Raw genomic sequence first — 41,876 nt, forward strand, 5'->3', positions numbered from 1 at the left:
GTATTGTAGCTGCGCGGAATCGCCTGTGTCGGCACGAGGTTCCACAACCCTTCGTAGCCGAGCGCGGCGTAGTTGTCCGCCTTCGCTATCACGCCGTTTTTCAGCGCTGCGGCCCAATCGTACAGCTGCACGTTTTGCCGGGCGGCGGCCAGCTTCGCGTCGGTGAAATAAGTCCGGCGCGTCTTGCTGCTCGCGACAGCGCCCAGATCGGTAAGCACGAGCCGTGCCGGGTACATCGCCGTGCCCGTTCCGTTGCCGATGCCGTTCCCTTTGCCGGTCACGGTCAGCGTCAGCGTATGCTTGCCTGCGGCCAGCGGCAACTGGGCGACGTACAAATCCGGCCGCGGATATTGTCCGGTCACACTGTAAAAGCCGTAGCCGGCGTAACGGACACCGTCTATACTCACGTCGGCGATACCGCCGTCCGTAGCCGTCATGCCGCCCAGCTTGACCATGTACGTTCCAGCTTGTCCGACGTCGAATTCGAACGTTCTCGAAGCGGCTGCAAGCGTGGACGCCACCTTCACTCCGTACGTGGCAGTCGTCACCTTCGGCACCGCGTTCGGGTCGCCGACAAGCATAACGGCGGGCAAACCCGGGGAAGCGTTTCCAAATCGGTACACGGTCGTGCCCGGCATCACAAAAGGATCGGAAGGCTCGGCAGCCAAGGCGGGCTGCGGCGAAACAAGAGGCAGACAAGCAAGCAGCATGAGCAGGCAAAGCGCAAGGCTTAAGGGTCGAAAGCTCGATAAACTCATTACGGTCCCTCCCGATTTCACGATATTGAACGATCATGAGGCCGATTCTGAGGTGATTTGGTCCGGTTCACCCGCCTTCGTTTCGAATTTTTTATAAATACATGTATCATATCTGTATTTATACATGTCCATTATAGATTTGCAAGACCTAGTTTGAATAGGGAAAAAAGTCCTTTTTTGTATGTGCTTCGCGATCGCGGCAAAAAAGCGGACCCGATAGGCCCGCTTCCGCTTGTGCTTGTTTATGCCCACGCCGCTCCCTACTAGCGCGCGCTTGTTGCTCCCAGCTCCCGCATGTACCGGACAAACCGGGGGAACGCTTCCTCCGGCTCCTCGATGGCAGGGTGCCAATGTTTCTCCCACTCGAACGTATACCAGCCGTCGTAGCGGTTTGCCTGGAGCACCGCATACATGTCGCGAAGCGGCACGTCGCCTTCGCCCATAAAGCGGTAAGTGAACGTCCCTTGCGCGCCATCGTTCGGAAGCGAATCTTTCCAGTGCGTATACTCGATCCGCGGCCCCAGCACGTCCCACGTCCGTTCCGGCCGCTCGCCGAACATCCGGTACGGGTGATGCACGTCCCACAACACGCCCACCGTCTCCGGCGAAGTGCCTTCGAGCAGCAGCAGCGTGTCCTCGCATCGGGTCCAGTCGTCGTGCGTTTCGATAATCAGCTTCACGCCCGTTCCCCGCAGCACCGCGTCCGCGCGGGATAGCAGCGAGGCTGCGACAGCGATCCCCTCTGCCCGTTCCTTCCCGCCAAGCTTGCCTCCGAACGCGCGAATGTACCGTGTTCCGAACCGTTCGCACAACTCGGCGTACCGCTTCAGCTCCTCGAGATTTTGCTCCTCACGCTCTTTGGATACGAGCGTGATCGAGCTGGAGAAGCAGGTCACTTCAAGACCGGCGTCCGCGATCCGGTCGCGCGTCTGTGCGTAGCTGGTCGCGAATGGCTCCAGCTCGTACACATTCATATGACCGAGCAGTCCCCGGAAATCGATGCCGTCAAACCCATATTCGGCCGCTCTGGAGACGATCGTCTCCAGCTCCCACTTCGGACATCCCAGCGTCGTAAACGAAAGCTTCATCTGCTTCATCCTCTCGTTTGTATCTTGCTTGCTAAAAATAAGAGCCCCTGGAGCCCCTTAAACTCCTAACATTCGGCATCTCATACCGATAGCAGCCTTTTGCGGCTCTTGTTTCGAGCGTAAATGGTGTTAGGAGCCCACCACGCCAGGTATAAGAGCCTCGAAAGCCCTCTATTTTGTCCAAAAATACAATTTCCTTGAAAATAAGAGGTCCAAAGGACCGCTATCTCTTTAGCCATGGACTACATTGGGCCGTATACGCAGCCCTCTCCCTAAGCTAACGAAAAGCCTGCCCGAATCGATCGATCGGAGCAGGCGTGTCCAGCTTTAAGCGTTACCTTTGATCGGTTCCAGCGGCTTTGCATTGCCATACGTCTGACGAATGCCGTGTCTCGGCGCAGCCCAACGGACCGCGTTCCCGATAACGCGCAGCACGTTTTCGTTGTAATAAGTCGGGTACGTCTCGTGACCCGGGCGGAAATAGAACACTTTTCCGTTGCCGCGATGGTAGGTGCAGCCGCTGCGGAACACTTCTCCGCCTTCGAACCAGCTGATGAACACGAGTTCGTCCGGAGCCGGGATATCGAAATGTTCCCCGTACATTTCTTCATGCTCGATCTCAAAATATTGCCCGAGCCCTTCCGCGATCGGATGCGCCGGATCGACGACCCAGAGGCGCTCCTTGTCGCCTTGCTCGCGCCATTTCAGGTCGCAGGACGTGCCCATCAGCTTCTTGAAAATTTTCGAGAAATGGCCGGAGTGCAGGACGATCAGCCCCATTCCTTTCAGAACGCGGTCGTGCACGCGGTTTACGATTTCGTCGGATACGTCCTTATGGGCGCGGTGTCCCCACCACAGCAAGACGTCGGTATTGTTCAGCACTTCTTCGGTCAGCCCGTGCTCCGGCTCCTCCAGCGTTGCCGTGCGGATTTCAAAATCCTCCGCCGCGATGCCGTCGGCGATTGCGCCGTGAATGCCTTTCGGATAAATCCCGGCAATTTTCTCGTTCAGCTTCTCGTGTACGCCCTCGTTCCATACCGTTACTCGAATCACAGTATCTTCAGCTCCTAATCGATAAGGTGGCCTTCCCGTCGAGTCTGCTCCTGATGTCGGTTTATATGCTGAATCATTGCGGATTGGAGGCAATCTTCCTGCACGCAGGTCGATCGTCTCCGAATTTATGTACACCGCGTTAATTCGCGGCGATCCATACGATAAATAGCACAATCATGATCGTCTGCAGCAGCAGCTTGACTACAGTGCTGGACAAGAAGCCTACGAGCGCCCCGAGACCGGAGCGGGTCGCCTGACGCATATCCGCCCCAACGAGCAATTCGCCGATCCACGCTCCAAGGAACGGGCCGGCCAGCAGCCCGACGCCCGGAATGACGAACGGGCCGATCAGGATGCCGATCGTGCTACCGATAACCGAGGCGCGGGAGCCGCCGAACTTTTTGACGCCCCAGGCGTTCACGATATAGTCGGCGATCAGAATAGCGGCGACGATGGACGTTTGCAGCAGCCAAAACCAGACGCCGAATTCGCCGAAGCCGAAAAACAGCCCGTATACGAACAAAGCGCCGTATACCGCCAGAACGCCCGGCAATATAGGGAAAATAGCGCCTGCCATGCCTACCGCAAACAGCAGGACAATGAGCACCCATCCGAGGATTTCCACCCTATCTCCTCCTTAGGCCGGCCCCGTCAATCGACCAGCACATGTTCGCGGATAATGCGTGCGACGGCATGCTCGTTGTTCGTGACGGTGACCAGATTGGCGGCTTCTTTAAGCGCCTCCTGGGCGTTGCCCATCGCCACGCCGAGACCGGCCTCGCGAATCATCGACATGTCGTTCAGACTGTCGCCCATCGCCACCACTTCGTTCATCGTAATGCCAAGCCGCCGGCATACTTCGCCGATGCCGCTCGCCTTGCTGATCCCTTTCGGGTTAACTTCCAGATTGTGCGGGTGGGAGTTCGTAATCTCGTAGACGTCCTGCTCCCTGAGCCAGTCCGTAATGTGGGCGCGGCTAGCGTCGTTGTCGGTGAAAAAGCCGAATTTCAACCACTCCAAGCTGCCTAGATCGTCGGTCCACTGCTCCCGGTTGAACAACCCTTCGACGGCATACGCCCAAAACCAGGCATCGTGGCGAACCGCCATCTCGTGCATCGAACGGATCGCTTCGACATCCAGCGTATGACGCGAGATCAGCTCCCTTGGCGCCTTGTACACTTCCCCGCCGTTGACCGCTACGATCGGCGTCGTCAAATTCAGCTTGTCCGTATACGGATAAACGTTCTGAACTCCCCGTCCGGTCGACAGCATGACGGTAATGCCCGCGTCCAGCGCCTTGAACATCCAGGAGCGGTTCTCTTCCGAAACTTCATGCTCGCTGTTCAGCAGCGTCCCGTCCATATCGAGGGCTATTAGTTTGTAGCGTCCCATTCGTTCTCCCTCTCCTTGTTGTCTGTGTAGAAGATCCGAGCGCGGTGCATTAGCCGCCTACGGCACGGCTGTGACTCAAGCCCTTCTGCTCCCGCAAGTACGTATCGTGCCATAATGCGAAAATATATACCGCCCACAGAAGCCGCGAATAATCGCCTTGACCGCTGCGGTGCAGCTTCAGCATCCGTTCCACCTCGGAAATTTGCAGCACATGGTCGATACCGGAGCCGCGAATCTGCTCGAGCAGCTCAGCTCCGCGGGCTCCCTTCAGCCAATCGCGCAGCGGCACCGGGAAGCCGAGCTTCGGCCGGTTCAGAATAAAGTCCGGAATGATGCCCTCCATCGCCTTCCGGAATATATATTTCGTCGTCCCGCCGCCAAGCCGGTATTCCATCGGAACGGTGCGGGCGAATTCGAACAGCTCCTTGTCGAGAAACGGCACGCGCAGCTCGAGCGAATGCGCCATCGTCATTTTGTCCGCTTTCATCAAAATATCGCCCGGCATCCATAGGTTCATATCGATATACTGCATCCGCGACACCGGATCGAGATGCTTCGTCTTGTCGTAATATTGGCCGGCGACCTTCCACGGATTCGGATAAGCGCCGAGCAGCCCCGGATCGCAGCGGACAAGCGCCTTCTTGGCCGCCTCGTCGAACAGCTTGGCGTTGCCGAGAAACCGCTCTTCGAGCGGCGTCGTCGCACGCAGCAAATATCCCCGGCCGGTCATGCCCCCGGGCAGCAGACGAGCAACCTGATGCAGCAACCGCTTCAGCGGCAGCGGCAGCCAGGCCAGCGGCTTCAAAGCCAGAGGCTCTCGGTAAATGCGATAGCCGCCGAACAGCTCGTCTGCTCCTTCGCCGGACAACACGACCGTAACATGCTCGCGGGCAAGCTGCGCCACATGATACAAGGCGATGGCCGAAGGGTCGGCAACCGGCTCGTCCTGATGCCATACCGCCTTCGGCACGGAATCGAAATAGTCGCGCTCCCCGATTACCTTCGCGTGATGGCTCGTCCCGAGCGCGGCCGCCGTTTCTTTGGCGATAATCGTCTCGTTGTTCGCCCCTTCGAAGCCGACGGAGAACGTGCGGATCGGCTCGATAGCGCGCATATGGGCGGCGATCGCCGTCGAATCGATGCCGCTGGACAGGAAGCAGCCGCGCTCCACGTCGCTGTGCATATGGTGAATGACCGAATCCTTCAACCGCTCCCGCAGCTCCTCGACCATATCGCCGAACGGCCGCTGCACCGGTGCGAACATCGGGTCCCAGTACCGGCTAATCTTGATCTTCCCATCCATCGTAACCGTAATCGTATGGGCCGGAGGCAGCTTGCTGATGCCCTCGAACATCGTATTCGGCTCCGGCACGTACTGGAACGTCAAATATTGCAGCAGGCTTTCCTCGGCGAGACGGCGGTCCGCCCCGGCTTCCAGCAAGCTTTTGATTTCCGAGCCGAACAAAAACCGTTTGCCGTCACAGGCGTAGTAAAACGGCTTGATGCCGAAATGGTCGCGCGCCCCGAACAGCTTTCTGCGGCCGCGGTCAAAAATGACGAAGCCGAACATGCCGCGCAAATGCCGCACGCAATCTTCGCCATATTCCTCATACAGATGGACGATGACTTCGGTATCCGTCTGCGTCCGGAAAGTGTGCCCCTTCGCAAGCAACTGCTCGCGAAGCGACTGGTAATTGTATATTTCGCCGTTGAAAACGATCCAGACGGTATCGTCCTCGTTGCTGAGCGGCTGGTGTCCTTCCTTCAGGTCGATAATCGACAAGCGCCGGAATCCAAGCCCGATACCGGGATCCGTCCATACGCCCGCATCGTCCGGACCGCGGTGTCGGATTACGTCCATCATCGCGTACAGCGAAGCTTCGGGCACGTCGCGATTGTCGAAGTACATCATGCCGGTTATGCCGCACATAGGGATAGTCCTTTCTTTTCTAGCAATTGCCCGGTCGGCGCCAACGCTCGGTTCGCACCTTCCATAGCAGCCTTGTTTTTAAGAAAAACGTCTATCGACGTATTTCAGGGACGGGCGACCGCGACTGAACCCCACAAAGTGAAGAAAAGCTACGAAGCACATTCCGTTTACTTTGCGGGGACCCCAAATCCAGCGGTAGTTTTTCTTGTTTCAGAAAACGCCTCTAGTAACCCAGTATACCACACATTGCGGCCTGGATTAACATGAGGGTGGAAAAGAAACGCCCGCGCCTGTGGTTTTGTCGACCGCAGCGAATGACGGAGTCGGATGTCTACCAACTGCCGCTTCCCCTGCCCACCTGCGAGCAGCGCCCTCATTAACGGAACTTTCGCTTCCGCTTCCTCTATCACCCCGGACAACGGCACCCTGCCAGCTATAGCGGAACTTTCGCTTCCGCCCACCGCCGCCAAGCTGAGGCGTTAACAAAAAGCCGCCTGCCCTCCAGGGAGCAAGCGGCGTATCGCCAACGCAGCGCAGCTATTCGCTCTGCTGCCGTCAGTCCAGACGGACTTCCCGGCCGCTCACGGCAGATTCGTAAATTGCGCTCAAAATTTTGATCATATCGACGCCCTGCTCCGGTGTAAACGTAGGCTCCGTCCGGCCCTGCACAACGTCGACAAAGTGGTTGATGTTCACCTTGTGGCCGCCCGGATCTTTCGGCAGCTGCGGCGTAATGTTGCACAGCGTTCCTTCGATCTCGGTGAACAGCTTCAGATCGTCGTTGAACAGACTAAAGCCGGCTTTCGTGCCGCGCAGCTCGACGAACCGCCCTTCCGTCTCGACATTCGAAGCCCAGCTGAACTCAAGCTGCAGCGACGCCCCGTTTTCGAAGCGGATAAAACCCGTCGCCAAATCCTCGACGTCAAACGTCCCGTTCTCCTGCTTGCTGCCAAACGAGCTGTGAACCGAATCGGACAGCTCGGTGCCGGCGAACTTCGTATATACGGAGCCGCTTACGGCTACGGGCTTCGGATTGCCCATAATCCAGACGGCCAGATCGATCATATGCACGCCGAGGTCGATCAGCGGGCCGCCTCCAGACAGCTCCTTCGTCGTGAACCAGCCGCCCTTGCCAGGAATGCCGCGCCGGCGCAGCCAGCCGCAGCGGCCGGTGTACACTTCGCCCATGTGGCCCTTCTCGACGTAGGTGCGCAAAAATTGCGATACCGGACGGTACCGGTTGTTGCGCATGACCATAAGCACTTTGCCGGAGGCTTTGGCGGCTTCGGCCATTTTGACCGCTTCCGCAGGATTGATCGCATCCGGCTTTTCGCAAAAGACGTGCTTGCCGGCTTGCAGCGCGGCGATGGCAACCTCGGAATGGTACAGGTTCGGCGTACAAACGTTGATGATGTCGATATCGTCCCGGGCGATGACGTCCCGGTAATCCTCGTACACGTCCTTGATGCCGTGTTCATCGGCGATTTTTTGCGCTCCCGCTTTGTAAGCGTCGCACACCGCCACCAGTTCGGCTTCGGGATTGGCCAGCCATGCCGGCAAATGAATGCTTCGGAAAATGTTGCCCGTCCCTACGGCGGCTACTCTCAGCTTTGTCACTTGCGTGTCCCTCCTGCTCCTGAATGACAACCGTCTTCATTATGAGCGCAATAGCCACCGCTTACAAGCGGATCGCCGCAAGCTTCATCATACCTTCACACGGCAAGTTACCGGCAGGCGATAGCCGCGACTCGCCATAGTCAGCGGTCAGGATGGAGTGCCGGTATGCATGCGGCGGTACTGGTTCGGAGACAGATGAACCGTCTCCTTGAACACGCGGCCGAAATAAGCGATACTGTCGAAGCCGACCCGCTCGGCGATGCGCAGCACCTTCCAATCGGTTTCCCGAAGCAGCAGCTTCGCTTCCTTGATGCGCACATAATTGACGTAATCGACAAAGGAGAAGCCGGATATGTCTTTGAAAACGCGGCTCAAATAGTAGGGGCTGATATAAAACGTTTCCGAGAGGTGCGCCAGCGTCAACGGCTTGGCGTAATGGGATTCGATATAATGGGTGATTTCCGCCACCTTCAGGTGCAGCGGCGAATCGATGGGCTGCGCCTCCTGAGCGTATTTGCCAGTGCATCTCGCAATATGCACGAGCAGCTCGACGGCCAGCGCCTTCAGGCACATTTCGTACCCGTCCGAGCCCGCTCTCAGCTCCGAAATCGCGCGGAATAAAAGCGCTTCCGCATAGTCACGGTCCTCTCCCTTGAGGCGCAGCGTCGGATTGGCGCTGTGAAACGGCTTCAGCAGATCCAGCTTCGAATTGCCCGCCCTCGAGCGCTCCAGAAACGTGTCGGTAAAATTCATCACGATACGCTGATGCTGGAGTGCGCCGGCAAACTGCGTACGATGCAGCACAAATTTGGGGATAAACACAAAATCGCCCTGTTCAACCGGGTACACGCGGTCTTTAATAAAATATGAACGCTGCCCCCTTAACAAAAAGTACACCTCGTATTGATCGTGTACGTGGCCCCTTATGTTATAAGGGCCGTTCTTGTGCGAATAAGACCATACAAATTCATCGTCGCTGTACGTATAGTGGTCGACTATATTCGTGCTCGATAAAGACACCGCTTCCCACCTCGCTTGTGCCTGTTCCTAATCAAATTATAGCAAACGCGGCGGCCGAAAACTAAGCAAAATACGTTAAGAAAACATAAAGATTCGCAATATTTTGTACAGATTCACCCTTTTCAAATGCGCTACGATAGCAGCAATCAGGCGCTCCAAGGAGTGTGCACATTCAAGCGATAAAGGGGACGATAGCCTGTGATTCGTATGTATATCATTCGTCATGCCCAGCCTGCCAGCCAGGAGCCCGGCTACGACGGGGGCCCGAACCCTCCGCTCGGGCAGCGGGGACTCGTCCAGGCGGAGCGCGTCGGCGCCCAAATGAAGAAGTGGGGCGTCGACAGACTGTATTCGAGCTCGATGCAGCGGACGCTGGAAACGGCGCGGCCCATTTACGAGCAGACGGGCGTTCCGTGGCATGTATGGCCTGCCATAAGCGAAACCGACCGGCGCGGCTGGCCGCGTATCCGGGAACGCTTGGCCGCAGGCGAAACGATTGGGTGGTCCGCCGAGGACCGGCTCCGCCATGAGCACCCGAACCATGTCCCGCTCGGCGCTTTGCGCGAACGTTTCGGCGTTTTTACTGCCGATCAGCCTTTCGATTGGCCGGACCAGTGGTGGCAGCCGCTAACGAACGAAACCCGTGAGCAAGCATACCAGCGGGCTGAAGATTCCATTCGCCATCTGCTGCAGCGGCACGAGCATGAGGACGTCCGAATAGCGATTGTCTGCCACGGCGCGTTAGGCTCCATCCTGCTGACACTGCTCGCAGGCAGTCCGCCATGCGACCACAATCTGTTCAGCCAGGCCCATGCCGCGATATCCGCCGTAGACATCCGGGACGGCCATACGCAGATCAAGTTCGTCAATTATGTCGGCCATCTGCCGGAGGATGAAATAACCGAGGGCGTCGAATTCGGCCTTGGCGGCTTCTAGTCCGAACCATGACCAACAATCCGGGGGGACAATCGCTATGAATATGAAAAAAATGCGCTCCGCAGCAATCTGTATGCTCGCTCTCGCCGCCGCTCTGGCCGGCTGTCAGCAAGCCGAGCCAGCCGGGCAGGCCGTCAAGACGCCGGGTCCGGCGCCGAAGGAAGCCGAGCCGATCAGTACCGATCCGGTCAAGCTGACCGTATTCAAAGGCCAGGCGATCAGCGACGACGAATGGGACCAACTGCTGGTCCAGCCGCTCAAGAAAAAATATCCGTACATTACGCTGGAGCCGCTGAGCGGCAACTTGGCGGACATTATCGCCTCGGGCGTCGTGCCTGATCTGCTGACCCAATTTAACGGCTACGTGACCGACTTTATCCCGTTTAATCTGCTCATGGACTTAACCCCTCTCCTTACCAAGCATAAAATCGATCTGAAACAGTTCGATCCCGTTTATCTGGATGCGCTCCGCGTCATTTCGGATAAAGGCGAATTGTACGGCTTGCCGTATTCGACGCAGTTCAATGCGCTCTACTATAACAAAGATTTGTTCGACCGGTTCGGCGTCGGTTATCCGAAGGACGGCATGACCTGGGACGATGCGGCCCAGCTCGCCGAGAAGCTGACGCGCAAGGACGGGGCGGTGCAATATGTCGGACTCAGCTACGAGCACATTTCCCGCTTGTCATCCGCCCTGTCTCCGGATATTGTAGATATGAGGAAAGAAAAAGCTACCGTCAATAACGACTTGTGGAAAAAAGTGTTCGAGCTCGGCCACCGCATCAACTCCATTCCCGGCAACGTATCGACCGGCAACGACGAATTTATCAAAAACAAGCGGGTCGCCATGTACGGTACGGTCAATCTGCTGACCAAGCTGACCGATGCCGCCAAGAACGGTTTGAACGTCGGCGTCGCCCAATACCCGAGCTTCAAGGAACAGCCGAACGTGTACGGCTACGTGGACGCGCACTACATGCTCATTTCCCGGCAGAGCAAGTACAAGGATCAGGCGATGCAGGTTATCGAGGTGTTCACGTCCGAAGAGGTGCAGAAGCTGTCCGCGCGCAAATTCGCCCGGCTGTCGCCGCTGCAAAATCCGGAGCTGAAAAAGCAGCTCGCAGCCGACATCCCGATGCTCGGATCGCTTGACCTGAGCCCAATTTTCAAAAGCAAGCCGTCCCCGGCTCCGGCCTTCTCGAAATATTACCGGGACGCGCGCAAAATTTTAATGGCCCAATATGACTTGTACAACGAAGGACAAAAGGACGTCAATACGGCGCTGCGCGAGGCGGATGAGGAGATCAACAAGTTGATCCAAGGCTCGAAGTGACGGAAGCGGGAAAGCCCTTTCCCTTCGAACCGCCGCCGGGGCACCGCCGCCAACTTTGGAGGTAAGCCGCTTGAAAGCACTGATCATCTCCGATATTCACGCCAACATTTACGCGCTGGAAGCCATCTGGAAGGCGGAAAGCGACAGCGAGATCGTATACTGCGCAGGCGATCTCGTCGACTACGGCCCCTTTCCCCGGGAAGTTCTCGCCTGGGTTCGCGAGCGCCGCGTCGTAATCGTGCAGGGCAATCACGACAGGGCCGTCGCCAAAGCTTATCGCAGCGGCGAGGAACTGTGGAGCATCCCGAACGAGGAGCTAAAGTGGAGGCATCACAACGCCCGGTTGCTAAGCGAAGAGGACGCTTCCTTTCTGGAGTCGCTGCCTCTCTCCGTCTCCTTCATGATGGACGGCGCCGCTTACAGCATGCAGCATATGTACATCGATTACGATACGATCGTAAGTTTGCCTCAGTTCGAAACGTTCTGGGAGCAGCAAACGTCCGGCGACGTGCGGGATTCGGCGAACAGAAGGCTTATTTTCGGCCATACGCACCGCAGATGCATTCACTATCTCGGCGATCGCGACCTGTGGCTCAACCCGGGAAGCATCTCGTACCGCCGCAAGGATGATCCAACGAAGACGGCCCACTATATGACGATTACAGATGGGCGAATCGAAATGAAGAGCCTAAGCTACGACCGTTCGCCGCTATACAAGGCGGTTTTGGGCACTCGCCTTAGCGAGCCCGAGACGGAGACGGCCATCCGATTTTTCAGTTAAGACAGGCAGGCTGCCGGTTACCGGTAGCCTGCATTCTTTTTTGGGCGGCATCCCCGCGGCCCTTTTGTTCCCTGCGGCTTTTTTCCCCGTTCATAATCGTGAAAATGACTACTTGCAGGAAATATTTGGCCGACGCCGAGCAAAAAAGTATGCCAAAATAAGGTTGCTTTCGCTTCTGCTATAGAAGAAAGATGAAAACGCTGTCATTTTCTACAAATCGGGGGAGGGTTTTTATTGAAAAAGCCGCACATCGCAACATCGCTCGCGCTTGCCCTTGTTATGACGAGCATTCTTGCTGCTTGCAGCTCAGGGACGAAAAAGGATCAACCGGCGACGCCGGCGACAGCGAATCCGCCGTCCGCGAGCGAATACAAAGGGGGACCTGCCGAGCTGCTCGTGCTCGATGTAAACACAGGCACAACGGACGAGCAATTCAAATCGTTTTTTGTCGATCCGATCAAAGCGAAGTATCCCCAAATCAATCTCGTCAAATCGGCCGATACGCTGGACAAATTGCTCGCGGCTGGGACACCACCAGATCTCGTGCTCGTCAGCAACGCCTCCCTCGCCACCGTGCTCGAGGCAAACATTCCCGAAGATTTGACGCAGATGATCAAGACGTACGGCGTGAACCTCAGTCAGATGGAGCAGGCCGTCGTACAGCAAATGCAAAAGCTCGGCGATCAAAAAGCGTTTTACGGCCTGCCCTTCTATATGAACTACGGCGCAATGGTATACAACAAGGATATCTTCGATAAATTCGGCGTTCCTTATCCGAAGGAAACGCTCAATTACGACGAGCTGCTGGAGGTGGGCAAAAAACTGACCCGCACCGACGGCGGAACCGACTATATCGGCGTCATGCCTCCGGATCTCAGGCAAATGTACTGGCAATACGGCGTACCTATCGTCGATAAAGCTACCGGCAAAGCAAAGCTGACGACCGACAAACATGCGCAAGTCTTTTCACTGTTGAAGCAGTTTTACATGATTCCCGGTTATTTGCAGAACGGCAATCACAGCCACTCCGTCGATTTGTTTTTCAAAGAGCAGCGAATGGCGATGTATCCGAACTGGGTCGCCGCCATGATTACGTTTTTTACCCGGGCGGGAACCAAAGACTCGTTTAAATGGGACGTCATGGCGCATCCGAGCTACCCCGACCGTCCCGGACTCGGCAAAGAAGTCGACTTTGCCATTGCCGTCGTCAATAAATCCAGTAAATACAGAGAAGCCGCGTACCAGGTTCTGCTCAGTCTCTTGAGCGAGAATGTGCAGACGAAGCAGAGCAAGGCCGGACGCCTGTCGGTGCTCAAAAACGAAGACATTCGCGAAGTATACGGCTCGGACAGCGACATTTACAAAGGGAAAAACTTGCAATCCATCTTTAAAGTGACGCCGTCCCCACTGCCGGATGCGTCCAAATACGATCCGAAAATCAACGCCCTGCTCATCGGCGAGATCGTCAAAAGCGTGACGGTTGGCGGCACGGATATCAATACCGCTTTGCGGAATGCCGAAGATAAGGCGAACAAAGAAATCGTAATTCCTTAAAACGTTTCGACCCGCCCTCCCAGCGAGAGGCGGGTTTCGTTTTTTCCCGACAAAAAAGCTGAACCTGCGAGGGACGAATATAGGAAAAAATTCTCGTGTGGAGAGACCGAATTTATGCAATAATATTTCGTAAGCGTTTCCAATATAGTGCCATTATATGGACCTGGGAGGGGTTTCGTTGAACACGCTTCGCGCCGTTTCATCGCTAACGCTCGCATCCGTCATCATGGGCTCTTTACTCGCATGCAGCCAGAACCAGCAAAAACCGGCGGCAGAGCCGGCCGCTTCGCCCGAAGCCGCGAAAGCGGCAACCGAGTACAAGGGAGGCCCTGCCGAGTTGCTCGTACTCGACGTCAGCAGCGGCATGACGGACGATCAGTTTAAAGCGTTTTTCGTGGACCCGATGAAAGCCAAATACCCTCAGATCAACCTCGTCAAAGCAGTGGACGGACTCGACAAGCTGCTCGCCGCAGGAACCCCTCCCGATCTCGTGCTAGTTAGCAACCCCGGACTGGCTACCATTCTGGAAGCGAACATCCCCGAAGACTTGAACCCGATGATCAAAACGTACGGCATCAATATCGGCCAGATGGAGCAGTCCGTCGTCCAGCAGGTGCAGAAGCTTAGCGATCAAAAGGCGTTTTACGGCATGCCGTTTGCCATGAACTATGGCGCGATGGTGTACAACCAGGATATTTTCGATAAATTCGGCGTCGCTTATCCGAAGGAAGGCATTACGTACGATGAGCTGCTCGAGCTGGGCAAGAAGCTGACCCGTACCGACGCCGGAACGAATTACATCGGCGTCATGCCGCCGGATCTTAGGCAAATGTACTGGCAGTACGGCGTTCCCGTCTTCGATAAAGCTTCCGGCAAATCAAAATTGACGACTGACCAGCACGCCCAGGTGTTTGCGCTGCTGAAGCAGTTTTACGCGATTCCCGGCTATTTGCAGAACGGCAACCACAGCCTGTCCACCGATTTGTTCTTCAAGGAGCAGCGGATGGCCATCTACCCGAACTGGATTGCCGCCATCAATACGTATTTCACGAAAGCGGGCACGAAAGATGCGTTCAAGTGGGATTTGACCACCCATCCCCGGTACAGCGACAAACCCGGACTTGGTAAAGAGGTCGACTTCCATATGGTCGTCGTCAACAAGTCGAGCAAGTACAGGGAGGCCGCCTACCAGGTGCTGGTAAGCCTGCTCAGTGTCGACATGCAGACGAAGCTGAGCAAAGCCGGTCGCCTGTCCGTGCTCAAAAACGACGAAATCCGCAAAGTATACGGCTCCGATAACGACGTGTACAAAGGGAAAAACTTGCAGTCCATTTTCAAGGTGACGCCATCCCCCTTGCCGGAAGCTTCCAAGTACGATCCGAAAATTAACGCCCTGCTGACCGGCGAAGTGGTCAAAAACGTCATGGTGAACGGCACCGACATTAATACCGCGCTGCGGAACGCCGAGGATAAGGCGAATAAAGAAATTGTTATTCCGTAGATGTCAAAGGCCCCGCTCTAACGACTCGTTAAGGCGGGGTATTCATTTATAATCTTCGAATTTCGCCGAGCAGCACCTCGGACGTTAGCCACTTCCGGAACACGATCAGCAGGATTAGCGGTAACAACGCCACTATCGCCCCATATTGCAAAAGGAGCGGATCGCCAAGCGGTATGCGCTGTTTCGGATCAGCACTGGACAATAAAGACCAAATCTGCGTGATCGGCGAAAATCGATCTTTGTTCGCTATATACAAGAATGAACTGTAGTAGGAATTCCAGAGCGAGACGAACTGCAGCATGCCCAAGGTAAGCAGAGGCTTCCACACTTTAGATATAAACAGAGAGAAAAAGGTTCGCATCTCCCCTCTCTTTTCCGCAGAAGCTTGCTGCTTCAAATCGGCATATTTGCTGTTGAATATCGCACTAAGCACGAATGCATGAATAACGGTTAAGATGCCGAATAACATCGTCGGAAAAATCGTATTGAGCATACCCAAGCTGCCGGCAAGTAAATATTCGTGCATAGCAGTACCGGATCCCATCAGCATAACCGCGATAAGAAATCCTTTGTACAGCCCCCGTCCCGGCAAATCCGGAACGGTCATCGGGTAGGCCAAGGCCACCGTCATCAGGAGACCTGCAATTGCGGCCGCCATGCTGAACACGAGGTACAACGTAAAATTGCTTCTTTCCAACAATGCTGCCAAACTATATCCTGAATTGGACTGGACCGTGAATGGATGGATGAACAGGAAATACATCGGCACGAGCGCGATAAGCGCAAACAACACCGAAACTGCAATACCGACTATCCGTCCGCCTTTCTGCACATCTTGCAGCTCATTAGTGTCTGCATAACCGCTAAATAAGTCTTTCAAAAACGCGCCCCGGATCAAAAAGTAAGCCAATCCTGTCAACAACAGTTGAACGATGAATTGGATGAGCCATACTGTTCCCGCTCCGCTGACGTTTAAGCCCATCATTCCTTCCCGGAACATATAGATGTCCAGTGTGTCTCCAACACTCCTGACCAGGGGATTGTTAAGCAAGTGGATCAGCTCAAAATTCGTAGTCAACAGCGTAGAGAGTTGCAAAACCATAAAAGCCGTAATAGCCCGGGTAGCAGGAATGACGTTCATCCGGACGAAGCTTGGAATCGCCTCTCCCTCCCGCTGCCGTACTGCCGCATGTCTCGAGCCGATAGCCGCTAAAGCGATCACTACCGGAATTCCGCATGTTTTCAGCACTTCCAGCAAGATCAGCATCGGCTGGAATAAACGCACATCTCCCCACACAAGCCCTTGAATGGATAGCGGCGGGGACTGCGTAGAAGAGACCAACACCAGCGCCATATACGCAAAAATGATCGAAGGAATAAAATACGGGACGAGTAACAGCGTCGTCAAGGCGGTCCGCAGCTTTCTGGAACGAAGCGCGCTGACCGCAAGCGCCAAGACCAGAGCCGCGACAGCGCATATGAGAATATAGCCGCCTTTGATCAGAACTGTATTCATAAACGCGCTCCGAAAGGCCGGATTGGCGAACATCTTCGTCAAATTGCTCATTCCTGCCCATTCGCTGCCGATGATTCCCTTATGTAATTGAAAGTGGATAAAAGGCACTCTAGTGGCAAAAAGGAAAGGCAGGAGCTTGAACACGAGTATCCATATAAGAGCGGGTACTATCAACACATAATGAAATCTGTATGTCCAGACGCGGCGAAAAAAAGAATGCATACCAGTGCTCCCTTAACATGAATATATGATGAAAACGGGAGCTCTACGTGAAAATAGAGCCCCCGCAACGTTAATTCATAAATCCGGCGTACTGCAGCATCCGTTTCAGCAAAACCGCGACTTGCGCGCGTGACGCCTGCTCGGCCGGAGCGAACCGGTCGGCATCGACGCCATTCATGAGGCCCGCCTGCACCGCTTCGGCAACGGCAGCTTGCGCCCAGGCGGAGATCGTTCCGCGATCGGCGAAAACCATCAGCTTGTCGGAAGATGCCGACGCTTTCTTGCCGGTCATCGCAAGAGCGCGCGAGATCATCAGCGCCATCTGCTCGCGGGTGATCGACTCGTTCGGGCTGAAACGCTTCTCCTCGACGCCGGTGACCAGCCCTTTGCTGGCCGCAGCCGCTACGGAGCCCGCAAACCACGCGTCGTTCGGCACGTCCGTGAAGGCCGTACGGCCCGTTTTCTCTTCGGCGATCCCGAGTGCGCGCACGAGCAGCGAAGCGAACTCCGCCCGCGTGATCGACTGATCGGGCTTGAACGCGTCAGCCGAGGCCCCCTTAACGATCAGCTTCGACGCCAGCAGCTCAATATCTGCTTTCGCCCAGTGTCCCTGCAGGTCGGCGAACGTCTTCGGCTTCGTTTCCACTACAGCGTAAACGCTGTTGCCCTGACGCATCATCCGTACCTCCGTCTGACCGTTCGCCGTGGCGAACACGGCCGGGACGAAGTGCAGCTCGCCCGTGACCGGATCGATCCGTACAGCGGTTGCCCGCAATGCATCCACCGCTTGCGTCAGCGTAAACGTACGGGATACGAACGTATTCCCGAAGTCGTTCATGCTTTGCGACTTCTCGCCCGCGCCGACCGTAATCGTAAACTCCACGGGAGCGGCGAGCAGCGTCATCCCTTCTTTTTGCGCTTGAGCTGAAATTTGTTCAGCTGCGGCACCAGTCACTTGCTCCATTGTCACCGTAATTTGGACATCCTTCGCTTCAATCCCAAGCTGCTTGGCGATCGCCGCCGTATCGAACAGCCCGATCGGCAGCTCGTATGCGACGTTGTTGCTGCGAATGGACAGAACTACTCCCGACTCGGCGGAAGCTCCGGTGAACGCGTTTGCCGGGATAACGACTTTGGCGTTTTCCGCATCCTTCAGATCGATCACCGCTTTGCCGCCCTGCTGGCCGGCTTGCTTCATCGCTTCCGCCAGCTTGGCCGCATCAAGCTCGGCTACGGCATACGTTTTGCCGTTAGACGTTTCACTTTTGGTAACAGGCGTATACGTTCCCGGCTGCGGCGTTTCGTTAGTGGATGGGGATGGTGCTCCTCCTCCGCCAATCGGGCCTGGGGCGCTTGTTCCGGGATTGTTTGTTCCTGGGTTGCCCGCCCCCGGATTTTCCGTTCCCGGATTACCTGTCCCGGGGTTCTCTGTTCCTGGGGTCCCTGTTCCCGGGTTACCCGTTCCGGGGTTCTCTGTTCCCGGGTTCTCTGTTCCCGGGTTTTCCGTTCCCGGGTTTTCCGTTCCCGGGTTTTCCGTTCCCGGATTGCCGGTTCCAGGGTTCTCTGTTCCTGGATTCCCTGTTCCGGGGTCAATCGGCCCTCCGTCACCTCCGCCGCCTCCCACAGTTGCGTACGGCTTGGCGACTCGCGTGCTTTCCAGCATCATAACTTGCTCCCGTTTCACCGTCACATATACCGATCCTGCCGGCGCCTCGAACGAAGGGACCTGGATGACGACGGAATCTCCTTCGGAAATCTTGGATGCCATCGGATACGGTATCGTACTATTGCCATACACTTTTATTTCGTCGCCTTTTATCAAACCGTTCACGGTAATCGTCGCGCTCTTTTCAAGAAGCTTGTTAACTGCAACGATTTGCTCCGGTTTCAATGCCGGGCTATACGTTCTATCGAACAGCTTCGCTATGGTCGGGGTTGCACTTTCTTCTCTCCCGTTCCATGCGTAAACGCCTAGCTGCATGTCCGCGATCATCCGGGTATTCATCGGAATTTGCACAAAGATGTAGCCCGAACGACCCGTACGGGCCACATTGCTCAGTTTGTTCCCGTTTTTGTCCAGGAAGTAGATGTTGTAGCCTTTGATGTTCGTATCGCTATTATAATCATACCAGGACAGGACTCCACCGATCTCATCCACATCGCCGTCTTCGTCGTTAAAAGCTACAAACGACGGAGAGCGCAAGTTCATATTAACCGGCAACGTTTTGAGCGATTCTGACGCGGTATTGTCGTACACGGATGTCATAGAGTGAAAAAGATCAGTCGGCGGCCACTCACCGAATCGATTGACCGGCATCACGCTCAAATTTACAGCTCCGGCAGGGATATCCGCCACGTCGATTTTCAACTCATACGCATGTATATCGTTCCGGTCGACCTCATAAACTTTTGCTGATTCGATTACATTCATCGATTCTCCGATAAACAGAACCTGGTACTTCTCGATCCCCTTCTCATCGCCGCTCGGAACCCACGTCAACCTCGGCTCGGTCTTTCCTCGCAATGGATTATCGTCGACCAGCCGTACTTGGGCTGCTTGGGCAAACGGGGAGTCCCAGATCGAGCGAATCAGGCCCGTCTCGCTTTCGCCGTGCTCGTTTTTGGCAAACACCCCGATTTTCGCCGCTCCTTTGGGAATAGCCGTATGTGGATTCAGGAACGGAAGGAAATCGCCGAACATGGTGTTATCTTTAAAAGCAGACGTCGTCGTTTCCAAAATCGGCTGCATCCGCTCGTCGTTATCATTGAGAAAATAAGCGATGAACGACGTTATTCCATTGCTGGAACCGTAAGGGCTGAGCCATTGCAAGCGTCCTCCGAGATATCCCGCTTCTTTATCGGTATCCTGATGGAGCAGCCATCCCGGCCACAATAGATCCGCCGGTGCCCCGGACGCTCCGACGGCTGTCGAAACCGGTTCGTCCGCAACGTTATCGGCAATCGGCATATACGTGATTTTTTCGAAATACGTGCCGTCCTTCCGTTTAAATTTGACGGCAATATGTTTGGCCGTATTGTCCGCAACATGGCCGAGCGACAACGATTGCTTGTCCTGCGTTTTGTTCAAAGGCACAGTCGCTACCTTCTGGAGCAATTGACCGGACAAGTCAGCGTAGTACACTTCGAAGTTGGCATACTTCGGATTCGGCCTGTTCTCTCTCCAGCTAAGCTCGAGATCGATTGTACCTCTGGCCGCATTACTGTCGGCAATTTGCAAATTTTCAATTCCGATCGAGTAATCGTTCACATTATCCGTAATATAGGAAACTGCATATTGTTTGCTTTCTCCGATGTCGTTTTTGGAGAAAATACCGAATTGGACAGCTTTATCCGGTACTATGGTACCATTGGGAATCCAGTATCCGGGGATTTCCTTTTTAGGTATGGTCACCACGGGCTGTCCGATTTTATTTCCTTCGCTGTCCATAAAATAGATCACATAATGAGTAATGAACCTTTCATCAACTGCTGGGTTGAGTCCGAAATATCCCCCGATCGTTCCCCAGTACTGGTCCATATCGTAAAAGTAGGAACCTCTTGAAAGCGATATCGGGACTTGCCCCTGCGGGTCAGCGAGCTTCAGCGACTCTATGGAGTCGTACTTTTTCAACACATTCAAATCAAAGTAATATACATAAATATGGCCATTGCTATCTACAAACAAGTTGGTCGCCATATCGTAATCCGTTATTTTAATACCGGTAGCTCGGTTATATAGGGATTTCACGGTAAATTGGTAGTTCCCATCCGCATAAAGCGTCCAAAAATCTTCGGATTTCCCCTTCAATTGAAGGTCCGAAGCCGATAACGCATAAGGTCCCCAGTATATCGTATCGCCGGATCTCACCGGTCCGGGCGCTCCCGTATAGATCAGTTCGGCGTTTTGGGCCATAACCGTGCCTGTCGCTGCGTTTAGCTTGAGCAGTCCCAGATTCGTACTTACGAATAGCACGTTGTCAGTCTGGTCGTACCAGAAAGTAAACAATTGCGCTTGCTCGTAACCGGCGATCGTCACTTTCTCGTCAAAGCCTGTACGAATGTTGATTTTACGCAGCTCGGAGGTCGCTCCGCTAGTATAATAAATATGATCGGCGTCGGCATCGACGGCACTAGTGCCGCTGTTCAGTTTATAATCGTATACCGAACCTGTCACCGATGTACCGTAGGCCGTATCTACGACCGAAATTTTTTTATCGCCAGGAATCGCGATATAAAGGTTGCCGTTCGCATAGCGAATGTCCAACGGTTTGGATGATAATTGTACGTCTTTTTTGACCGAGAAATCGGCCGTATCTATGAACAGCAGCCTTGAGCCATCGTAGCTGATCGCATAAATGTAGCGGCCATCGGGGCTAGTTACCCATTTGCTAATACCTTGCGAAAATGTAATCGTTTCCCCCGAAACGTTATAAACAAACTGGGAAACAGACAAACTGGAAGTGAAACTGTTTTGGCTTCCTGCCGACTCGGCTCTACTAACGGCAGCAGGAAAACATAGTGAAACTAATAAACAAAGCATAATTGCGTAAAGTACCCATTTTCGGGCTACTGACGACTGCGACAACACAAATACCTCCCAACTAAGATGATTGCATGACTTCCCTACCTGTAATATCCAGATCTGCCCTCCCTAATAGAAAAACTAGAATATTATACCTATTCGCATAGTACCAAATACATTTACTCATGTTTGTAGAATCGTGTCGAAATAGTAAATATTTATAAGAAAATAGTCTAATCCAGGATTAATTGCGGTATTGAATCGTAATTTTACAACGCCAAAAAGCTGTCCCAATGGGTCCTTCCGGCCCATAAGACAGCTTTCGCTTCTATCTAGTACATTCCGATTCTAACCTTCTCTTCGACCTGCTTCCGCTCCTTCTCCTAATCCGTCGCCGATTTACTGCTGCGGTTCAGCCGTTTCCGCCGGAACCGTCTGAATATTATACAAAGCTAGCCCGCCGCTTGCTTGGCTTGGATCGGCCTTCAGCGATGCGATCTCCTGCTTGTACAGATCAAGCTGATGCGCCAGCGCTTGCTTGATCGCCGCGCCGTCCTCGGACCGTGCCGCTTCGTCAAGCGCCTTCCAGCCATCCAGGAAAGCATTCGTCAGCGGCTTCGCCTCGCCACTTATGGATACGGCAGTGGCGGTCGCAATGCCCGGTATGCTCATCACCGTTACCCCAGCGGTTACGCCGTCTTTGATTTCAAACGGCGTCAAGGAAACGGTCCCGATCGGGGCCTCAGCCGTGTCGAGCGTAATCGTTTGGGCTGGCGTTAAGGTTACCGCCTCCCCGGATACCGATTCCAGCTTGAACGATACCATCCCGGCTTCGTCCGCATCGGCGGCCTGTGCGGCTCTGCTCAGCGTCACCGATTTGATGGATGCCATGCCCTCGCCATCGGCAGGCAGCCCGAACTTGTCCGACATCGCTTCGCGGTACTGCTCGAGCGTTTGTTTCCAATCGCTCACGGTTTCCGGCGCATACTTCTCGGCCAGCTTCACCGGGTCAGTTATGGCAACGGAGGATACCGCTACGTGGAGAGCGGCCGGCGCCGTGCTGACGGAGGCTTGCGATCCGGCATTCTCCGCAAACACCGAAGGACTGGCGATTGCCGAAAGCAAAGCGGTAGAAAGTGCGATTTTGCTGAAAAGTTTGTTTTTCATCATGGATTAACACTCCTTTGGGTTGTTTGTCGCTTGCAGTTCCAAGTGTACAAACAAACTGTGGCAATCCATGTAATGGAATGTGGAAAAACGATGGCAGAACGCCCGTGCGCCGCTTGCTTTGGTACAATAAGTACGAACACGGAAATAACCTTGGAGGGTGACAAGGATGAACGAGTACTGCATAGCCGTCGTAGACGACGATCGACATATTCGCGAGCTGGTACAAGCTTATTTGCATAAGGAGCATTTCCGCACGGTTGGTCTATCCTGCGCCGAGGAAGCATGGGAGCTATGGAAAACGACGCCACCGGATATGTGGGTGCTCGATATTATGCTGCCCGGCATGGACGGGTACGAATTTTGCAGACGCATCCGCTACGAAGCGGAGGTGCCCATCATTATGATTTCGGCCAGAGACACCGAGGTCGATAAAATACTCGGACTTGAGCTCGGGAGCGACGATTATATGGTGAAGCCGTTCAGCCCGCGCGAGCTAGTCGCCCGGGTGAAGCGTCACATTCACCGGACGTACAAGCTGAAGGCGGCGGAAGGCGGTAAGCGCGAAGAATCCCCGACTGCGGCGGCGCTGACGATAACAAACGGGCAACTGCAAGTAATGCCTGAGGCAAGACGCGTATTCTGGTGCGGAGACGAGGTGGACTTGACCTCGAAGGAGTTCGCTCTGCTGAAGGCGTTCGCCGAACGGCCGAACCGGGCGTTTACGCGGGACGAGCTGCTGACGATCGTCTGGGGCGACGATTATTTCGGCAGCGACCGCGCCGTCGACCATCTGCTGAAGCGGCTGCGCAAAAAAATCGGGCAGCTGCCGATCGAAGCGGTATGGGGGCACGGCTACCGGCTGCGCACGGAGGAAGGAGGGGTGGCGGATGAAGCTGTTCGTGCAGATTAATGTGGCGTTCGGCGTTTTGCTCGTTTTTATTTTGTCGGCCATCGCCGTTTTGTTTCATTTTGTACTGCTGGATCACTTTATTACCGTCCAGAAAAACGATATGCAGCAGGCCAGCGCGACGATTTCCACGCATATGCAGGCCGACAGCGTGGCCATGTCCGGCGTAACCGGTGCAGCCAGCGTAGCCAACGTAACCAGCGTGACCACCCAGCCGAGTGCCGCCGCGGTCGCCATATCGCCGATCACGGCGACGCTTACTCCGGTGCTTGGCTTCGATGCGGTCATCACCGATAATGACTCCAACATCGTGTACAGTACGCTTCCCGCTTCTACCTTACACATAACCGCGCAAAAGCTGGACAACGTCTCCGGCGTGCAAATCGTACAGGAAGGCAAGGACGAACGATTTCTCGTCGCCTCGAAAACGATCGACGCCGGCATGCTGACGCTGTTTACGCCAATGAGCAAAATCCAGGCGATCGAGAAATCCCTGCTCGGACGGCTGCTCGTCGTTCTTTGTATCGGAGGCGCGCTCGTGTTCCTGCTCAGCCTCGTCATTACGAGAAAGCTGATCAAGCCGCTCATGCAGCTGCAAGGCGAGCTGCGCAAGGTGGAAAACCGCCGGTTTTCCGAAGTGAAGCGGATCCGGGCCGGCGGGGAAATCGGCGTCGTTGCGGAAACGGTGTACGACATGGCGGAGGAACTGGAGAAATATAACCGGATTCAGAAGCAGTTTATCCAAAATGCGTCGCACGAGCTGAAAACCCCGCTCATGTCGATAGCCGGGTACGCCGAAGGCATACGCGACGGCATCTTCGAAGGCGAAGACGTCCGCAAAGGGCTGGACGTTATTATTAGCGAAAGCGGCCGGCTGAAAAATATCGTTACCGAAATGACGCTGCTCGCCAAGCTGGACGGCGAGGAGCATATTTTCCGGATGGACGCGGTCCCGATAGCCGAGATGATTACGGAAACGATCGAACGGATTAATCCGCTGCTCGTCCGAAACGGGCTGGCGGTAGAGGTGGACTACAGCGACGAAGCGGCTCGCCGGACAGTAATCCGGGCCGACCGGGACAAGCTGCTTCAGGCGCTGCTGAATGTCGTATCGAATGCGACGCGTTATGCGCGCAAGGAGATTCGAATCCGGATCAGCCGCGGCAAAAAACAGATCGACATTTCCATTACGGACGACGGCGACGGCATCCCGAGCAGCCTGCTGCCGCATCTGTTCCACCGTTTCGTCAAAGGCAAGGACGGCGAAACCGGACTCGGACTCGCCATATCCCGTGCCATTGTAGAGCGGTGCGGCGGCTGTATCGCGGCACGCAATCACGAGACGGGCGGAGCCGACGTATCGATGCGTTTTCCGGCTGCATAGGTGAGTGGTTCACGCGATGCAAACAGCCGATTCAGCTTCAGCATTAGCCGCGATCCAGAAGCACTATTTAATAGCAATACTGGAAGTTTAGAAACACCAAGTACAGTTAAATCTTAGGGAGCATTAGCTGAACGAAGTAACTGCCTGCCCTCGGTCTGAATTTGCTCCAAAGCTTCATCGGGCAATAGCTTGCCTTTTAGAACCGCATCCGCCTTCAGATTAATCAGCTTACTTAGGTCGGCTGCATAATTCGCAGGGAGTTCATTTCTACGTATATTTTCATACGTTCCGAACGTATCCATGTTCAGCCTGTAGAACGGCTCCAGCGATACGCCGGACTTTTCCTTACTATATTTGGATACTCGCGAAGATAACGATTGAAATTGCAATTGGGCAACGGCGTCTCCATTCACAAATCTCAGGATTTGCCAGGCGAGATCCGGAGAGGGAGATTGGGCATAGATGGAATAAATATTATCCAATCTGATCGAATGGCTAATCCCGCGATCCTGAGAGAAAGAAGGCCTTGTAACGATGCTCCAATTGATGCCGCTCCCTTTCTCTTTTAGTGTAGTTATGTAATTGGTGTCCTCCAAAGTCATCGCCACGTTGCCTGTAAGAAATTGATCCGTGACGTTCGTATCGACAATTCCTTTCTTGTTCCAGTCCATGATGGATTGAAACAATCGCCGCATAGGCTCTGTATTCATTTGCAAGTTTTTCATCGACGTATCGTAGTAGCTGAGATGCTCAGCCTGGGCAAACAAAAATAGTTGGCCGGAGATCGTCCCATAATATCGAAAGCCGAAGATTTTCGTATCCCCTTCTCTGGTCGGAAATCGTGCGGCCAGCCGGTACAACTCCTCCCAGCTCATCTGATCGGTCGGATAAGGAATGCCGAATTTGTTAAACAAATCGATATTGTAATAAATAGCGGTGCTATTAAACACGGGAGCCAAACCGAATACGCCGCCACCGCTAATTTCCTTCAGGTAATGGACTATGGGAGTATGCATCTGCTCAAGCTCGAATGAATCCTGTTTGATTCGGGTGCTTAAGTCCAACAAGGAACCCTGTTCCAGCATCTTAACGTAGATCTCGGGCTTATCAAACATGACAATATCCGGTTTCGACCGGTCGATCTGTTCCATAACCTGATCTGGGGTGCCGGGCGCCACGTTAACAACATCGAAGATGACGTTTGGGAAATGGAGCGGCAATATCCTACCGGCTGTTCCATAGTAGCCAAACGAATTCATCATCGCAATTTTCAATACTCCAGAAAGTTTGTCTGGTTCCGGCTTGCTGCCAGAGCAAGAAGCGAGGAGAAGAGCCGTAAGGATTAACATACCGAACAGGCGGATGCGTTTTATTCTACTCATCTTTTGCCTCCCGATCTTGCAGCAACAGAGCGTTCCCCTGTTCCTGAATGATGCGCAAAGCGTCTGAAACCGACAATTTGTTGTCCAGCAGGTCGGGAAACAGTTGTTCGACAAGCTTGTTAACCCCGGCAGGCGTTTGCGCTTCTGCCACGCCCTTCTCCTCTGTCTCCAATGTGTAAAAGGCCTCGAAATTTTTGGACTGCGGGTATACGATATTTTTCATTCTGACAGGCAGCCTATTGAATAATAGGCCGTATATGCTCGCATTCGTTTTCTCCACCTGATCGCTGTGTAGTAGTTCGATTGCGTTCCAGCTTTCTTCGGCGAGAGAAGTTCCTGAAGATATGGCATGAATGGTTTGAAAGTTTACATATTCGGAAGGTATCGGACCACCATGGCTTGGCAAGGAAACGAGATCCCAGTTCATATCGGGTTGAAGCCGCTTAATATCATTAATAAGCAACGGCGAATCGATGGTCATAGCCGCTTTACCGTTTGCAAACAGACTGCTTTTTCGGGCTTCCTCGATAACCGCCTCGTAATTTTTTCTCCATTCGTTGTTTTGCAATTGTGTTTCCAGTAATGACGCGTCAAACATCGCTCCCGAGCGATATGCGTCAATAACGGTGGTGAATGCCTTTTCCCAGGCAGAAGTTTGAATCGTCATGCTACGACCGGCGGCATCCGTCCATTGCAAGCCTTCCATATTCCCCACATAACGCAAAAAACTTCTTGGGGTCGTATTTTTCATATAAAATCCGACGATCGGCTCCCCGTTTCCTTGCTGCGCAAACCGATATGCCAAATCAAACACATCCTTAAAGCTCATGCCATTGCGCGGATATTCGATTTTCAATTTGTCGAACAGATCTTTATTGTAATATAACGCGTTCGTTGAAAATGAAGGAGGCAAGCCGTATACGTTCCCTTGTCCTTTGTCGCGGAAAAGTTTGGTTACAAGGGGGGCATACTGGTCGAGATCGAACCGATGCTTCGCGATGTACGGATCCAGAGCAAGCAAATAACCTCCCTGAATCAACGCGTCGAACAAGCCCGGAATAGGCAAAATCGTAATAATATCCGGTTTATGCATATTCATAAACTCGATATAGGATTTTATCGTCTGTTTACCCGGCTGCATCAGTTCCGAGTAGGGAACGATCTCTATTTTTAATTCGGGAAATTTATATTCCACTATATTCGCATACTCGCGACGGTAATTTTCCTCATTCAGAAACATCAGCTTGACAACTTTTTGTTGCTCGGGAGCTTTCGTTTGATCACAGCCCGTTAAGACGGTCGGGGCTAGAAGCCCTATACATAGCATCGTTGCACAAACGTGCGCCTTTTTCATTAAAATCCTCCGCTAGTTTGTTGCATAATGTCATCGATAAAACCCAGATAACATTTCAGATACAAAAGTGAAGTAGAAACCTTACTTTTCAATTTTATATGGATATTGAATATTTTTCCAGTAGATTGTTTTTATCCAACTCGGACTCGCCATATCTCGCGCCATTGTGGAGCGGTGCGACGGCTGTTCGGCCGCATAGATAAGCGAGGTTCTTGACGCAACAAAGACGCCTTCATCACCGCTCGCCGGAGTCGGTGTGAAGGCGTCTTGTTGCGTAACGATGAGATTAAGCCGCCACTTGCGCGCGGCGCTGACGGAGCAATTTCCGCACGACGCCGTGGGTCGGGCTGAACAGGAAGGCGAGCACGAACAGCACCCCGACCGTCGCCACCATGCAGCCGGCAATCGAAGCGTCGAGCGAATCGGCGACGAAATAACCGATCACCGAGGCAGCGACTCCGATCAGGACGCTCAGCGTTATCATGACGCCGAGCCGCTCGGTCAGCAAATACGCCGTAGCCGCAGGCACGATCAGCATGCCGACGACAAGGATGGCGCCGACGCTCTCGAACGAAGCGACAGTCGTAACCGAGACGAGGCCCATGAGCAGGTAGTGAAACAACGCCACGGGGATGCCTACAGCGGCGGCCATCGCCGGATCGAACGCACACAGCTTGAATTGCTTGTAGAACAAGCCGAGAACGACGGCGCTCAGCAGCAGCACCGTACCGACCATCCAGACCGCCTTCGGCAGCTCCAGCCAAGCCGGGCCGAGCGTGTCGAGACCGACGAAGGCGATCTCGCCGTACAGGACGCAGTCCAGATCGAGATCGACCTTGCTTGCAAACATGCTGACGAGCAGCACGCCGGCGGAAAATAAAGCCGTAAACACAACGCCGATCGAAGCGTCGGATTGCACCCCGCCTTGCTGGAACAGCTGGATCAGAAAGACGGTGACAAGTCCGATCGCGGCCGCGCCGAACAGCATCGCGACCGAGTCGCGGGTGCCGCTGATCAGGAAAGCGATAACGATGCCCGGCAGCACCGAATGGCTGATCGCATCGCCGATCATCGACATGCGCCGCAGTACGAGGAAGCTGCCCAGCAAGCCGCAGGCGGCCGCTACCAAGGCGCCTGTCGTCAGTATCCATACGTCGTTCATATTCATGCCGTTCCCCCCCGCTGCGCCTGCCGCGCTTCATATTCGGCGTTCGCCGCACGTTTCACCGATGCTCGCAGCAGCAGCTTCGACACGACGCCGCGCTTCGGCGCGAACAGCACCGACAGCACGAACACGCCGGTTGCAGCCAGTACACTAAGCGGTCCGGTCGGCAAATTGTCGTCCAATGTGCTGAGCAGCGTGCCGATCATGCCGCTAAAAGCCCCGAATAAACCGGAAAGCACGACCATAACGCCGAGCCGCTCCGTCCAATATCTGGCCGAAACGGCCGGTGTGATGAGCATCGCCGCCATCAGCACGACGCCTACCGCCTGAATGCCGACGACTACGGCGACCACGATCAGAAACATCATCAGTTGGTCGAGGACGGCTACAGGCAGCCCGAGTCCTCTGGCGAAGCCAGGATCGAAGCTGAGCAGCTTGAACTCTTTGTACAACAGGGCGCATAAGCCGGTAAGCACGACCGAAACGATCGCCATCGTCATCACGTCCGTCATGACCATGCCCGCCGCCTGCCCGAACAAAAATTTATCGAGCCCGCTCTGATTGCCGCTGTCGCTATGCTGGATTTGCGTCAGCAGCACGATGCCGAAGCCGAAAAAGACGGATAGTACGATGCCGAGCGCCGCGTCCTGCTTGATGCGGGAATGGCGCGTCACGTAACCGATGCCGAAGGTCGCGATCAATCCGGCGATCGCCGCGCCGATCAGGAAGAAGAAAATCGATTTGGAGCCGGTCAGCATGAAGGCAATGCATATTCCGGGGAGCGCGGCGTGCGCCAGCGTGTCTCCCATCAGGCTCATTTTACGCAAATAAGCGAAGCTGCCGAGAATGCCGCTGCTCAGCCCAAGCAGCACCGACGCCGTTAAAATCCAGCGGACGTTCGGGTCTTGCAGCAGTACGATCAATTTGCTTATCATAGGCGATCACCCGATGTCACCAGATCTCCCGGAGATTTCTCCAGAACCGCGAGACGGCCGCCGTATGCGATCTGGAGATTGGCCGCCGTAAAGACGCTCTCCGTCGGGCCGATATCGATCAAGCGCTCGTTCAGCAGCATGACCCAATCGAAATATTCTTTGACCGTGGACAAATCGTGGTGAACGACGAGCACCGTCTTCCCCTGCTTTTTCAGCTCGTTCAGCAGCGTAATGATCGCCTTTTCCGTAGCGGCATCGACGCCGACGAACGGTTCATCCATCAAATACAGCTTCGCATCCTGGGCGAGCGCCCGGGCGAGAAAAATACGCTGCTGCTGGCCGCCCGACAGCTGGCTGATTTGCCGCCCTGCGTAGTCGGCCATGCCGACCTTCTCCAGGCATTCCATGGCGATGCGCTTCTCATGGGCGCCCGGCCGTTTAAACCAGCCCAAGTGTCCGTATCGGCCCATCGTTACGACATCTAGCGCGCTTGTCGGAAAATCCCAGTCTACCGATTCGCGCTGCGGCACATAACCGATCAGCCGGCGCTGCTGCGTGTAGGGCTTGCCATAAATGAGCACCTCGCCGCGCGCCTTCGGAATCAAGCCCAGCGACGCCTTGATCAGCGTAGACTTGCCCGCCCCGTTCGGCCCCACGATCCCGATCAGCTTCCCTTCCGGCACCTCGAACGTCACGTCGCTCAGCACCGGCTTTCGTTGATAAGCGACCGTCAAACCATTCACCGCAAACGGACTTCCCTTGTTCTCTCTCATCTGACTTTCTCTCCCTTCCGTTATTTGCCCGTTTATTTCAAAGCGCCCACGATCGTATCCACATTATGCCGCACCATGCCGATATAGGTCCCTTCGGCAGTTCCTTCTTCGCCCATCGCATCGGAAAACAGCTCGCCGCCGATCTGTACGATATGGCCTTTTTCTTTCGCCCCGCTCACAACGGCCTGAATCGTTTTTTTCGGTACGCTCGATTCGACGAATACGGCCTTGATCCGGTTTTCTACCAAAAAATCGCGCAGCTGAGACACGTCCTTCAGTCCTGCCTCCGACGCGGTGCTGATCCCCTGCAAGCCCATGACGCGTATGCCGTAAGCTTCGCCGAAGTAACCGAAGGCGTCGTGCGCCGTCACCAGAACGCGTCCTTTTTCCGGGATTTGCGCGATTTTCGCTTTCGTCTCCTCGTGCAGCTCCCGCAGCTTGGCAAGATAAGCATCCGCATTCGCGCGGTACTTCTCTGCGTTCGCGCCGTCCAGCCGAATCAATTCGTCGCGCACCGCTTCGGTCGCGCTCATCCAGTTGCGAACGTCGAACCAGATGTGCGGGTCATGCGCGTCGCTGCCGTCGCCCATATCGCGCAGCGCGGACTCGGGGATATTGCGGGACACGGCGACCGTCGGCTTTTTGCGCCCCAGCTTCTCGAGAATGCTGGCCATCTTCCCTTCGAGATGGAGCCCGTTGTAGAACACAACGTCGGCATCGGTCAACTTGTCGATATCCCCCTTCGTCGCTTTGTACAAATGCGGGTCGACGCCGGATTTCATCAGTCCGATCGCTTCGACCCGGTCGCCTCCGACATTGCGGACGATGTCCGTGATCATGCCGATCGTCGCCGTCACCTTGAGCTTCCCTTCGGTTCCGCTGAAAGCGGACCGGGATGCCGAGCACCCGCTCGCCGCAGCGACGATAGCGACAAGCAGCATCGCGTATAAAAAACGGCGCACCGCGCGGCTTTGCATCAATTTTTTCAGCATCGTATTCAGCCTCCGTTAGTTGTCGTTCCGTTATTGATCGCTTGAAGACATACGTTCCATAATATTACATAGTTTCCCCTATGCCTAATAGTTGTCCTTATGCCTCTTTATTGCATTTGGTTTTCTTTTTTAATTATATGCAAATATGTTTCCCTAATGCAACAATTATTTCAAAAAAATTTAGCCTGCATTCTGCCCGAAAAATCAAAGGAGCTAGTGTTCATTTGAACACTAGCTCCCCACTAGACCCTATGACCGCTCTACGGCTGCTGACCTGCATTCGGATTCGGCACGCCGGTGAGACCGATCGACCGATCGTACGCGTCGAAAATTTTCCGCGCGATCGGCGCGGCACCGTAGGAGCCGAAGCCGCCTTCAGGCACAACGACCGCAATCGCCAGCTTCGGCTTATCGGCCGGCGCATAGGCGATAAACACCGCGTTGTCGACGTCCTTGCCGGCAACGCTCTGGGTCGATGTTCCCGTCTTCGTCGCAACCGTATACGGGAAGCCGTCGAAGCCCTGCTTGTTAACCAGTTCCATGCCATTCTGCACCGCATTCCAATATTCAGCCGGAATATTCACTTCGTTCAGCACTTCCGGATCCGGCTCTTTGACGATCTGGCCGTCGTTCGTTTCGATTTTTTTGACGAACTGCGGCTTCATCCGTTTCCCGCGGTTGCCGAGCATCGCCGCATATTGAACAAGCTGGAGCGGCGTATATCGCCCAAGCTGCCCCCAGGAGGCGCGGGCCAGCGCGGACTGCGTACTCGCCTTCTCGGCTTCATGAAAGTAGTCCAGCACGCCTTCCTTCTCCCCTAGGAGACCGCTGCCGGTCAAGACGCCGAGGCCGAACTGCTTCATGTAGCTGTCCCACGTTTCGAGCCCGTTGGGCCGAGCGTATAGACGCAGTCCAACCATATCCGTCATATACGTATTCGAGGAATGCGCGAGTGCGGAAATCACGTTAAGCTTGCCCCAGGGGCGGCCGTCGGAGTTGCGAATCGTTGTCTTGTCTTTCCCGAACGTCGTAAAGCCGTTATCATAATACGTTTCGTTAATCGTCATCAGCTTCTCCTGAAGCCCGATGAGCACGGTAAGCGGTTTGATCGTGGAGCCCAGGTAGACAAGCGACGACGGATGCTTCGCTCTCTCCTTCGGATCCTTCCAGTTCGCCGGCACGTCGGAGATCGTCCCGTTGCGGTAATACAGCATAATGTCGTTCCATTCCTGGTCGGTTAGCCCGCCGTACCAATAGTTTGGATCGTAATCCGGCATACTCGCCATCGCAACGACATTCCCGGTATCGACCTCCATCGCCACGGCGTAGCCGGTCGTAGCATTCGGGGCGTACGTGTACCGGTCTCTCGCCGGATTTTTAATATATTGCAGATGATTCACGATCGCTTCCTGCGCGGTGAGCTGCACGTCCTTGTCGATCGTCAGGTACAGGTTTTGGCCTTTTTCCGGCTTCGTGATCGAGACGCCCCCGACGATCTTCCCTTCCGCGTTGACCGGATAGCTCTTCACGCCGTTTTTGCCGCGCAACTCTTCTTGGTACATATATTCGATGCCGTCAAAGCCGACGTACTCGTTGTCGAGATATTTTTCAGTCGGATCGGTCGACTTGGCTTTCTCCTGATAAAACTTCAGCCCGTTCGTGTTGCGCGCACCGGAAAACTGCTTCAGATAGCCGACGAGCTGAACGGCGATATGCTTGTCGTTGTATTCGCGGATGCTCTCCTCCTGAATATCCACACCTTTGAATTCGTCGCGGTACCACGAAAAATAGGCGATTTCCTGCTGCGTCAAATCTCCTTTGATTTTCCGCGGAATCGAGTAATAGCTTGGCTCCTTCGTCCTATTCTTGTTCAAGTCATAGCCGACGTCCATCAGCTTGATGATCTCTTCGGCACTTATCGCCTTCGCGGGGTCGCCGTTTTTTCGGAAAGCGTCCTCGAGCTTCCGCGCCAGCGCGACGATTGCATCCTTATCCTTGTTGCTCGCATCGACCGTGTAATACAGCGACTGCGTTGAAACCGATGTTGCCAGCGGGTAGTTGTTCCTGTCGAAAATGCTGCCCCGGATCGGCGGGATCGAATGGGGAATGATCGTGCTGTTCGCCTCTTCCTCGGAATAACGCTTGCCGTCCACAAATTGCAGCAGCGCCAGACGAACGATCAAAATCGAAAATAGCAAAAACGTGCAAAAGAAAAAGAAGTTCAGCCGGAACGAAAAATGCCGGCGCCGGACCAGTTCTTTTTTGTCCGGGTCTTCCATGCTTACAGCCATAGCTCTCTCTCCTTACCCGAGCTCTTCGAGCGAAACGATACCGTCTCCTGTCATATAGGCGTATCTCTTTATTTTGACGGCGCGGATGCCGATTTGGTTCGGTGCCCATATGTCATTTTTATCGTGATCGCCTATATACAGCGTTTCCTCTGCCGCTGCCCCGGCCTCCTGAAGGGCCAGCCGGAAAATAGCCGGATTCGGCTTCTCCAGCCCCACCTCGGTCGAAACGATAACCGGGTCGAAATAATCCAGAATGCCTTTATGGCGCAGGATCGCCTTGAGCGTAGGGGCAAAATTCGAGACGATGCCCAGCCGGTAGCCGGCCCCCTTCAGCCTCTTCAGCGACTCGATTACATCGCCGAACAGCTCGTACGGCTCCGGAGAGGTGAACACGTCGTACAGCTCGTGGCTCCACCGGTGGATAATCTCTTCGTCGTGATGCTCATCCACGCCGAGCCCGTTCAATACATAGGAATAAATCCCCGCCCAGAACAGCCGGTCCGATTCCGGCGAACAAAGCTCGGTGCCGTCCGACTGTTTCTCGTAATAAAATTTGCGGAATGCCTCGTCGAACAGAAAGCCTATCTTCTCGCTGTCCCGGTGCAGTTCTTTTTCGGCCAAATATCGCTGCAAAATGTCGCGTGCGCCGGGAATCGTGAGCAGCGTATCGCCCGCGTCAAATAAAATGATTTTTACGCCTTGAAGGGAAACGTTCATGCTGTAATCTCCTTGCCGATTGTATGATGCTAAGCGTCGCGAATATGCGTCTTGTCGAAGCCGGGCGGATCAAACCAGTTGCCCCCGCTGGACATCCACGTCGAATCGAGCGGAACCCACTCTTTGCTGTCGGCCAAATAAACCTCGTTCCAGGCGTGCGGCCCATAGCCGCCCTGGCCGTCGTAGCCAAGACCGGTCACCACCTTTACATCCAGCCCGACCGAACGGGCCATTACTGCGTACAGGCGGGAATAGTCGATGCAGACTCCTTTGCGCGTGGCGAACGTCTCTTCCGGGCTTTGTTCCTTCCAGATCCGCTTTTCCTCATACAGCTGTACTTTGTCATAGTCATACTGCACGCGCGAGCCGACCCACTGGTAGAGCGCCTTCGCTTTCGCTTCGTCGCCGGCATGGGGCGCCGCAATCTGCTTCGCCGCCTCGGCGATATCGCTCGGGATGCGTGCGTCTATAACCTCGTACTTGCGCTGTAAAATATGGTTGAACTCGTCGCCGACCGCTTTGGCGAATACCGGCAAACGGCTGGCCAGCAGCTCGCCGCCGACCGGCTCGATGACCTGCGTCGCTCCTTGCATATAGAGCCCCGACGACTTCACATAGTTCGTAAACGGCGTCTCGGGATATAACGCCGTATAAACGAACAGGCAAGCAATCAGCAGCAAAGCGCGCCCGCAGCCGATCAGCGACCCGATCGCGCCGCCGACGCCGCTGCTCATCCACGACCGGCTGGCGCTCCCGATACTGCCGAGCAGGCCTGTCCGCAAAGCGATGAACAGCCATAGGCGGACAAGAATCGTTTTGCAGGCGAGGTAGGCGATCGCGAACACGGTCCCGACCCGAAGCAGCGGAAAATCGCGCACTCCGGTCACAAACGTATACAGCATCTGCTGGAAAAATCCGATCTCCTCGTTCGGAATCACGATCCGCTTGGCGACGAGCCACGATTGCAGCTGCGGCGACAACGTATCCGCCAGCTTCCAGGCGACAACTACGCTGACAACCGTAGCGACGCCTTCCGCCGCAAACTGCATAAAACGCTGGGCCGAGCCCGATGCGCCGCGTACGGCGCCCTGAATAACGGAAGCGATAACGATGCAAACGAGAACGAGCGAAACAAGGTTGACGGAAACCTGTTCAAGCAGCCATGCGGAATTGGCCATCATCCATTCCTCCCTACGTTCCAGCTTGAACCGGATCGGGCTTGCTTAACCGTTCTTTTGCGCCGTTTCCACCGCTTTTTTGAGCACATCGTCCAGCGTGAACTCGGCGGATACGCCGGCTATCGTAATTTTCACCTTATCGGACCCGGTTTTGCCGTCCAGACGAATGCCGCTCGCCGTCACCGTGTACGTGCCGTCTCCGTTATCTTTGTACTTCGCGTCCTTGCCGGCCAGACCCTGCACGGCCTTCTCCTTCAGGTCGTTTACCGCTTCCTTCGCCGTCGCGGCGACGTTCTCGCCGATATCCTTGAGCTGCTCGGTATACGTCGAGCCATAGTAGATCAGTCCCGCTACGATCGCGAGGACGAGCACCCATTTGACCACCGTTTTGACGATTTTGATCACAACGAACAGGACAACGAGCGCGATGAGAACGACAAGCCAGCGGTCCTGCAAAAATGTGAGAAGCTGATCCATGAACTTCATCCCTTTCCATTCTCTTTAACAGGGGAAAAAATCCCGCTATTCGTGCACTTCGCCTATAGCGAATTCTTGTTGCAGGAGCGGAGGCGCGTTTTCTATTATCATACCATCCATTCGAGAGAAAACAAACGCAATACCGAGGCATATCCGGCCGGACAGCCACGTACAAGTAGGGTGAGGCTAATGAAAAGGGGGCATTCGATGAAAACGGCCATCTGGCTTTATTTGTTCATGTTCGTTGCATTTTTCGATTTGCACGCCCAATACCCGATCCTGACACCGTTCGCGATCTCGCTCGGAGCCGCCCCGACGTTTATCGGGTGGATGATGGGCATGTATTCGCTGACGCATCTGCCCGGCAATTTGCTGGCCGGCCATTGGGTCGACCGTTACGGCAGCAAGCCGTTCATCTGCTTAAGCATGCTGCTGGCCGGCGTCCTGCTGTTGTACCAATCGAAGGTGACCGATCCTTGGCAGCTGCTGACGATACGCTCGATTAGCGGTTTCGTGCTCGCTTTCTTGTCTCCCGCCTGTCTGGCTATGCTGGCCAAGCTCGGCACAAACAGCGTTCAGCAGGGCAAGCTCATGGCCGGCAACGGCTTCGTGCATACGCTCGCTTCCGTCATATCTCCGGCCGCAGGCGCCCTGCTCGTAGCCAAAATCGGCTTCACGACGACGTTTAGCCTGCTCGGCTGGGCACTCATCGTCATCGGAGCGAGCGCCTTTTTCTTTATACACGACACGAAAGCGGTCAGTGGCAGCACCGCTCTGGTCGTAGCGGGTCACGGTCACGGGACCAGGCCTGCGCCCAATCGGCATGGCGTCTCCGATACCGGGGGGATTCCCTGGCTGTTTTACGGTGTGCCTCTGGGGCTCGCCTGCTCGCAGGGCATTTTATTTTTCGAGCTGCCGCTGATGAAATCGTCGCAGCAATCGCTGCTCACATCCGGCCTGCTGTTTTCGATGGTCAGCCTCGGTGCCCTTTGCACGCTCAGCCTATTGTTTCTGCACAAATATTCGCCCCTCGGACGGACCGTCGTCGGCGGTTTCACTTTGGCGCTGGCGTTTTTCGGACTGTCGGTTCATTGGCCGCTGCCGCTTCTCTTCACCCTGCTGCTGATCGGCATGGCGAAAGGCGTCATCTTCCCGGCGATGGCGACGCTGCTCGCAAGCGTATCGAGCGCAAGCCGATACGGCCGCGTTTTTTCTTTTCTGGCCATCTCCTCGTCGCTCGGTGCGTTTATCGGACCGGTACTGGCCGGACAGCTGCGGCACAGCCTGTCCCCTTATTTTATCGCATTTTTCATCATGATGCTCGCTTTGACGCTGCTTGTTCCGGGGAAATTCCGGACGAATCCGGATGCTCCTCCGGTCGCCGAGTAACCGCTGCCGGCCCCTCCGAAGCCAATGGATAGACCCATACCCATTTTCCCCCGCTCCGGGCAGGTGCACAGACATTTTGCCCTGTTCGGCAATAGGATGGTATTGTCTCTTAGACAAAAACCTGTACCGAGGGAGTGAATAATAAATGTCTGGTGGAATCGGTGGAATCGGTGGAATTGGTGGACTTTGGACGTCGACGGCCATTATTCTCGTATTGTATATTCTGCTCGTAATCGTTCTGCAGTCCTGCTGGTTATAAGCTTCCCCCCGCGACCTCAGTACTCACGAGTAGAAACGGCGCCCCGCCCGCGCGGCGGGGTTTCGCAGCACCAAAAACTCATTGCGAAGGCTCCGCTCGCTTATGCGACGGGCCTTTTTTCCGCTTTCCGACATTTCCCGGGAAATCCGCACAAAACGGTACTTGTTTGTCGGATCGGCAGACCGCTATACTGATGGAAACGACCATCCGAACCGGAGAAGTCAACCGGAGGTGCTGACATGCCAATCGCCATTATCGTCGAAGGTAAAAATGACAAAAGCAGGCTTCGCCGACTGCTAACCGACGAAATCTTGATTTTGTGCACATACGGGACGCTGAACACGGACAAGCTCGAGCAACTGAAGAAAAAGATCGGAGACCGGGACGTTTATTTATTCACCGACAACGATCCGTCCGGCAAGCGGATTCGCGGCATACTGCGCGACGCCTTCCCGGACGCCGAGCAAATTTATACGAGAAGAGGTTATGCCGGAGTCGAAGGAACGCCTGATGAATATATCGTGCAGCAGCTCGAGAAGGCCGGTCTCGACAGCTACATTCATTATCCCGAGCCAAATCCGTTCGAGTAAATAACGTCTATCTAAAAAGCCCGTCGTCCGTAAGTGCGGACAGCGGGCTTTCCCTTGTTCAAGGAACAAACTGTATCAAATAGATGACGAAGGTGACTGTGAAAATGCTGAATACGGTGGACGAAAACACCGCCTGCGAGGAAAATTCCGGCTCGTTGTCGAATTCGACGGCCAGCAGGACGCTGCTGAGCGAGGTCGGCACCGCGCACGACAATATAAGCGCTTTCGCCATATCGCCGTGGAATCCGAACGCCAACACGATCAGAAAACCGAGCAAAGGACCGACGCACAGGCGCAGCACGTTCGAGATGGCAACGTCATGCAGCTTGAGCTGCCACTTCATGCTTCCGAGCTGAACACCCAGCGTCGTAAGCGCGGTAGCGATGAAGCCTTTGGCAATATAGTCGATCGAAATGTAGACCGGGTGCGGAACCGGGATATGGAAACCGCGCATTAGCAGCGCAATCGGGATTACGTAGATGACCGGCATCGACAAAATCGTCTTAAGCGTGTCCTTCAGCTTCTGCCTATGCGCGTTGACGGAGTACACGCCGTATGTATTCGGAATCAGGCTCTGCATCATCATGATAATAATCTGAATCGACAGCGTAAACGGATCGCCGACGAACACGAGCTGATTGAGCGGAATCGCGTAGTTGGCGCTGTTGTAAAAGATGACGCTGTTGCGCATCGCGCTGCGCATGCCGGCTTTATACCCGCGCAGCCGAATGACGATTTCGACGGCTCCGAACAAAGCGAAAAAGAAGACGAAGAAAAACAGCAGTACCTGCGACATGATCTTCAGCGACAGCTGCGACTCGTAAAGCATCTGGAACATGATCGCCGGTGAGAACATATAAAAGTTCAGCTTGGACAGCGTTTTAATATCCAGCTTGAAAGCACGCTGGAGCACAACGCCGAGCGCGATGAGCAGGCTCAGTGGCACGACGTTGTTCAGAAGGATATATACGAAGTATGACACAGGCGCTACCCTCTTCCAGCTTATTGCGTCTTGGCCAAAGTTTTCACGGCGTCCGCCACGGTCCGATAGCTGAGGTTGCCGTCGGAGGCGATGAAATATTTGCGAATGTTGCCGGAACGGTCCACCAGGGCGACAGAATTCGTATGCCCGAAGTTGCCGTTATTGTCCTGGAGCACGGAAACCGCATATTTCCTCGCCAGATCGATGACCGCCTTCTGCTCCCCGCGCATAAACTTCCAGCCGTTCGGATCGGCGTTAAACCGGGCCGAATACTTCTTGAGCTGCTCCACCGTATCCCGGGTGGGATCGAAGCTGATCGAATACATGACCGCGTCGGTTCCGAGCAAGCCTGCTTTCTGTAGCTCCTCCTGCACTTTGGACAGCTCGTACGTCGTCGGCTGGCACACATCCGGACACGACGACCAGAAGAAATATACGAGCCGGACCTTGCCGGCATCGTCCGTTAGCCCGCCCGTTTTGCCATCGAGCTGTTCCAGCTTAAAGTCCGCCGCCTGTCCCAAAACCGGATAGTTTTCCGTCCCTCCACGCGTCTTGTAAATCCAGCCCGCGACAGCGGCCGCAATCAGAACTACAATCAGTACTTTGAACCAATGCTTCTGCAAAAACACGCTCATTGTCCGCTTCCCCCATACCTGATGATGACCGGAAGGGCTCCCTTGCTCCAAAAGCCCCGGTTTTCAGAAAAAAGAACAAGCCGCGAAGCTTGTTCCGCAATAAGACGGGTTTACCCCGCCCTCTAACCACGAATTGTATCGATAATCATGACGATAAACAACAGCGGCAAATAGTTGATCGAAAATACAAACATCCGTTTTGCCCAGTTATCGTCATCTTTCGTCTTGAATCCGGCGAGGCCGATAAACGTCCAGGCAAGACCAAGCGCGATGGCCGCGAACAAATAAATTTCGCCTACATAGCCATAGGCGTAGAGCAGCAGCGAAACAGGCACGAGCATAACAAGAAAACGGAGCATATGCATCTTCGTCAGCTCGTTGCCGTGCACGACCGGAAGCAGCGGGAAGCCGGCAGCGCGGTATTCTTCCTTGCGGCGAATGCCGAGCGCCCAGAAATGCGGCGGCTGCCAAAAAAACAAAATGCCGAACAAGATCCAGGCACCCATATCCAGATGGCCGGTAACGGCACAGTAGCCGATCACCGGAGGCATTGCCCCGGAAATAGCGCCGATCGTCGTGCTGAGCGTCGAAGTCCGTTTCAGCCAAGCGGTATAAACGAGCACGTAAACCAGCAGGCCTACAACGCCAAGCAGACCGCTGAGCGGATTAACGAGCAGGCTGAGCACGCTTAGTCCTGCAGCGCCGAGGATGATTCCGTACCAGAACACGATTTTCGGCGAAACGACGCCGGTAGGCAGCGCGCGTTTGCGCGTGCGGGTCATTTTCGTATCGAGATCGCGGTCCAAATAGTTGTTCAGCACGCATCCCGATGCCATAACGAGCAAGGTGCCGAGCATGGCGTACAACATGAGCGGAAGATTAAACGACTCGCCCGAATTTCCCCATGCAACCCAATAACCGCCGAAGGCGGTAATGATGTTGGAGAACAAAATGCCCGGCTTAGCGAGCTGAATAAAATCTCTTGCATTCGGTTTTCTTATGACGGCGGGCGCTTCCTGCGCTTCGGCAGCCGCGACCGCATCGATGCTTAACTGTTTGTCCATTGCGGTAAACCTCCTGAACCTTCCTTGACCCTGACTTTATCATAGTGGTTTTGTCCACCACTAATCATAGCAACCCGAATCGTTTTTTACAATAAACGGTTTCCAAATTCATAATTTTGTCGATAATGCTGTCACGTTTCCGTCATAAGCCCAATACACTGTAATGTAGGTTTTTGCCTATTGCCCCTGGCAGAAGCGGGCAACCCCCTTGAAGGAGGTTTACTATGAGTACGATGAATCCGAATAATTTTAAACCGACAGCCGCCGCGCCCCAGTACTATTATTATCCAATGGCGACGCAACCATCCGGAGCGGTTCCGGGTACGCAAACGGCGGCCGCAGCCGGTGCGCCTATGCCGATATCGGCAGGGATGCCGAGCGGGATGCCAAGCGGGATGCCCGGCGCCATGCCAGGAATGCCCAGTATGCCCAGTATGCCAAGTATGCAAAGTATGCCAAGTATGCAAAGTATGCAAAGTATGCCTGGCATGTCCGCTATGCCGGGAGCATTTCCCCCCGCCGGGGCTCCAACGCCACCCGGCATGCTGCCGATCGAGCAGTCGTTTATCGAAAACATACTTCGCCTGAACCTGGGCAAAATGGCTACCCTATACATGACGTATGAAAACAACAGCGAGTGGAATGCAAAAATATTCCGCGGCGTTCTGGAGGCGGCCGGACGCGACCATATCATTATAAGCGATCCGAAAACCGGCATGCGCTATTTGCTGCTGATGGTCAATCTCGACTACGTAACCTTCGACGAGCCTCTCAACTACTCATACCCGTTCCGCTGACGATCGGCTTCCCTCACCGCGCCCTTACTAATGCGGGCGGAAATGCCCCTTCGGCAACATGCGCGAAAAACCCCCGACCCCACAGGGGGCTGTTGACAAACAGAACGTTCAAAGGTTTTTGGAGAGCTGCGTAGAATTTAAATTCTATGCAGTTTTTCTTTTGGAGGGATTCCACTATGATGGGGGTTAACGGAGATAAGCAACACCAGTTC

Annotated in this window: 36 protein-coding genes (1 of these 36 only partly in view); 11 read left to right on the forward strand and 25 right to left on the reverse strand. The window is 54.7% G+C overall.

All coding sequences use genetic code 11. The annotated features are described in order from the left end of the window. From D7M11_RS19715 to D7M11_RS19765, 8 genes are all read right to left on the reverse strand, one after another. Nucleotides 1–758, reverse strand: partial view of a heparinase II/III domain-containing protein gene (locus D7M11_RS19715; protein ID WP_158606728.1) — the start only. The gene continues 3,109 nt to the left of window position 1, outside the view; the window shows 758 of its 3,867 coding nt (coding positions 1–758); its start codon is at nucleotides 756–758; the stop codon falls past the left edge of the window. Nucleotides 759–1,021: 263 nt separating this feature from the next. Then, nucleotides 1,022–1,846 (reverse strand): sugar phosphate isomerase/epimerase family protein, encoded by an 825-nt coding sequence (locus D7M11_RS19730; protein WP_120748962.1) that lies wholly within the window; start codon nucleotides 1,844–1,846, stop codon nucleotides 1,022–1,024. A gap of 327 nt (nucleotides 1,847–2,173) precedes the next feature. Next, the gene (locus D7M11_RS19735) at nucleotides 2,174–2,899 is read right to left on the reverse strand and encodes a ThuA domain-containing protein (protein ID WP_120748963.1); all 726 of its coding nucleotides are present in this window, start codon (nucleotides 2,897–2,899) and stop codon (nucleotides 2,174–2,176) included. A gap of 139 nt (nucleotides 2,900–3,038) precedes the next feature. Beyond that, the gene (locus D7M11_RS19740) at nucleotides 3,039–3,524 is read right to left on the reverse strand and encodes a DUF456 domain-containing protein (protein ID WP_120748964.1); all 486 of its coding nucleotides are present in this window, start codon (nucleotides 3,522–3,524) and stop codon (nucleotides 3,039–3,041) included. Between the two features lie 26 nt (nucleotides 3,525–3,550). Beyond that, nucleotides 3,551–4,291, reverse strand: a complete 741-nt coding sequence (locus D7M11_RS19745) for a Cof-type HAD-IIB family hydrolase (protein ID WP_120748965.1) — start codon at nucleotides 4,289–4,291, stop codon at nucleotides 3,551–3,553. A gap of 49 nt (nucleotides 4,292–4,340) precedes the next feature. Then, nucleotides 4,341–6,221, reverse strand: a complete 1,881-nt coding sequence (asnB, locus tag D7M11_RS19750) for an asparagine synthase (glutamine-hydrolyzing) (protein WP_120748966.1) — start codon at nucleotides 6,219–6,221, stop codon at nucleotides 4,341–4,343. 555 nt (nucleotides 6,222–6,776) lie between these two features. After that, nucleotides 6,777–7,838, reverse strand: a complete 1,062-nt coding sequence (locus tag D7M11_RS19760) for a Gfo/Idh/MocA family protein (RefSeq protein WP_120748968.1) — start codon at nucleotides 7,836–7,838, stop codon at nucleotides 6,777–6,779. Between the two features lie 147 nt (nucleotides 7,839–7,985). Further along, a complete protein-coding gene (locus D7M11_RS19765; protein ID WP_120748969.1) occupies nucleotides 7,986–8,858 on the reverse strand; it encodes a helix-turn-helix transcriptional regulator in 873 nt (290 codons plus the stop codon). Nucleotides 8,859–9,065: 207 nt separating this feature from the next. Between D7M11_RS19765 and D7M11_RS19770 the strand changes: the two genes are divergently transcribed. The 4 genes from D7M11_RS19770 to D7M11_RS19785 all read left to right on the forward strand — a co-directional run bounded on the left by D7M11_RS19770 (nucleotide 9,066) and on the right by D7M11_RS19785 (nucleotide 13,462). Beyond that, on the forward strand, nucleotides 9,066–9,794 hold the full coding sequence (locus D7M11_RS19770; RefSeq protein ID WP_240041222.1) for a histidine phosphatase family protein: 729 nt from the start codon (nucleotides 9,066–9,068) through the stop codon (nucleotides 9,792–9,794). A gap of 37 nt (nucleotides 9,795–9,831) precedes the next feature. Then, nucleotides 9,832–11,127: an ABC transporter substrate-binding protein gene (locus tag D7M11_RS19775; protein WP_120748971.1), complete on the forward strand. Its 1,296-nt coding sequence runs from the start codon at nucleotides 9,832–9,834 to the stop codon at nucleotides 11,125–11,127. A 70-nt stretch (nucleotides 11,128–11,197) separates the two neighbouring features. Continuing rightward, nucleotides 11,198–11,908, forward strand: a complete 711-nt coding sequence (locus tag D7M11_RS19780; protein ID WP_120748972.1) for a metallophosphoesterase family protein — start codon at nucleotides 11,198–11,200, stop codon at nucleotides 11,906–11,908. A 234-nt stretch (nucleotides 11,909–12,142) separates the two neighbouring features. Beyond that, a complete protein-coding gene (locus D7M11_RS19785) occupies nucleotides 12,143–13,462 on the forward strand; it encodes an ABC transporter substrate-binding protein (protein WP_120748973.1) in 1,320 nt (439 codons plus the stop codon). 153 nt (nucleotides 13,463–13,615) lie between these two features. On the opposite strand, the gene D7M11_RS38130 is transcribed toward D7M11_RS19785, so the two are convergent. After that, nucleotides 13,616–13,828 (reverse strand): AgrD family cyclic lactone autoinducer peptide, encoded by a 213-nt coding sequence (locus D7M11_RS38130; protein ID WP_147433463.1) that lies wholly within the window; start codon nucleotides 13,826–13,828, stop codon nucleotides 13,616–13,618. A gap of 37 nt (nucleotides 13,829–13,865) precedes the next feature. Here D7M11_RS38130 and D7M11_RS19790 point away from each other — a divergent pair, with 37 nt between their 5' ends. Beyond that, on the forward strand, nucleotides 13,866–14,963 hold the full coding sequence (locus D7M11_RS19790) for an ABC transporter substrate-binding protein (RefSeq protein ID WP_420818436.1): 1,098 nt from the start codon (nucleotides 13,866–13,868) through the stop codon (nucleotides 14,961–14,963). 46 nt (nucleotides 14,964–15,009) lie between these two features. Here D7M11_RS19790 and D7M11_RS19795 read toward each other — a convergent pair whose 3' ends face one another. The 3 genes from D7M11_RS19795 to D7M11_RS19805 form a co-directional block, all read right to left on the reverse strand. Continuing rightward, entirely contained in the window at nucleotides 15,010–16,479 is a 1,470-nt protein-coding gene (locus D7M11_RS19795; protein WP_147433465.1) for an ABC transporter permease family protein, read from the reverse strand. A gap of 292 nt (nucleotides 16,480–16,771) precedes the next feature. Further along, a complete protein-coding gene (locus D7M11_RS19800) occupies nucleotides 16,772–21,154 on the reverse strand; it encodes an S-layer homology domain-containing protein (RefSeq protein WP_120748976.1) in 4,383 nt (1,460 codons plus the stop codon). A 468-nt stretch (nucleotides 21,155–21,622) separates the two neighbouring features. Continuing rightward, nucleotides 21,623–22,393 (reverse strand): hypothetical protein, encoded by a 771-nt coding sequence (locus D7M11_RS19805; RefSeq protein WP_120748977.1) that lies wholly within the window; start codon nucleotides 22,391–22,393, stop codon nucleotides 21,623–21,625. Nucleotides 22,394–22,559: 166 nt separating this feature from the next. Here D7M11_RS19805 and D7M11_RS19810 point away from each other — a divergent pair, with 166 nt between their 5' ends. Continuing rightward, complete coding sequence (locus D7M11_RS19810) at nucleotides 22,560–23,303, forward strand: response regulator transcription factor (protein WP_120748978.1); 744 nt, start codon at nucleotides 22,560–22,562, stop codon at nucleotides 23,301–23,303. Then, a complete protein-coding gene (locus D7M11_RS19815) occupies nucleotides 23,281–24,684 on the forward strand; it encodes a sensor histidine kinase (protein ID WP_120748979.1) in 1,404 nt (467 codons plus the stop codon). The genes D7M11_RS19810 and D7M11_RS19815 overlap by 23 nt, the downstream gene beginning before the upstream one ends. Nucleotides 24,685–24,797: 113 nt before the next feature. Here the strand turns inward: D7M11_RS19815 and D7M11_RS19820 are convergent, their stop codons facing one another. The 10 genes from D7M11_RS19820 to D7M11_RS19865 all read right to left on the reverse strand — a co-directional run bounded on the left by D7M11_RS19820 (nucleotide 24,798) and on the right by D7M11_RS19865 (nucleotide 35,948). After that, complete coding sequence (locus tag D7M11_RS19820; protein WP_158606731.1) at nucleotides 24,798–25,946, reverse strand: extracellular solute-binding protein; 1,149 nt, start codon at nucleotides 25,944–25,946, stop codon at nucleotides 24,798–24,800. Nucleotides 25,947–26,058: 112 nt separating this feature from the next. Beyond that, nucleotides 26,059–27,420: an ABC transporter substrate-binding protein gene (locus D7M11_RS19825; protein WP_120748981.1), complete on the reverse strand. Its 1,362-nt coding sequence runs from the start codon at nucleotides 27,418–27,420 to the stop codon at nucleotides 26,059–26,061. Nucleotides 27,421–27,706: 286 nt separating this feature from the next. Next, nucleotides 27,707–28,582: a metal ABC transporter permease gene (locus tag D7M11_RS19830; protein ID WP_120749005.1), complete on the reverse strand. Its 876-nt coding sequence runs from the start codon at nucleotides 28,580–28,582 to the stop codon at nucleotides 27,707–27,709. A gap of 2 nt (nucleotides 28,583–28,584) precedes the next feature. Further along, nucleotides 28,585–29,520 carry a metal ABC transporter permease gene (locus D7M11_RS19835; protein WP_120748982.1) on the reverse strand — a complete coding sequence of 312 codons (936 nt, stop codon included), beginning with the start codon at nucleotides 29,518–29,520 and terminating at the stop codon, nucleotides 28,585–28,587. Further along, nucleotides 29,517–30,293 (reverse strand): metal ABC transporter ATP-binding protein, encoded by a 777-nt coding sequence (locus D7M11_RS19840; protein WP_120748983.1) that lies wholly within the window; start codon nucleotides 30,291–30,293, stop codon nucleotides 29,517–29,519. The genes D7M11_RS19835 and D7M11_RS19840 overlap by 4 nt, the downstream gene beginning before the upstream one ends. Nucleotides 30,294–30,325: 32 nt before the next feature. After that, complete coding sequence (locus tag D7M11_RS19845; protein ID WP_420818437.1) at nucleotides 30,326–31,294, reverse strand: metal ABC transporter solute-binding protein, Zn/Mn family; 969 nt, start codon at nucleotides 31,292–31,294, stop codon at nucleotides 30,326–30,328. A gap of 251 nt (nucleotides 31,295–31,545) precedes the next feature. Beyond that, the gene (locus tag D7M11_RS19850; protein ID WP_120748985.1) at nucleotides 31,546–33,576 is read right to left on the reverse strand and encodes a peptidoglycan D,D-transpeptidase FtsI family protein; all 2,031 of its coding nucleotides are present in this window, start codon (nucleotides 33,574–33,576) and stop codon (nucleotides 31,546–31,548) included. A 12-nt stretch (nucleotides 33,577–33,588) separates the two neighbouring features. Beyond that, nucleotides 33,589–34,293, reverse strand: a complete 705-nt coding sequence (locus tag D7M11_RS19855) for an HAD-IA family hydrolase (protein ID WP_120748986.1) — start codon at nucleotides 34,291–34,293, stop codon at nucleotides 33,589–33,591. A 29-nt stretch (nucleotides 34,294–34,322) separates the two neighbouring features. Next, nucleotides 34,323–35,474, reverse strand: coding sequence for a transglutaminase domain-containing protein (locus D7M11_RS19860; RefSeq protein WP_420818435.1), 1,152 nt, complete (start codon nucleotides 35,472–35,474; stop codon nucleotides 34,323–34,325). Nucleotides 35,475–35,516: 42 nt separating this feature from the next. Further along, on the reverse strand, nucleotides 35,517–35,948 hold the full coding sequence (locus tag D7M11_RS19865; RefSeq protein WP_147433466.1) for a hypothetical protein: 432 nt from the start codon (nucleotides 35,946–35,948) through the stop codon (nucleotides 35,517–35,519). Nucleotides 35,949–36,155: 207 nt separating this feature from the next. Here D7M11_RS19865 and D7M11_RS19870 point away from each other — a divergent pair, with 207 nt between their 5' ends. From D7M11_RS19870 to D7M11_RS19875, 3 genes are all read left to right on the forward strand, one after another. Further along, on the forward strand, nucleotides 36,156–37,337 hold the full coding sequence (locus D7M11_RS19870; RefSeq protein ID WP_120748989.1) for an MFS transporter: 1,182 nt from the start codon (nucleotides 36,156–36,158) through the stop codon (nucleotides 37,335–37,337). A 145-nt stretch (nucleotides 37,338–37,482) separates the two neighbouring features. Next, nucleotides 37,483–37,596, forward strand: coding sequence for a YjcZ family sporulation protein (locus D7M11_RS37470; RefSeq protein ID WP_240041217.1), 114 nt, complete (start codon nucleotides 37,483–37,485; stop codon nucleotides 37,594–37,596). Nucleotides 37,597–37,835: 239 nt separating this feature from the next. After that, nucleotides 37,836–38,186 carry a ribonuclease M5 gene (locus tag D7M11_RS19875; RefSeq protein ID WP_120748990.1) on the forward strand — a complete coding sequence of 117 codons (351 nt, stop codon included), beginning with the start codon at nucleotides 37,836–37,838 and terminating at the stop codon, nucleotides 38,184–38,186. 58 nt (nucleotides 38,187–38,244) lie between these two features. Here D7M11_RS19875 and D7M11_RS19880 read toward each other — a convergent pair whose 3' ends face one another. From D7M11_RS19880 to cyoE, 3 genes are all read right to left on the reverse strand, one after another. Beyond that, a complete protein-coding gene (locus D7M11_RS19880) occupies nucleotides 38,245–39,168 on the reverse strand; it encodes an AEC family transporter (RefSeq protein WP_120748991.1) in 924 nt (307 codons plus the stop codon). Nucleotides 39,169–39,188: 20 nt separating this feature from the next. Beyond that, on the reverse strand, nucleotides 39,189–39,803 hold the full coding sequence (locus D7M11_RS19885) for an SCO family protein (protein ID WP_120748992.1): 615 nt from the start codon (nucleotides 39,801–39,803) through the stop codon (nucleotides 39,189–39,191). 122 nt (nucleotides 39,804–39,925) lie between these two features. After that, nucleotides 39,926–40,867: a heme o synthase gene (cyoE, locus tag D7M11_RS19890; protein WP_120748993.1), complete on the reverse strand. Its 942-nt coding sequence runs from the start codon at nucleotides 40,865–40,867 to the stop codon at nucleotides 39,926–39,928. A 224-nt stretch (nucleotides 40,868–41,091) separates the two neighbouring features. Here cyoE and gerQ point away from each other — a divergent pair, with 224 nt between their 5' ends. Beyond that, the gene (gene gerQ / locus D7M11_RS37930) at nucleotides 41,092–41,664 is read left to right on the forward strand and encodes a spore coat protein GerQ (RefSeq protein ID WP_338042504.1); all 573 of its coding nucleotides are present in this window, start codon (nucleotides 41,092–41,094) and stop codon (nucleotides 41,662–41,664) included. Nucleotides 41,665–41,876 lie beyond the last annotated feature (212 nt).

Source organism: Paenibacillus ginsengarvi (genome assembly GCF_003626695.1).
Lineage (GTDB): Bacteria > Bacillota > Bacilli > Paenibacillales > NBRC-103111 > Paenibacillus_AB > Paenibacillus_AB ginsengarvi.

Coding starts and splice junctions, on each gene's coding strand:
- D7M11_RS19730 (WP_120748962.1), bottom strand. CDS start 1,846: ATGAAGCTTTCGTTTACGACGCTGGGATGTCCGAAGTGGGAGCTGGAG.
- D7M11_RS19745 (WP_120748965.1), bottom strand. CDS start 4,291: ATGGGACGCTACAAACTAATAGCCCTCGATATGGACGGGACGCTGCTG.
- asnB (WP_120748966.1), bottom strand. CDS start 6,221: ATGTGCGGCATAACCGGCATGATGTACTTCGACAATCGCGACGTGCCC.
- D7M11_RS19770 (WP_240041222.1), top strand. CDS start 9,066: ATGTATATCATTCGTCATGCCCAGCCTGCCAGCCAGGAGCCCGGCTAC.
- D7M11_RS19775 (WP_120748971.1), top strand. CDS start 9,832: ATGAATATGAAAAAAATGCGCTCCGCAGCAATCTGTATGCTCGCTCTC.
- D7M11_RS38130 (WP_147433463.1), bottom strand. CDS start 13,828: ATGCCGCTGCTGACGTCGAGTACGAGCAACTCGGCAGGGCCTCCCTTG.
- D7M11_RS19790 (WP_420818436.1), top strand. CDS start 13,866: ATGAAAGCCAAATACCCTCAGATCAACCTCGTCAAAGCAGTGGACGGA.
- D7M11_RS19795 (WP_147433465.1), bottom strand. CDS start 16,479: ATGAATACAGTTCTGATCAAAGGCGGCTATATTCTCATATGCGCTGTC.
- D7M11_RS19805 (WP_120748977.1), bottom strand. CDS start 22,393: ATGATGAAAAACAAACTTTTCAGCAAAATCGCACTTTCTACCGCTTTG.
- D7M11_RS19810 (WP_120748978.1), top strand. CDS start 22,560: ATGAACGAGTACTGCATAGCCGTCGTAGACGACGATCGACATATTCGC.
- D7M11_RS19815 (WP_120748979.1), top strand. CDS start 23,281: ATGAAGCTGTTCGTGCAGATTAATGTGGCGTTCGGCGTTTTGCTCGTT.
- D7M11_RS19820 (WP_158606731.1), bottom strand. CDS start 25,946: ATGATGAATTCGTTTGGCTACTATGGAACAGCCGGTAGGATATTGCCG.
- D7M11_RS19825 (WP_120748981.1), bottom strand. CDS start 27,420: ATGAAAAAGGCGCACGTTTGTGCAACGATGCTATGTATAGGGCTTCTA.
- D7M11_RS19830 (WP_120749005.1), bottom strand. CDS start 28,582: ATGAACGACGTATGGATACTGACGACAGGCGCCTTGGTAGCGGCCGCC.
- D7M11_RS19835 (WP_120748982.1), bottom strand. CDS start 29,520: ATGATAAGCAAATTGATCGTACTGCTGCAAGACCCGAACGTCCGCTGG.
- D7M11_RS19840 (WP_120748983.1), bottom strand. CDS start 30,293: ATGAGAGAGAACAAGGGAAGTCCGTTTGCGGTGAATGGTTTGACGGTC.
- D7M11_RS19850 (WP_120748985.1), bottom strand. CDS start 33,576: ATGGCTGTAAGCATGGAAGACCCGGACAAAAAAGAACTGGTCCGGCGC.
- D7M11_RS19855 (WP_120748986.1), bottom strand. CDS start 34,293: ATGAACGTTTCCCTTCAAGGCGTAAAAATCATTTTATTTGACGCGGGC.
- D7M11_RS19860 (WP_420818435.1), bottom strand. CDS start 35,474: ATGATGGCCAATTCCGCATGGCTGCTTGAACAGGTTTCCGTCAACCTT.
- D7M11_RS19865 (WP_147433466.1), bottom strand. CDS start 35,948: ATGGATCAGCTTCTCACATTTTTGCAGGACCGCTGGCTTGTCGTTCTC.
- D7M11_RS19870 (WP_120748989.1), top strand. CDS start 36,156: ATGAAAACGGCCATCTGGCTTTATTTGTTCATGTTCGTTGCATTTTTC.
- D7M11_RS37470 (WP_240041217.1), top strand. CDS start 37,483: ATGTCTGGTGGAATCGGTGGAATCGGTGGAATTGGTGGACTTTGGACG.
- D7M11_RS19875 (WP_120748990.1), top strand. CDS start 37,836: ATGCCAATCGCCATTATCGTCGAAGGTAAAAATGACAAAAGCAGGCTT.
- D7M11_RS19885 (WP_120748992.1), bottom strand. CDS start 39,803: ATGAGCGTGTTTTTGCAGAAGCATTGGTTCAAAGTACTGATTGTAGTT.
- cyoE (WP_120748993.1), bottom strand. CDS start 40,867: ATGGACAAACAGTTAAGCATCGATGCGGTCGCGGCTGCCGAAGCGCAG.
- gerQ (WP_338042504.1), top strand. CDS start 41,092: ATGAGTACGATGAATCCGAATAATTTTAAACCGACAGCCGCCGCGCCC.